This window comes from Pseudomonas sp. B15(2017), from assembly GCF_002113215.1.
Taxonomy (GTDB): Bacteria; Pseudomonadota; Gammaproteobacteria; order Pseudomonadales; family Pseudomonadaceae; genus Aquipseudomonas.
The window spans coordinates 1-57671 of sequence record NZ_NEJZ01000012.1; the positions used below are offsets into that span (position 1 = coordinate 1).

The following is a 57671-nucleotide window of genomic DNA, read 5'->3' on the forward strand; positions in this document are numbered from 1 at the left end:
GGTGATCGATGCCGGGACCAGCCTGACGCTGACGGCGGGCGGGCATCACATCGTGATCAATTCGGGCGGGATCTTCAGCAGCGTGGCGATTGTCGAGGGCGGTGCGCCGGTGGCGGGGGCCGCCGCGCAGTCGGCACTGGCGGCGCCGGAGTCTTCACAAACGCTCCTTGCGTTATCCGTGACCACGCAATTGGCCGCCCTGGCTCAGGCAGCAGAGCAGGCTGCGTCCGTCTGCGCCGTGTGCGAAAAACTGGCGCAGGTGAGCGCATGAATCGGGCGTATCTGTTGCTGGATCAAATCCAGATCGAAAACCTTCCGGAACGCCTGTTCGAGCTGACGGGAGGCGTAATGCCTCACTCGCTTTATCAGCGCACGGCCTACAGCGCTCTGGATAAAGCAGGCCCCGTACTGGTGGCGGTGACCCCTGACAGTCCTCTGGCGCAGGTCTTTTCACAGGAGTGGAGCACGACGGCGGGGCTCTGGCTGGAGTCGCAAGCCGATGAGGGGGCATTGCTGGAGCATTTGCGCAGCCTGATCCACGCCCGTGTCGAGGGTGATGTGACCGTGCTCTTTCGCTTTTACGATCCCCGCATCACCGCGTTGTGGCTGGCGGACAAGCCCGCAGCAGAGCGGGATCGGTTGATGGGGCCGGTGCACCTGATCCGGCTGCCGGGCCTGCAGATCCGGCAGCTCACCGAGCAACCGGCGATCCCTTACGCGGACAGACCGTGGCTGGTGTTCACGGCAGAGCAGCTCAATGACCTGAACGCTGCGAAACGCCGGACATTCGCCGGGCAACTGATCGAACATGCTCTGCGGTATTTCCCGAAATGCCTTGGATCGCAGGAACCGACGGCTTTGCAGCAATGGGCCATGGACTGTCAGGGCAGTGCGGCGCGCAATGGCTTCAGTGCCGTGGAGGAGGTGCTGCTCTGGGCGCGTTTCTACGCAGTGCTGGGGGCGGACTTTCCCGATGGCCCGGAGCACGGCGCCTACCGGCAGTTGCTGGCCGAGCCTGGTGTGTTGCCCCACCAGCGCCTGGACAACCTCAACAGCGCATTGACGCATCAGTTGCTGACTGACAAGGACCTCACCCTATGAGCGCCGAAAAACTGGCCATGGTCGACCAGGCCGCGCAGGCCGAACGGGCCGCCAAAGCCCAGCCACATGTGGATATCAACAGCACGGTGCATCCGTGTCCCGCCAGTCAGCCTGATCTGTTTGTGGTACCGGTGCGCTATGCGCTGGCGCACGAAAAGGCCGAACACGCCTGTTGCGTTCCCGGTATCGCGCCCGAGAGTCGCCCGATGGCAACGCGTCGCTTGCGGGCGGGGTTTGTGTACGTCTGGCAGCATCAGGGGCCGCTCAAGCGCTACGCCGTTTCAGCCGAAGGGCTGTTGCAGGCGCAGCCGCTGGACGCGGGGCCCGCCCTTGTGGCCGACGCAACGCTGGCCGGCCTGTCGCTGCCAAAAGCTCACGATGCCTGGATGCTTTACAGCGAATTCCCCCTGGGTGCCGAGCACTGTCAGTCACTGAGCGAGGACAGCGCCAAACGCACTCAGCACATGCGATGTATTGCGCTGCGCACAGTGGCGGACGAATTACAGGCCCCGCACTGCCCGGCCCTGGAGCGTGCCGATGAGGTCATGGCCGAACTTCTGCCGAACACCTATGCCCGGTCGATGAAAGCCGATCAGCAAAAAAATGCCGAGGACACCGACGCCCTCGGCGCGACACTGCTGAAGGATCCGACTGTGGCCAACATCAAGGCCTACACCGATGCCATGCACCGGATCCGCGAGCGCAACAAGGTGCTCGCTCAACACCCCGATGCCAGCGACCAGCCGCCCGGCGAGTGGAGCGCCGAGCCATGGGACGGTCAGGGCACCCGGGACTGGCTGGACAACGCCAGGGCGCAAAGCGACTGCCTGTTCGCCGTCTTCGCCTGTCTGGATGACGATCCTGGCGTGCTGCGCGATATCAACCATGAACAGGAATGGCTGGAAGCCGGCCACGAGCAATGGCTCGGCGAAAACAACCTGCGCCTGAGCATCGGCGGGTTTGTGCGCAGCCTGATCACTGAGGACGGTGCAGAGCTGGCCGGCAATCTCAGCTACCGCTACAAGGATCGAGACATCAGCCTCACGCCGGCGCAGGGCCGGATCATGCTCGACGCCCAGCATCGACTGGAGGAAGAGCTCAAGGCTGAAACCCGGGCCCGGCAGTATGGCGGTCAGCCGAGTCATGCAGAATCCGCCGCCCGCGATGCCCGCATCGCAGCGATTGTCGCGCCGGTGCGGGCGTTTATTCCGGCAGACCTGTACCGCGAGGCCGAGGTCCTTGTCCGCGAATATCGCGCGGAAAAACTCGCCAACCTGAACAATCACCCGTTCGGCGCCAAGGTCGGCGAGTACATCGATCTCGACGCGATGAACACCTGGTTCAGCGACACGGCCGCCGCCCACTTTCAACAACTCGAAGAGCGGCACGCGGCGTTGTTCGCTGACCGGGGGCTGTACCTCAAACGCTCGTCCAGCGGCACCTGGTTTGTCGACTTCAACGACCTGGCGGCGCGCCAGTGGCTGACCGAGCTGGCCACCGGCTGCCTGACCGCCCAGTGCATCCGCGCCCAGGGCGCCGAGCAATACGCCGACTATGTACGCGCCGCCGACGGGGGCGCACTCCGGCAACTGTTCAACGCCTGGACGCCCTCACTCGAAGCGGCCGTCAACAATGCCTCGCGCCTGAGCGAGCTGATGGCCGCGCTATCTGCCGACAACATCAGCGCCACCCATCAGGCGCTGGCGCCGTTGAGCGCAGTGGTGCTGGATGACATCGCGACCATGGCCCGGGACGCCGCCAGCCAATGGAGTGTGCTGGTCAACCGGCTGGGAGCGGCGTTGTTGCTGCTCAAGGGTGACAACGGCTTCAGTGCGTCGTGGATGAGCATCTTCGTCGCGGCGAGGCTGGGGGGTGAAAGCCGTTTGCAGCAAGTGTCCGAGGGCGGGCGACAGGTGTGGGCGTTGCTGGGGCAACGGGCCGAGGCACTGGCCCAATGGGTGAACAAGACAGGCAAGGCGATTGGCGTCGGGCGGGTGGAACGGATCGTCAATTCGCCGGTGGTGGTCAACAGCGGGGGCGTTGTGCCGATGGCGGCGCTGCTGGTGAACGTGGTGAATGTGCAGAACTACTTGAAAGAGGCCGGGGTGCTGGAGGGGATGGAAGGGCGCCGGGTGAATGACACGATTTCGGCGAGTCTTTACGGGGCGGCGGCGTTGGTGGCGGTGGTGGATAGTCAGGTGAGGGTGGGGTTGGGGAGGGATAGGTTTTACTTCTTCGGAACTGCTGCGCCGGCGCTTACGTTGTTTGGTGGGGTGATTGGCGGGTTGTCGGCTTATGCCGCCTTGCAAGAATTCAAATCCTTGAAATTGCAATTAGAGGATTCCCATAACCGGATTGATCCATGGCTGGAAATACGTCAGACCGTGGTCGGTGGGCAAGTAGCCGTGTTTGGCGCCCAGGCATTGTTAGGATTTGGCTATACCGCCCGTGCCTTGGCGGGGGCAATCACAGTAGACGTCGCCATCTTGCGTTACACGCTCTACATGGGGCCATTGAACTGGATCATTGCCGGTTTGGGTCTGCTGTATCTGACGGCCTGGATTTTCGAAAAGACGCCGCTGCAAAACTTCCTGAACAACTGCTGCTGGTCTAAAGCGCGGGCTATCGATCTGGGGCCCATCGCGCCAAAAGCCCAACAGGAAGAACTCGACCGTTTGTACCTCATCCTTTATACCCCTCGGGTCTCCATGCAAAGCAGCGCCAGGCAGGCACCTGATAATGGCCGTTCCGGCCTGACTTACGTCAGCGCCATTGATTCCCTGACTATCGACTTGCCAGGCGCCGAGCCACACAGTGTCTACCTGGAGCTGAGCATGGTCGGTGACCCGGTAGATACCCTCGAAAACCGCTACCTGATCAAAAATAGTCCGATCGACTATTTCAGGCCTCCCCGTCCCTGGCGCGATATGACGCCCTTCTGGTTGTCCAGCAGCAGTTGCCAGTGGATACCGATCAAGGAAGGTCGGGGTTTGCGTATAAGCGGCCCATTCAAAGAGGTGAAAGACGTATTGCGCACCCCACCTGGCACGTTGTCGCTCAGGTTGCGTTATCGCACGCCATTGACCGGGATACTCGGTGCTCGAAGCTTCATCGGCGGAGAACGAGGACTGGCGTTCACCTTGAACAACTCCACAGGTGTCATCGCCCTGAGAAACGACCCGACACCCGAGCTTGATCGTGTGCCGAACTACCCGCTCGGTGAGGACCACCCCGGCGCCATTTACCTGCAACCCAAGGACAAGCGATGAGCACGCCACCCGCAGGCACTACGAAGAAGGGGATTTTTTCCCGCAATGATTATTTGGCGCCGTTGCCTGTTCCCACCGGTAGAAAACCCTCTGATGTGCTCAACATCATCTGGCGCAAAAACGAGGTATTTCTCGATATCGGTAACTACAGCATTGGCTCGGCGGTGATGGTGATGTGGCCGGGAGTAATGTTGTTTTTGGGACTGGCCTACGCCTTCGAAGACCCTGATGCGTTGATATTGGGCGCTTGTATTATGGCTCTCCCCGTTTTCTGGTTGATCCAGGGCCTCTTCCGCGAAGTCCCATTACCCATACGCTTCAACCGCCAACGCCGGGAAGTCTGCGTCCCCCGTGACAACGGCGAATACTGGATCGTCCCTTGGGAAAGCGTGACAGCGGCCGCCACCCAGCAGTCGTCGGTCAGTCAGGCCGGTAAAAACACCATGGGTTTACTGGTCATCGGTTTCGAAAACCCCAATCCGAATGCCACCCAAGACAACCAGCATTTTTCACTGGGCTTCAACTGCGGCGGTGGTACGACGGCGATGGCGTTGTGGGAGTGCATGCGCAGTTACATGGAGATCGGGCCAGAAGCATCGCCGGATGCCGCAGCGCTCAATTCAGGCGCCAACCTGCGTTACTACGTCGATTACATGAAAGATAAAGCCAAAGAACGTGGCTGGTTCTTGACGTTGTTATGGGAAGGCGTATTCGGCGTATTCATTTTCAATGCACCTCTCGCGACTTATCTGCAAAGAAAAAAGCTATATCCGCCCCCCGACTTACCCCATCCCGACATCATCGAATGGTCAAAACCCCTCCCTCCCGAACAATGGGCCAAACGCTCCCAGGAGCTGGAAGTTGCCATTGCCAAACGAGAAGCCGAGCTGGCCGGACGAGTTGAGGCGCAGGTGTGAGCAAGCCAACCGCAGGCACTACGAAGAAGGGGATTTTTTCCCGCAATGATTATTTGGCGCCGTTGCCTATTCCCACCGGTAGAAAACCCTCTGATGTGCTCAACATCATCTGGCGCAAAAACGAGGTGTTTCTCGACATTGGTAACTACAGCATTGGCTCGGCAGTGATGGTGCTTTGGCCAATGGTGATGTTGTTCGCCTTCATGGGATATCTGTTCCGCAATGATCATGACGAGATGCATATTTTTGCAGTCATGACGACGTTCATTATTGGAGTGCCAACCTTCTTTTTAATACAAGGCCTCTTCCGCGAAGTCCCATTACCCATACGCTTCAACCGCCAACGCCGGGAAGTCTGCGTCCCCCGCGACAACGGCGAATACTGGATCGTCCCTTGGGAAAGCGTGACAGCGGCCGCCACCCAGCAGTCGTCGGTCAGCCAGGCCGGTAAAAACACCATGGGTTTACTGGTCATCGGTTTCGAAAATCCCGACCCGGATGCCACCCAAGACAACAAACATTTTTCGCTGGGCTTCAACTGCGGCGGTGGCACGACAGCGATGGCGTTGTGGGAATGCATGCGCAGTTACATGGAGATCGGGCTGCATGTTTTGCCACAGACCAATGATTTTGAGGGCGGGCGGGCAAAACTGCGAGGTAGAAGCGTTGTTTGGGGCATTACATGTGAATATCTGGACGGCATCAGACACCATCTGGTTGCACAGGAAGTCGGTAAGGCTGCCTGGTTGATAATCGGGGCCATTTTTCTGGGCGCTCCGCTGGCAATGATGTTGCAAGAGTGGAAGTTATCTCCGCCCCCCGACTTATCCCATTCCGACATCATCGAATGGTCAAAACCCCTCCCTCCCGAACAATGGGCCAAACGCTCCCCTGAGTTGGAAGTCGCCATTGCCAAACGCGAAGCCGAGTTGGCCGGACGAGTTGAGGCGCAGGAATGAGCACGCCACCGGCAGGCACTTCGAAGAAAGGGATTTTTTCCCGCAATGATTATTTGGCGCCGTTGCCTGTTCCTACAGGGGAAAAGCCTTGCGACGTGCTCAATACCATCTGGCGCAAAAACGAGGTGTTTCTCGATATCGGTAACTACAGCATTGGCTCGGCGGTGATGGTGCTTTGGCCAATGGTGATGCTGTTCGCACTTATGAATTACATCACTCCCGATCCGATGATATGGGGAGGCGGATTAATCATTGTAGGAATACCTATTTTATTTGTGGTCCAAGGCCTCTTCCGCGAAGTCCCATTACCCATACGCTTCAACCGCCAACGCCGGGAAGTCTGCGTCCCCCGTGACAACGGCGAATACTGGATCGTCCCTTGGGAAAGCGTGACAGCGGCCGCCACCCAGCAGTCGTCGGTCAGTCAGGCCGGTAAAAACACCATGGGCTTACTGGTCATCGGTTTCGAAAACCCCGACCCGGATGCCACCCAAGACAACCAGCATTTTTCACTGGGCTTCAACTGCGGCGGTGGTACGACGGCGATGGCGTTGTGGGAGTGCACCCGTAGTTACATGGAAATCGGGCCAGAGGCAGTGCCTGAAAGTCGGGTTGGTATTGCTCCTTATGAAGAAACCCAAATCGGATCGCTCATCGTTGATCTGCGCAAAGGGGACATGTTGAGCGTTTTGTGGGGAATATTCTGCATTACGATTCTGGGCACTTATCTGGCGGAAAAGCTCCAGGACTGGAAGCTTTCCCATCCACCGGAATTGCCCCATCCCGACATCATCGAATGGTCAAAACCCCTCCCTCCCGAACAATGGGCCAAACGCTCCCAGGACCTGGAAGTTGCCATTGCCAAACGCGAAGCCGAGCTGGCCGGACGAGTTGAGGCGCAGGAATGAGCACGCCACCGGCCGGCACCACGAAGAAGGGGATTTTCTCGCGCAATGACTATTTGGCGCCATTGCCGATTCCAACCGGGAGAAAGCCCTGTGACGTGCTCAATATCGTCTGGCGCAAAAACGACGTCTTCATTGACATAGGCAACTACAGCATCGGTTCAGCGGTGATGGTGATGTGGCCGGGAGTGATGGTGTTTTTAGCAATGTCATTTTTTACTCGAAATCTGACTTCTGATTTCAGTCAGGACATTTTGATCCTGGGCGCATGTATCATGGCCCTCCCGATTTTTTGGTTGATTCAAGGCCTCTTCCGCGAAGTCCCCTTACCCGTGCGCTTCAACCGCCAACGCCGGGAAGTCTGCGTCCCCCGTGACAACGGCGAATACTGGATCGTCCCTTGGGAAAGCGTGACAGCGGCCGCCACCCAGCAGTCGTCGGTCAGTCAGGCCGGTAAAAACACCATGGGTTTACTGGTCATCGGTTTCGAAAATCCCGACCCGGATGCCACCCAAGACAACAAGCATTTTTCGCTGGGCTTCAACTGCGGCGGTGGCACTACAGCGATGGCGTTGTGGGAATGCATGCGCAGTTACATGGAGATCGGGCCAGAAGCATCGCCGGATGCCGCAGCGCTCAATTCAGGCGCCAACCTGCGTTACTACGTCGATTACATGAAAGATAAAGCCAAAGAGCGTGGCTGGTTCTTGACGTTGTTATGGGAAGGCGTATTCGGCGTATTCATTTTCAATGCACCTCTCGCGACTTATCTGCAAAGAAAAAAGCTATATCCGCCCCCCGACTTGCCCCATCCCGACATCATCGAATGGTCAAAACCCCTCCCTCCCGAACAATGGGCCAAACGCTCTCCTGAACTAGAGGTCGCCATCGCCCAGCGCGAGGCTGAACTCGCTGCACCGGCCAAAAGCGAGCGGGTTTGAGGCCGGCCCTGCACTCTGAATGCAAAAAAGCCGCGATAATCGCGGCTTTTTTGCGTCTGTCAGAACCCCCGCCGAATCCGGTTTTTCAGTTGTTCATGGAAGATTTCCGCGTTGCGTCTGTAGGTGCCGCTGAAGGATTCGTTACTTGAATCCAGCGTCATCGAGCGTTTGTTCGTCACTTCTTCACGGTAGGCGTCGATGAAGAAGTTCAGGTCGTTGGCCGTGCTCAGCTTCGGCCACTTGTCCAGGTACAGCGGCAGTTGGGCGGCGCCCGTTCTGAAGGAACAGATCCGCCGGTTGCTGATCGTCGCTTCGCCGATCTCGAACGGCACCCACCAGGACAACGCGGTTGACTCCGAGACCACCGCCAGCAGGTGGGTGCATTCAGTGATGTTGCGGGTGATGACTCCGGTGATGTCGTCGGTGGTCTGGGATTCGGGATCCAGCACGTCCAGATAGGTTTTGATATTGGCCTGCTTCAAGCGGGCATCGATCGCGAGGGCGTGGGCGCGGTCCATGTGGCGGTAGCTGATGAATACGGGCATCAGAAATGTCCTTTGAGGGCGAGTTCGCGGTAATAGGCACCCAGAGCTGTCAGGCGACACCCGGTAGAGTGCATGGCGGCGTAATACATGTGTTCGGCGTCCACCGGCTCGATCAGGCTGTGGCGGTTGCACATTTGCAACTGTTTGAAGATGTCACCGTGATCGGGATCGAACGAGGCGGCGGTGGGTTCGAAACTGGGGTCTAGCCGGAAGACAAAACTCGGTTCCGGAAACCAGTCCTTGAGCTTGCGCAGGGTTTCTTCGGCGATCAGCGGTGCGACCTCGCGCAGTGGTACGAACTGCGACACATTGGTCTTGAACACCGGCCGCTGCTCCCAGGCCCCCAGGGCATTGTCGACGAACGAGTAAACGCTGCCGGGAGTGACCTTGCCCAGCACGTTGGCGGCACCGCCATGCAGGGCTTGAAGCAGCAGGTCCGTGAACACGCCATGGCCACGGCTTTCCAGGGCGGACTGTTCTTTTTTGCAGGCGGTGAGAATGGTCACGCCTTCGCCGATCAGGCTGCTGCCGCCGCGCAAGTTGCGCACGGCACCGGCGGCGCCAGCCTGGCAGCAATCAAGGATGATGATTTTGTTCTTGATCTGCTGGGCGTTGTCGGCCCACTGCAGAATGTCGCTGATGCGAATGCCGTCGCCGCCGGGCTGATAGTCCTGGGGGATCAGCAACCCTTCATCGATGCTGGTATCGAACTGGCCATGGCCGGCGAAATACAGAAGCGCAACATCGCAGTCGCCCGAGAACAGGCTTTGGATGTGCTGCCTCATGGCCGTGAGCGAGAGGTCTTCCTCCGCCGAAGTCAGCACCTTGCTGCTGAAGTTGGGCCGTCCGCTGGCATGGCGCTCCAGCACCGAGGCCATGGCCATTGCATCATTGTTGCAGCCGCTGAGCGGCGAAACGTGGGTGTAGTGGTTAATGCCGATAAACAGTCCCTTGCGCATGATTACACCGCCGTATGAAGGCGTATGGCGCTGACGATGCTGTTGGTATTCCACGCACATTCGACATGCGCGGCGTCGCTGACCACTTTTGCGGTGCGTTCGGCGCCATGGGGACGAATCGCGATGATCACCTTGCCTAGACGTTTGGCAATCTCGATTTCCTTCTGAATCCATTTGCTGTAGGCCGAATACATACCGGCCATGACCAGCACTGCCGAGCATGGGCGGATCTTGTTTTCGATGGTCTCTTCCAGCTCCTTGTCAGTGCGGGCGTCGATGATCGGATTATGCGGTGGCACCGAGAAATTCTTGAAGGTGAACGTCGGGTGATCGCTGAGCAGGCGGATCAGATTGTCGTGGGAGCCGGAGTAGTTCCAGGAGTGGCTGATGAACAAATGGTAGGTTTGCATGGGGCCTCGGAGGTCGCGACAGTGCGAAGGAGGAACCCAATGTAGGCATCTGGCGTGTGCCAACAAGGCCTGAGCGGTGAAAGAGAAATGTCCTGCAAGCAGGTGTGGGCGGAGCTGTCAGAAAGGTCAGACGTTTAACAGATTACCGGGTTTGTCAGACGCGGTCCGACACACGGCAGCCCTCGGGCGAGGTGCTGCCGTCGCGGATGTTCAGTAACCGTTTTCCGGCAAGCTGGCGATGATCGAGCGGTAGCTGTTCATTCGCTGCTGCTGCACGCGGCCGTCTTCCAGGGCCTTGAGCAGTGCGCAACCGGGTTCGCGATCGTGCTTGCAGTCGCGGAAGCGGCAGGTGCCGAGCAGGTCGTTGAACTCGATGAAGCCGGCTTCAACGTCGGCGCGGCTGACGTGGCCGAGGCCGAATTCACGGATGCCCGGGGAGTCGATCAGTTCACCGCCGCCAGGGAAGTGGAACAGCCGCGCGGTGGTCGTCGTGTGCTGACCCTGACCGGACCACTCGGACAATGGGCCGACACGGGTTTCGACGTTCGGCAACAGGCTGTTGACCAGCGACGACTTGCCCACACCCGACTGGCCGACGAACACGCTGATGCGCCCGTCGAGTTGTTTCTGCAATTGCTCCATGCCGTTGCCATGGTGCGCCGAGACTTCCAGCACCGGGTAACCCAGCGTGCGGTAGACGGCCAGCAGAGCATTCAGCGCAGGGGCGTTCTGTTCGTCGATCAGGTCGAATTTGTTCAGCAGCAGCAACGGGCGGATGCCGGCGTGCTCGGCCGCGACCAGATAGCGGTCGATCAGGTTGGCATGGGGCTCGGGCATCGGGGCAAAGACGATGACGATCATGTCGACGTTGGCGGCCACCGGTTTGAGCTGGCCACGGCTGTCCGGACGGCACAGCTCGGTGGTGCGCGGCAGTTGCGCGACGATCACGCCGATGCCCTGGTTGCCGGCGCGCCAGACCACCTGGTCGCCTGTCACCAGCGCCGGCAGGTTGGCGCGCAAGTGGCAGCGGAAGACCTGGCCGGCCAGTTCGCCGTCAACGGCCTCGACCTCGACCTGCACACCGAAGTGGGCGATCACCAGGCCGTGTTGCTCCGGGCCCAGATCGCCGCCTTCAAGCGCCTCGACTGCTGAGGACTCGCGTTTGGCGGCGCGGGCGGCGCGCTCGCCCTGAATCTTTTCGATGCGCCAGTTTTGACGACGATTGAGTTGGCGTTTGGCCATGGGTGTTCCGTCTGAAGAATGCAGCGATTAGGTAAAACGGCCGCGAGTTTAGCACGCCCGGCAGGCTGCCTAGGCTAAACTGCGCAGCATTGCTCAGGAGCCGAAATATGCAAAACCCGCAGAATCTGATCTGGATCGACCTGGAAATGACCGGTCTGGATCCGGAAAACGACGTCATCATCGAAATGGCCACCATCGTCACCGACAGTGACCTGAACACCTTGGCCGAAGGTCCGGTGATCGCCATCCACCACAGCGACGAAGTCCTCGCCCGCATGGACGAGTGGAACACCCGCACGCACGGCAACTCCGGCCTGACCCAACGCGTGCGCGACAGCCGCGTAAGCATGGCCGAGGCGGAAGCCGAAACCATCGCCTTCCTCGAAAAGTGGGTGCCGAAGGGCAAGTCGCCGATCTGTGGCAACAGCATCTGCCAGGATCGTCGCTTCCTTTATACCCACATGAAGTCGCTGGAAAGTTACTTCCACTACCGCAACCTCGACGTCTCGACGCTCAAGGAACTGGCCGCACGCTGGGCGCCGGACGTGCGAGACAGCTTCAAGAAAGGCAGCACTCACCTGGCGCTGGATGACATCCGCGAATCCATCGCCGAGCTGCAGCACTACCGCAAGCATTTCATCAAGTTCTGAGATCGGCACCCGCGCCGGGGCGCCCTCTTTTGGTGCCCCGGCGAAGTGAGTAGACTGCGCGCCTTCCTGCCAGGATCGCCACCATGTTGCTGATGCTCTATCTCGTCGCCATTACTGCCGAAGCCATGACTGGCGCCCTGTCTGCGGGACGTCGCGGCATGGACTGGTTCGGCGTGGTGCTGATCGCCTGCGTCACGGCTTTGGGCGGCGGTTCGGTGCGTGACGTGCTGCTCGGGCATTACCCGCTGACCTGGGTCAAACACCCGGAATACCTGGTGCTGACAACGATTGCGGCGATGATCACCGTGTTCACCGCACGCTGGATGCGTCACCTGCGCTCGCTGTTTCTGGTGCTCGACGCGGTCGGTCTGGTGGCATTCACTCTGATCGGCTGCATGACCGCCCTGGAAATGGGCCATGGCATGCTGGTGGCCTCGGTCAGCGGCGTGATCACCGGGGTATTCGGCGGCATCCTGCGCGACATCTTTTGCAACGACATCCCGCTGATCTTCCGCCGCGAACTCTACGCCAGCGTCTCGTTCGCCGCGGCGTGGTGCTACATGCTCTGTCTGTTTCTCAACGTGCCGAGTGAACAGGCGATTCTGATCACGTTGTTCGGTGGTTTTCTACTGCGGCTGTTGGCGATTCGCTTCCACTGGGAAATGCCGAAGTTCGTCTATAACGACGCGCCTTGACGGTCGGCGTGCTGTTTCAGCGCCCATTCCACATGTTCGCGTACCAGCTCTGAGGGGTAGTCGCGTCGTGCCTTGAGTGCTTCCAGCACTGGGATGCTCGATGGCGCATTTCCCAACCCCACCGCCAGATTGCGTAGCCAGCGCTCGTATCCCGCGCGGCGTAGCGGCGAACCTTCGGTACTGCTGAGGAATTTGTCTTCATCCCACAAGAACAGCTCGGCCAGCTCGGCGTTGTCCAGATTGTGTCGTGGCTTGAAGTCGATTTCGCCGGACGGGCGGGCGAAGCGGTTCCACGGGCAGCAGATCTGGCAGTCGTCGCAGCCGAACACGCGGTTGCCGATCAGCGGTCGCAGATCTTCGGGGATGGCGTTCTTAAGCTCGATGGTCAGATAGGAAATGCAGCGTCGCGCGTCCAGCACATAGGGGCCGACGAAGGCGTTGGTCGGGCAGATGTCGAGGCACGCGGTGCAGCGTCCGCAATGTTCGGTGCTGTGGGGCTCATCCACTGGCAGCGGCAGGTCGACGAACAGTTCGCTGAGAAAAAAGTAACTGCCAGCCTTGCGGTTCAGCACCAGGGTGTTTTTGCCGATCCAGCCCAGCCCGGCCTGTTCGGCGATGGCTTTCTCCAGCACCGGTGCGCTGTCGACGAAGGCGCGAAAACCGAACGGCCCGATCTCGGATTGAATCCTGTCCGCCAGTTGTTGAACGCGTTTACGGATCAACTTGTGATAATCGCGGCCCAAGGCATAACGCGAGATGTAGGCCTTTTCCGGTTTGGCCAGCAATTGCGCCATTTGTGTGTCGCCCGGCAAGTAGTCCATGCGCAGCGACACCACGCGCAAGGTGCCCGGCACCAGCTCTTCGGGGTGCGAGCGTTTGCTGCCGTGGGCGCCCATGTAATCCATTTCGCCGTGGTAGCCGGCCTCGAGCCAGCGTTGCAGGTGCTGTTCATGCTCGGCCAGATCCAGACCGCTGATGCCGACTTGCTGGAAGCCCAGCTCGCGGCCCCAGTCCTTGATGGATTGGGCGAGGGCAGGCAGATCTGTGGTGATGGCGGACATGAGGCGAGAGAAACCGGAGCTGAGGTGCGTATAATTCTGCCAGACATCGGAGCCCGAAGACGCATGCCGAACACTAAAGATCAATTACCCGACGCGCTGTACCGTGCCGCGCAGGTGCGTGAACTCGATGCACGACTGATCGCCGCCGGCACGCCTGGCTTCGAATTGATGCAGCGTGCCGCCCATGCCACGTGGCGCGCGCTGGTACGCCAATGGCCGGCCGCGAATCAAATGACGGTGCTGGCCGGGCACGGCAACAACGCCGGCGATGGTTATCTGGTGGCAGCGCTGGCCCATCGGGCGGGTTGGCAGGTTCAGGTGCTGGCTGTCGGCGAGCCGCAACGCTTGAAGGGCGATGCCGCCGTGGCGCACGCCGAAGCCGTGGCCGATGGTGTCTCGATTGCCCCATGGGATCTATCCTGCGAGTTGCGCGGTATCGTCGTTGACGCGTTGCTCGGCACCGGCCTGAGCGGCGATGTGCGTGAGCCCTACGCCGCTGCGATTGCGGCGATCAATGCCAGTGGACTGCCTGTGGTGGCGGTCGATATCCCTTCCGGGTTGTGCGCCGACACCGGTCATGCGCTGGGTGATGCGGTACACGCTGACCTCACCGTGACGTTCATCGGCCTGAAGCTCGGGCTGTTCACGGGTGCGGCGGCGGATCATGTCGGCGAACTGCTGTTTAACGACCTGCAGGCGCCTGCCGAGCACTTCAGTGACTTGCCTGTCGCCGCTCGCCGGCTCAACGTGGCGAACCTTCCGCGTCTGGCTGCCCGCTCGCCGGCCGCGCACAAGGGACGATTTGGTCATGTGCTGCTGATCGGCGGTGATCACGGGTTTGGCGGGGCAATCCTGCTGAGTACCGAAAGTGCGTTGCGCAGTGGTGCCGGGATGGTCTCGGTCGCGACGCGCCCGGAACATGTCCCGGCGGCGCTGAGCCGGATACCGGAAGCCATGGCACTGGGCGCTTCTTCGGCCAATCAATTGATGGGGCTGCTGGAAAAAGTGTCCGTGCTGGTGGTCGGGCCGGGGCTGGGTCAGGCCGGTTGGGGCAGGGCGCTGTTGTCAGCTGCCGCCAATGCGCCGTTGCCGCAGGTGTGGGATGCCGATGCGTTGAACCTGCTGGCTTCCGGTTTTGTCAGTCTGCCCAGGGATTGCGTGATCACGCCGCATCCGGGGGAGGCCGCGCGGCTGCTGGGGATCAGCACCGCCGAGGTGCAGGCCGATCGTCCGGCGGCGGCGCTGGCGTTGAGCAAAAAATATACAGCGGTGGTGGTGCTCAAGGGCGCGGGCAGTCTGATTGCTCATCCCGATGGTCGTCTGGCGCTGTGTCATCAAGGCCATCCGGCCATGGCCTCCGCGGGACTCGGCGATGTGCTGGCCGGTCTGACCGGCGCGCTGCTGGCTCAGGGCATGGACGGTTTCGATGCCGCGTGCCTGGCGGTCTGGCTGCACGCCAACGCCGGTCTGCAACAAGGTAAATTCGGCCGTGGGCTGGCGGCCAGTGATCTGATTCCAGTCATTCGTCAGTTGTTGGAGGAGCATGCACCGTGTCTGAAGTAACCCTGTACCTGGCCGATGAACAGGCCATGAGCGACTTTGGCGCACGCATCGCCCGTATCACCCAGGGCCATGGCCTGATCTTTCTCGAAGGCAACCTCGGGATGGGCAAAACCACGTTGTCGCGGGGCATCATTCGCGGTCTGGGGCACATCGGGGCGGTGAAAAGTCCGACCTTCACCTTGGTCGAGCCCTACGAGATCGGTGACATCCGGGCCTTCCACTTTGATCTGTATCGCCTGGTCGATCCGGAAGAGCTGGAGTTTCTCGGGATCCGCGACTATTTCGAAGACGATGCCCTGTGCCTGATCGAATGGCCCGATAAAGGTGCAGGCTTTTTGCCAAAGCCTGACCTGACCATTACCATTAGCCCGCAAGACAGCGGACGTTCGCTGACCATTTTGTCCCAGGGCTCGCGCGGCGAGGCCTGGTGTGCCGCTTTGGCATTGGAAACCAATTGAATGATGGGGTTAGGTATGCGCTTTCGCGCGTTGGTGGCTGCCGCTGGACTGATGTTGATGGCAGTAACCGTCAACGCTGTGGCCGACACGAAGGTCAACAGCGTGCGCCTGTGGCGGGCGCCGGACAACACGCGACTGGTCTTCGACCTGACAGGCCCGGTGCAGCACGGCGTCTTCACGCTGACCGCGCCGGATCGCCTGGTGATCGACATCAACGGCGCCACCCTCGGCGCGCCGTTGAATGTGCAGACCGCCAATACACCGATCACCGCCATACGTTCGGCCCAGCGCACGCCGACCGACCTGCGGGTGGTCATCGACCTGAAGAAGGCCGTCACCCCGAAAAGCTTCTCGCTGGCGCCGAATGCGCAGTACGGCAACCGTCTGGTGGTCGACCTGTTCGACAATCCGGCTGACGCCGCCCCGCCGCCTGCGCCTTCGTCTACTCCAACGGTTGCGACCGTTCCGGCGGTGCCCGTCACCCCGGCTGAGCCGGCGATCAAACTGCCACCCGCCCCGGCCGGCAAGCGCGACATCATCGTGGTCATCGATGCCGGACACGGTGGTGAAGACCCGGGTGCATCGGGTTCTCGCGGTCAGCGCGAAAAGGATGTGGTACTGCAGATCGCCCGCGAGCTGCAGCGTCAGGTCAACGGCATGAAAGGCTTCCGTGCCGAACTGACCCGTACCGGCGACTATTTCATCCCGCTGCGCGGCCGTACTGAAATCGCCCGCAAGAAAGGCGCCGACCTGTTCGTCTCGATCCACGCCGACGCTGCGCCGTCTGCGGCCGCGTTCGGGGCGTCGGTGTTCGCCCTGTCCGACCGCGGTGCCACCTCGGAAACCGCCCGTTGGCTGGCCGACAGTGAAAACCGTTCCGACCTGATCGGCGGTGCCGGCAACGTCAGCCTTGATGACAAGGACCGGATGCTGGCCGGCGTTCTGCTCGACCTGTCGATGACCGCCTCGCTGACCTCCAGCCTCAATGTCGGCCAGAAAGTCCTGACCAACATTGGTCGGGTCACCCCGCTGCACAAACAGCGTGTGGAGCAGGCCGGGTTCATGGTGCTGAAATCTCCGGACATCCCGTCGATCCTGGTGGAAACCGGCTTCATCTCCAACGCCAACGAAGCGAACAAGCTCTCGGCAGCGAGCCACCAGCAGGCGCTGGCGCGCTCGATCAGCAGTGGCGTACGCCAGTTCTTCCAGCAGAATCCGCCACCGGGCAGTTACATCGCCTGGCTGCGTGATTCGGGCAAGATCGCTCAGGGACCGCGTGATCACCGGGTAGGCCCGGGTGAAACCGTGGCGATGATTGCCGTGCGTTACCAGATTTCGCCGGCCACGCTGCGCAGTGCCAACAATCTGAAAAGCGATGATCTGAAAGTCGGTCAGCACCTGACCATTCCCGGCACCGAACTGGCGTCCAAAGAATGAATCAGGTCCTGAATGCTGCCCGCATCGAACTGCTCAGCCCGCGGCTGGCGAACCAGATCGCCGCCGGTGAAGTGGTCGAGCGTCCGGCCTCGGTGATCAAGGAGTTGCTGGAAAACAGCCTCGATTCCGGTGCCAGGCGCATCGACGTCGATGTCGAACAGGGTGGTGTCAAACTGCTGCGAGTGCGCGACGACGGCAGCGGCATTTCTGCCGATGACCTGCCGCTGGCTCTGGCCCGTCACGCCACCAGCAAGATCCGCAATCTGGAAGACCTTGAACAGGTGATGAGCCTGGGCTTCCGGGGCGAGGCGCTGGCGTCGATCAGTTCCGTGGCGCGTCTGACGCTGACCTCGCGCACCCGTGATGCCGATCAGGCCTGGCAGGTCGAGACCGAAGGCCGTGACATGGCGCCTCGCGTGCAGCCTGCGGCCCACCCGGTCGGCACCTCGGTGGAAGTCCGTGACCTGTTCTTCAACACCCCGGCGCGGCGCAAATTCCTCAAAACCGAAAAAACCGAATTCGATCACCTGCAGGAAGTGATCAAGCGTCTGGCGCTGGCGCGTTTCGACGTGGCGTTCCATTTGCGTCACAACGGCAAGACGATCCTCAGCCTGCACGAAGCCCACGATGATGCGGCCCGCGCCCGGCGTGTGGCGGCGATCTGCGGTTCGGGCTTCCTGGAGCAGGCGTTGCCGATCGAGATCGAGCGCAATGGTCTGCATTTGTGGGGTTGGGTCGGTCTGCCAACCTTCAACCGCAGCCAGGCGGACTTGCAGTATTTCTTCGTCAACGGCCGTGCGGTGCGCGACAAACTGGTGGCACACGCGGTGCGTCAGGCTTATCGCGATGTGCTCTTCAACGGCCGGCATCCGACGTTCGCGCTGTTTTTCGAGGTCGATCCGGCAGCGGTCGACGTCAACGTGCACCCGACCAAACACGAAGTGCGCTTCCGCGACGGGCGCATGGTGCATGACTTCCTGTATGGCACCTTGCACCGTGCTCTCGGCGATGTGCGACCGGAAGATCAGTTGGCCGGGTCGGTCACGACTGCGATCGTCCGGCCAACCGGCCTTGAAGCCGGGGAATTCGGGCCGCAGGGCGAAATGCGTCTGGCAGCCAACGCGTTGCTGGAGCAGCCGCAGGCGCAACCAGCGTTCAACACCGCTTCGGGTGCCAGCGCGGGCGGCGGTTATCAGTATCAATACACGCCGCGCCCGCAATCGACCGTGCCGGTAGCTGAGGCCCAGGCTGCGTATCGCGAGTTTTTTGCGCCGCTGCCCGAGGCGAATGCCAACGCGCTGCCGGCCGGTCAGGAAGACATTCCGCCGCTGGGCTACGCGCTGGCCCAGCTCAAGGGCATCTACATTCTGTCCGAGAACGCTCAGGGCCTGGTTTTGGTGGACATGCACGCTGCTCACGAGCGGATCATGTATGAGCGCCTGAAGATTGCCATGGCCAGCGAAGGCCTGAGCGGTCAGCCGCTGCTGGTGCCGGAATCGCTGGCGGTCAGTCAGCGCGAGGCCGATTGCGCCGAAGAGCATGCGGCATGGTTCCAGCGCCTCGGTTTTGAATTGCAGCGCCTTGGCCCGGAAACCCTGGCCATCCGGCAGATCCCGGCCCTGCTCAAGCAGGCCGAAGCCAACCGACTGGTGGGCGATGTGCTGTCGGACTTGATGGAATACGGCACCAGCGACCGGATCCAGGCGCATCTGAATGAACTGCTCGGCACCATGGCCTGCCACGGCGCGATTCGCGCCAACCGGCGCCTGGCCCTGCCGGAAATGAACGGCCTGCTGCGTGACATGGAAAACACCGAGCGCAGCGGTCAATGCAACCATGGCCGACCGACCTGGACCCAACTGGGCCTGGACGATCTGGACAAACTGTTCCTGCGCGGTCGTTGATGAGCCAGCTTCCTCCAGCGATTTTCCTGATGGGCCCGACCGCTGCGGGCAAGACAGATCTGGCCATCGAGCTGACCAAGGTACTCCCGTGCGAGCTGATCAGTGTCGATTCGGCGCTGGTCTATCGCGGCATGGACATCGGCACCGCCAAGCCGTCCAAAGAATTGCTGGCCGAGTTTCCCCACCGGCTGATCGACATTCTCGACCCGGCCGAAGCCTATTCGGCCGCAGATTTCCGTCGCGATGCGCTGGAGGCCATGGCCGAGATCACCGCACGCGGAAAAATTCCGCTGCTGGTGGGCGGCACGATGCTCTATTACAAGGCTTTGATCGAAGGTCTGGCGGACATGCCGGCGGCCGATCCCGAAGTTCGCGCGCAGATCGAAGAAGAGGCTGCACGCCTTGGCTGGCAGGCCCTGCACGATCAGTTGGCGGTCATCGATCCAGAGTCTGCGGCACGTATCCATCCGAACGATCCACAACGACTGAGTCGTGCACTGGAAGTTTACCGGGTCAGTGGTCAGAGCATGACTGAACTGCGGCTGAAACAATCTGTACAAAGTACCGAAGCGGTCGCATCGGGATTGCAACAATTGCCCTATACTGTCGCGAATCTGGCGATTGCTCCAACTAATCGTCAGATACTGCACGAGCGCATTAAACAAAGATTCACAAATATGCTGGAACAGGGATTCATCGACGAGGTCGTAGCCCTGCGTAATAGAAGTGACCTGCATGCCGGGTTGCCGTCTATACGTGCGGTAGGCTACCGCCAGGTCTGGGACTACCTGGATGGCAAGCTGACGTCGGCCGAGATGCAGGAGCGGGGCATCATCGCCACGCGCCAATTGGCCAAACGCCAGTTCACCTGGCTGCGCAGCTGGAAGGATTTGCACTGGCTCGACAGTCTGGATTGCGACAATCTGCCACGCGCCTTGAAATACCTTGGGACGATCTCCATATTGAGCTGAGTCCTTGCAATTGCCGTCTATCCTTGGGGGTGTGGCGGCAAAAGCCATCTGTTTACCTATTTTTTATATTGAATCCTTAAAGGAGTGCGGCACATGTCAAAAGGGCATTCGCTACAAGACCCTTACTTGAATACTTTACGTAAAGAGAAAGTGGGGGTTTCCATCTACCTGGTAAACGGGATCAAACTGCAAGGCACGATCGAGTCGTTCGACCAGTTCGTTATCCTGCTGAAGAACACCGTCAGCCAGATGGTTTACAAACACGCTATCTCTACAGTCGTGCCGGTTCGTCCAATTCGTCTGCCAAGCGCAACCGAATCCGAAGCAGGTGACGCTGAGCCAGGTAACGCCTGATAGGAGTCTCCTTTGTTCTTTGAGCGCCACGGTGGTGGTGAACGAGTCATCCTCGTTCACTTGGATGGACAGGACCCTGAGGCGCGCGAAGATCCGCAGGAGTTTCAGGAACTGGCAAATTCGGCTGGCGCCGAGACCGTTGCGTTTTTTAACGTGCCGCGTCATCGGCCAACCGCCAAATACCTGATTGGCAGCGGCAAGGTCGAGGAACTGCGCGACCTGGTTCACGCCAAAGAAGCCGATCTGGTCATCTTCAATCACACCCTTACGCCCAGTCAGGAACGTAACCTCGAACGTGTCTTCGAGTGTCGCGTGATCGACCGTACCGGTCTGATTCTCGATATTTTCGCCCAACGCGCCCGTACCCATGAGGGCAAGCTCCAGGTAGAACTGGCCCAGCTTGACCACATGAGCACCCGGCTGGTTCGCGGCTGGACTCACCTTGAGCGTCAGGGTGGCGGTATCGGCCTGCGCGGTCCGGGTGAAACCCAGCTCGAAACCGACCGGCGACTGCTGCGGGTTCGCCTGCGCCAGATCAAGGGGCGGCTGGAAAAAGTGCGCAGCCAGCGCGAACAGTCGCGTCGCGGCCGCTCGCGTGCGGATATCCCAACCGTGTCTCTGGTGGGATACACCAACGCCGGTAAATCCACACTGTTCAATAACGTGACGAAGTCCGAGGTGTACGCGGCTGACCAGCTGTTCGCCACGCTCGACCCGACCCTGCGCCGTCTGGATCTGGATGACCTGGGGCCGATTGTTCTGGCCGACACCGTGGGTTTCATCCGCCACTTGCCGCACAAACTGGTCGAGGCATTTCGGTCTACGCTCGAAGAGTCGAGCAATTCCGACCTGCTGTTGCACGTGATCGATGCGGCCGAACCGGATCGCATGTTGCAGATCGAGCAGGTGATGGTGGTGCTGGGCGAGATCGGTGCCCAGGACTTGCCGATCCTCGAGGTCTATAACAAACTCGATTTGCTTGAAGGCGTTGAGCCACAAATCCAGCGCGATGAAAACGGCAAGCCTCAGCGGGTCTGGCTGTCGGCGCGTGATGGCACCGGTCTGGAATTGCTCGAGCAGGCGATTGCCGAGTTGTTGGGCAGTGACCTGTTCGTGGGAACCCTGCGCCTGCCTCAGCGGTTCGCGCGTCTGCGTGCCCAGTTCTTCGAACTGGGTGCGGTGCAGAAAGAAGAACACGACGAAGAAGGGGTCAGCTTGCTGGCCGTTCGATTGCCACGCTCGGAGCTCAATCGACTGGTCAGTCGTGAAGGCGTTGTGCCGACGGAGTTCATCGAGCAACACACTTTGCAATAAAAGCCTGGCAAAGCGGTTGTGCCGCAACGGCAGGCATTCTGTAGCATTGGTCGGCGCGCCGTGGGTGCGTCTTTGCTTTATCAGATGGAGAGCGCTATGGCTTGGAATGAGCCGGGTGGCAACTCGAACAATCAGGATCCTTGGGGTGGCAAGCGTCGCAACAACGGCGACCGCAAGGGGCCGCCGGATCTCGACGAGGCCTTCCGAAAGCTGCAGGAAAGCCTGAACGGGTTGTTCGGTGGTGGAAAAAAACGCGGTGATGACGGTGGCGGCTCGGGCAAGAGCGGCGGCTTCGGCGGCCTGCTCGGCATCGGCCTCGTCGTGCTGGCGGCGGTCTGGCTGTACAGCGCGGTGTACGTCGTGGACGAGCAGGAGCAAGCCGTGGTGCTGCGCTTCGGCAAGTACTACGAGACTGTCGGTCCCGGCCTGAACATCTATTTCCCGCCGATCGACAAGAAGTACATGGAGAACGTCACGCGTGAGCGTGCCTACACCAAGCAGGGCCAGATGCTGACCGAAGACGAGAACATCGTCGAAGTGCCGCTGACCGTGCAGTACAAGATCAGCAACCTGCAGGACTTCGTGCTGAACGTCGACCAGCCGGAAATCAGCCTGCAACATGCGACCGACAGTGCGCTGCGCCATGTGGTGGGTTCCACCGCGATGGATCAGGTGCTGACCGAAGGTCGTGAGTTGATGGCCAGCGAGATCAAGGAGCGTCTGCAACGTTTCCTCGATACCTATCGCACCGGTATCACGGTCACCCAGGTCAACGTACAGAGCGCAGCGGCACCGCGTGAAGTGCAGGAAGCCTTCGATGACGTGATCCGCGCCCGTGAAGACGAACAGCGTTCGCGCAACCAGGCTGAAACCTACGCCAACGGCGTGGTGCCGGAAGCTCGTGGTCAGGCCCAGCGCATCCTCGAAGATGCCAACGGTTACCGTGACGAAACGGTCTCGCGCGCCAAGGGTGAGGCGGATCGCTTCACCAAGCTGGTTGCCGAGTATCGCAAGGCGCCCGAGGTTACTCGCCAGCGTCTGTACCTGGACACCATGCAGGAAGTCTTCAGCAGCACCAGCAAGGTACTCGTGACCGGCAACAAGAATGGCCAGAGCAATCTGCTTTACCTGCCGCTGGACAAGATGATTCAGAACAGTTCGGGCAGCAATGCGCCGGTCACCGGTTCGGCTGCCGCCAGCAACAACACGGACGTCACGCCGCATGTCACTGACCTGCCGCAGTCGCGTACAAGGGAGACCCGCTGATGAGCAATAAATCGCTGATCGCCCTGATCGTTGGCGTTGTCGTGGTACTGATTGGCTGGAACTGCTTCTACATCGTCGCTCAGACCGAGCGCGCGGTGTTGCTGCAATTCGGTCGCGTGGTTCAGGCTGACGTCCAGCCGGGTCTGCATGTGAAGGTTCCATACGTTAACCAGGTGCGTAAATTCGACGCACGTCTGATGACGCTGGATGCGCCGACGCAGCGCTTCCTGACGCTGGAAAAGAAAGCCGTGATGGTCGATGCCTACGCCAAGTGGCGCGTGAAAGATGCCGAGCGCTTCTACACCGCAACGTCCGGCCTCAAGCAGATTGCCGACGAGCGTCTGTCCCGTCGTCTGGAATCGGGCCTGCGTGACCAGTTCGGTAAGCGCACCCTGCACGAAGTGGTGTCGGGTGAGCGCGATGCGCTGATGGCTGACATCACGGCGTCGCTGAACAAGATGGCGGAAAAAGAGCTGGGTATCGAAGTCGTCGATGTCCGGGTCAAGGCCATCGATCTGCCGAAAGAAGTGAACCGCAGCGTGTTCGAACGTATGAGCACCGAGCGTGAGCGTGAAGCTCGCGAGCACCGCGCCAAAGGTAACGAGCTGGCCGAGGGCATCCGTGCCGACGCCGATCGTCAACGCCGCGTGTTGCTGGCTGAAGCCTATCGTGAATCCGAAGAGATTCGCGGTGACGGCGACGCCCAGGCCGCTGCGATCTACTCCAAGGCCTACGGTCAGGATCAGGATTTCTACGCGTTCTACCGTAGCCTGCGTGCCTACCGTGAAAGCTTCGCGAACAAATCCGACGTCATGGTCCTCGACCCAAGCAGCGACTTCTTCAAGTATCTGGAGAAGGCCAAGCCTTGATACGACGTTGACCTGAATTACTCCGCCCGGCGGCTAAAACCTCGGGCGGGGTGATCCTTTGGGAAAACGTGTGTATGATGCGGCAGCCGGGAAATTCCCGGCTTTTTTGCGTCTGCACGTTTGATTGCTGTTTTTGTTGCAGAAGATCGGGTTGAATGGCCCGACAGTTTTTCGAGGAAAGTGATGGGCGAAGCCGGTAACAGGCCTTTCGCCGCGTCGTTCATGCGCGTGCGTTTTGAACGGGCCGGTCATTTTCTGCTTCACTCAAGGCTCGCCCTCGGGCTGGCCGCCCGGATCTAAGGGGAATGGCGTAATGGCAACGGTAGACCGCTGGCTGCTGCCAGATGGCATCGAAGAAGTACTGCCACCGGAAGCGGCGCGCATTGAAGTCGCGCGTCGTCAGGTGTTGGATCTGTTCCAGAGCTGGGGTTACGAGTTTGTCGTGACTCCCCATATCGAGTACCTGGAATCCCTGCTGACCGGCGCGGGCCAGGACCTGGATCTGCGTACCTTCAAGGTCATCGACCCGCAATCGGGCCGGCAGATGGGTTTCCGTGCCGACATCACGCCGCAAGTGGCGCGCATCGATGCGCACACCCTTCGTCGCGAAGGCCCGAGCCGTCTGTGCTACGCCGGCAGCGTGCTGCATGCCCAGCCGCGTGCCTTGTCGTCTTCGCGCAGCCCGATCCAGCTGGGCGCCGAGTTGTACGGCGATGCCAGCCCGAGCAGCGATGTCGAAGTCATCAGCCTGATGCTGGCCATGCTGCAACTGGCCGACGTGCCGGACGTGCACATGGACCTCGGGCATGTCGGCATCTACCGCGGTCTGGCTCAGGCGGCCGGTCTGTCGGGTGAAGTCGAGCAGCAGTTGTTCGATGCGCTGCAACGCAAGGCCATCGACGAGGTCATTACCTTGACCGAAGGTCTGCCGGCCGATCTGTCCGGCATGTTGCGTGCGCTGGTCGATCTGTGCGGCGGCCGTGAAGTACTGACCGCTGCCCGCGAGCGTCTGGCCAATGCGCCGGCGCCAGTACTGGCGGCGCTGGAAGATTTGCTGGCGATCGCCGAGCGCCTGTCAGTGCGCTTCCCGGAATTGCCGCTGTACTTCGACCTGGGCGAGCTGCGCGGTTATCACTACCACACCGGTGTGGTGTTCGCGGTGTTCGTGCCGGGTGTTGGCCAGTCCATCGCTCAGGGCGGTCGCTACGACGACATCGGCGCCGACTTCGGTCGCGCCCGTCCGGCCACCGGCTTCTCCACCGATTTGAAAACCCTGGTGACCCTGGGGCGTGCTGAGATCGAGCTACCGTCTGGCGGTATCTGGATGCCTGACAGTACGGATGCGGCACTCTGGCAGCAGGTTTGCCAGTTGCGCAGTGAGGGTCAGCGTGTCGTTCAGGCATTGCCTGGACAACCTTTGGCCGCCGCCCGTGATGCGGACTGCGACCGGCAATTGATCCAGCAGAACGGGCTTTGGCAAGTATCGCCACTGGCTTCCTGAGTTTTCCTGCCGGCCACCGCCGGCACCAAGTTTGCGCGAATGAGGACAAGTGTTATGGGTAAGAATGTCGTAGTCCTGGGCACCCAATGGGGTGATGAGGGCAAAGGCAAGATCGTTGATCTGCTGACCGAACATGCTGCCGCCGTAGTGCGCTACCAGGGTGGCCACAACGCTGGCCACACCCTGGTGATCGACGGTGAGAAAACCGTCCTGCACCTGATCCCGTCGGGCGTGCTGCGCGAAGGCGTGCAGTGCCTGATCGGCAACGGCGTGGTGGTTGCACCTGACGCCCTGCTGCGGGAAATCACCAAGCTGGAAGAGAAGGGCGTACCGGTTCGCGAGCGCCTGCGCATCAGCCCATCCTGCCCGCTGATCCTGTCCTACCACGTGGCACTGGACCAGGCTCGTGAAAAGGCCCGTGGCGAGATGAAGATCGGCACCACCGGTCGCGGCATCGGCCCGGCGTACGAAGACAAGGTTGCACGTCGCGGCCTGCGCATCGGTGACCTGTTCCACCGTGAGCGTTTCGCCGCCAAGCTGGGCGAGTTGCTGGATTACCACAACTTCGTACTGGTCAATTACTACAAAGAGCCGGCCATCGACTTCCAGAAGACACTGGACGAGTGCATGGAATACGCCGAACTGCTCAAGCCGATGATGCTCGACGTCACCGCCGAGCTGCACGACCTGCGTCGCGCCGGCAAGGACATCATGTTCGAAGGCGCTCAGGGTTCGCTGCTGGACATCGACCACGGTACTTACCCGTACGTGACCAGCTCCAACACCACTGCCGGCGGCATCGCGACCGGTTCGGGTGTCGGCCCGATGTTCATCGACTACATCCTCGGTATTACCAAGGCCTATACCACGCGCGTCGGTTCGGGTCCGTTCCCGACCGAACTGTTCGACGATGTTGGTGCGTTCCTCGCCAAGCGTGGTCATGAGTTCGGCGCCACTACCGGTCGCGCCCGTCGTTGCGGCTGGTTCGATGCCAACATTCTGCGTCGCGCCATCGACGTCAACAGCATCTCGGGCCTGTGCCTGACCAAGCTGGACGTGCTGGACGGTCTGGAAACCATCAACATCTGCGTGGGTTACAAGAACGCTGATGGCGCCATGATCGATGCACCGACTGATGCTGACAGCTACATTGGCCTGGAGCCGGTGTACGAGCAGATGCCGGGCTGGAGCGAATCGACCCTGGGTGCCAAGACCCTGGAAGAGCTGCCACAGGCTGCACGCAACTACATCAAGCGCATCGAAGAGCTGGTCGGCGCGCCGATCGACATTATTTCGACGGGCCCGGACCGCAACGAAACCATCGTTCTGCGTCATCCGTTCGCTTGATAAGTCGTTGATGTAAAAACACAAAGGCCCCTTCATCGGGGCCTTTGTCGTTTATGCCTGTTGGACGGCATGACCTTTGCTGTGATTCTGTCTACAAGAGTGCCATCAAATTAATGGCGTCAGAAGTAGAGGGATTCAAAGTGTCAGCCGTTCTCTCACTGTTACAAAGCCGTCTGTTGCGGCCCGTGTTCGTTACCCTTGGTATCGCCCTTTTGGTGCAAGTGCTGGTGGCCGTTGCCCTGACGCGGAGCACCGTGACTGCGCTGGAAGCCGATCTCGGCACCCGCCTGGGCGCCGACAGCCAGAAATTGTCCGGTGAGCTGGAGCAGGCCGGGCGCGAAGTCACATCGAGCCTGGACAACCTGTCCTCAAATACCCGTCAGCGCCTGACCGCCGGTCTTTCCTCGCGTCTGAAGGACGAGCAGGCGCAGTTGCGTGCGACGCTGGAAAAAGACCTGAAGGATTCGGCCAATGACATGGCTCAGTTGCTGGCCTCGGTGGCGCCTCGCGCCATGTGGGACAGCGACGTGCCGACCCTGTCCGAATTCGCCCGCCGGGCCCAGCGCAACCCCAACGTGCTGTTCGTGGTGTATGACGACGCCACCGGCCAGCATCTGACCCGCTACCTCAACCGTGAAAACCCGATCAACAAGGCCCTTTTGGAAAAGGGCCAGGGTGAGCGGGCACTGGATAAAGTGCTGGATGCGGCGAAGAACGATCCGTCGGTCTACTACTTGGAAGCCTCGATCAACCCCAATGGCGTGGAGATCGGCAAGGTATTGATGGGCGTCTCGACTGCTTCGGTGGAAGCCGATCTGGCGGCACTCGATCAGCGCTTCGCGGCGTTGATTGCCAGCAGCGATCAACTGGTCGGCGACAGCCTCAAGGGCGCTGCGGCCGACAGTGCCACCGCCATGCGTGCGCGCTTGCAATCGGCGCAGTCCACGGCTGCCGAAATGAAGGCCAACACCACCAGTACCGTGCAGGATGCTGCAGCCACCCTGCGCTGGCGCATCGGCATGGGCCTGGCGCTGGTCGGTGCCGGCGTGTTGTTGCTGCTGGCGGTCGTGCTTGGTCATCGAGTGGTCAAACGCCTGAAAATGCTCAATGCGGCGATGGATGATCTGGCAGCAGGCGAGGGCGATCTGACCAAGCGTGTGCAGATCAATAGCAAGGACGAAATCGGCGACATGGCTTCGGCGGTCAACCGCTTTGTGGATAAGTTGCAGCCAATCGTGCGTGAGGCCGGGGATGTGGCTCAGCGTACCGGTGTGGAAATCGGTGCCATGACTCTGCGCAACGCCGGTGCCGATGCGGCGGCCGGGATGCAGCGTGATGAAGTGGCTGAAAGTCTGCGGGCACTGTCGCAAATGGCCGACGAAGCACAGTCGGAAAGCCATGCGATGCAGGCCGCGTTGAAACAGGTGGTGGATATTCGGCAGGCCACCGACGAGAACACTCGCACTTCGGCGAAGGTCGGCAGCCTTATCGAGGCGTTGGCGGGACAGGTCGATACCGGGGCGAAAGTCATCGAACGGCTAGCGCAGCAGAGTGAACAGATCGAAGTGGTGCTGACCGTGATTCACGGTATCGCCGAGCAGACCAACCTGCTGGCGCTCAACGCGGCCATTGAGGCGGCCCGGGCGGGCGAGACCGGTCGCGGGTTTGCGGTGGTGGCGGATGAAGTCCGCGCGTTGGCGAGCAAGACCCAAAGTTCCACCGGCGACATTCAGGCGCACATTGTGGCTTTGCAGCAGGGAGCCCGTGAAGCGGTGGAAGCGATCGGCCAGGCCGGGCGTCAGGCCAGCGAAGGCTTGCTGGTGCTGCGAGACAGCGCGCGGTTGCAGCAGTCGGTTCAGGCGTCGGTCGAGCAGGTGCATGCGGCGATCGGGCTGGCGACTCAGGCTGCGGCGCATCAGGCGCAGGGCGCGCAGGCAGTGCGTGGGCGGGTCGAGACGATTCATGCCCAGGCCGAGAAAGCCGCTCAGGCGGTGGTCGAGACCACGGCCAGCGGCAAGGTGCTGGATGGTCTGGCGGCGCAGCTCAAGGCCAGTCTGGGGCAGTTTCGGGCTTGATGTGACAGGCAAAAAAAATCGCAGCCTCGGCTGCGATTTTTTTATCGGCTCAAATACATCCGGGTTGTCAGCAGGTAAACGGGCAATCCCGATACCACAATTAACAACGCCGCATAAGGCGCTGCCGCTGCAAACTCGACATTAGCGGTGTGCGCCCAGACTTCCGTCGCCAAGGTGTTGAGCCCCGTCGGACTCAGCAGTAACGTCGCCGTCAGCTCCTTCATGGCATCCAGAAACACCAGCGCAAAGGCGGCGCCCAGTGCCGGGAAGATGATCGGCAGGGTCACTCGGCAGAACGCCGTGAACGACGATGCGCCCAGCGTACGGGCGGCTTCTTCGAGTTGCGGTGCGGCCTTGTTCAGCGCCGTGCGGATCGGTGCCTGAGCCAGCGGCAGAAACAGCAGCGCATAGGCGATCAGCAGTAGCGCGGAGGTCTGGTACAGCACCGGCACGTAATGCAGGGCGAAATACACCAGCGTCAGGGCAATCACCAGTCCCGGCAGGGCGTGCAGCAGATAGGGCAGGCGTTCGGCCCAGATCGCCAGTTGGCCTTTGTAGCGCACTACCAGCAATCCGACCGGTACCGCCAGCACCAGACACAATCCCGCGCCACCCAGCGATAGCGCCAGTGAAGACAGCAAGGCTTCAGTGATTGCGGCCACCGGAAAGGCCGCTGACGATCCCACGGCGAGCCAGTAAGCCAGCATGCCCAGCGGAATCCCGCTGCCGACAACCGCCAGCATCAGGCAATACAACTGGCCTGCGATCGCCCACGGCCCAAGTCGCACTTGTTCAGCCCGACGCGCCGCGCCCTGGCCGGTACGCACATGGCGGCCCTTGCCACGCACGCGCAGCTCCAGCCACAACAGCATCAGGCACAGCACCAGCAAAACCGCCGACAGCATCGCTGCGTTGGCATTGCTGAATTCCAGTTCGAATTGCTGATAGATCGCGGTGGTGAAGGTTTGCAGGCCAATGATCGACAGTGCGCCGAACTCCACCAGCATGTGCAATGCAATGAGTAGCGAACCAGCCAGCAGTGAAGGCCAGAGCAGGGGCAGGGTGACACGGAAAAAAACGCCCAAGCGATTCTGGCCCAGCGTCCGTGCCGATTCCTCAAGGGAGGGATCAAGATTACGCAGCGTGGCGGCTACCGGCAGAAAGATCAGCGGGTACTTCGACAGGCTCATCACCAGGATCGCCCCGCCGAGTCCTTCGAACTGCGCGCTGAGCGAAACCCAGGTAAAGCTGCTGACAAACGCCGGCACCGCGAACGGCAGGCAAAGAATCACGCCCCACAGCCGCCGGCCCGGCAGGTTGCTGCGCTCCAGTAACCAGGCCAGCGACAGGCCGATCACGCCACAAGTCACCGTCACGCCAACCATCAGCGCCAGTGTATTGCGCAGCAGGCCGAATACGTACGGGCGCCACAGCAAGTGCAGCGCTTCGGTCCAGCCCGCTTGCCAGGCTTTGAGGCCGACGTAGGCCAGCGGCAGCAGGCTCATGACCACCAGCAGCAACACCGGCAGCACCAGCCAGATCGACGGCCGCTTGCGCCGTGGCACGTAACCCCCGCGCGTGGCGGGGGCGGATAACGATGTGGTCATCAGTTCAGGCCAACTTCGCGTTCCAGCTCCAGCGCTTCTTCGGCATTGCCGAGATCGGCGGGCGTGACATCCGGTGCTTCCAGTTCGTTGAACGGCTTGAGACCGCGATCCGATTCCATGCCTTTATGCAGCGGGTATTCGGCAGTGGTCTGGGTGATGACGCGCTGGCCTTCTTCGCTGGCCATGTAGGCGAGGAACTGCTGGGCTTCTTTTGGATGTTTGCTGGATTTCAGCACGGCTGCACTGGACACGGTGATCAGGCCGCCAACGTCGCCGCCGGTGAAGTAATGCAGTTTCGAATCAAGCTGACCTTTTTCCCGCTGCAGGGCGAACCAGTAATAGTTGTTCACCAGTACGGTGGCGACTTCGCCGTTTTCCACAGCCTTGAGGGCGACCATGTTGTTGCTGTAGGTCTTGCCGAAGGCGCGCAGGCCGGTCAGCCATTCTTCGGCGGCGTCGCGACCGTGCTTCTTGATGATGGCGACTGCCTGTTCCTGGAACGCGCCGCTGGTCGGTACGAAACCGACCTTGCCTTGCCACTGCGGGTCGGCGAAATCCAGCACCGATTTTGGCAGGTCTTTTTCATCGACCAGTTTCGGGTTGAAGGCCACTACGCGAACCCGGGCGGTGACGCCGATCCAGGTGCCGTTGCCGGCGACGTATTCTTTCGGCAGAACGGCCAGGGTCGCGTCGTCGGTCTTGGCCAGCAGGCCGAGTTCGCCGAGGTTGTTCAGCGGTGGGGATTCTTCGGTGTAGATGACGTCGGCGGGAGAGCGGTCGCCTTCTTCGATAATCTGGCTGGCCAGCTGATTGCTGCTGCCCTTGCGTACATTGACGTGAATGCCGGTCTTGGCTTCGAAGGCTTTGGCGATGGCGTCGCCGACCTCCTTGTGCTGACCGTTATAGAGAGTCAGGGAAACCGCGTCGGCAGCCTGGGTGAGGGGAGTGGCGAGTGCCAGGCTGAGCAGGGTGAAGGTCAAGCCGCGGCGCAGGGTATTTCGAAACATCATTCGCAGGGTTCCTCACTGTCGCATTGCAAAAACTTGCAACAATGATAAACGATATTGTTTCTCAAGTGCGCCTTGTGGGCAAAGGGTAGGTTTGGTAGACGTTTGGATTCATCTTTTCCAGACCCCGGAAACGCAAAAACCCGCTTTCGCGGGTTTTTGTGAAATTCAAGATCGTGACCTTGAATTTGAATTGGTGCCCAGAAGAAGACTCGAACTTCCACGACCGTAAGGTCACCAGCACCTGAAGCTGGCGTGTCTACCAATTTCACCATCTGGGCTTCATCTTCAGCGTTGCCGCCGTTGATGTGGCGCACTATACGGAGCGCCTTTTGATCTGTAAACCCCTGATTTGATTTTAATAAATCATTTTCAGAAAAATCCCGGGCGCAGAATGCAAAAAACCCGCTTTCGCGGGTTTTGTGTGAGTCTTGAAACTGATCTAGTCTCAAACTCGAAATTGGTGCCCAGGAGAAGACTCGAACTTCCACGACCGTAAGGTCACCAGCACCTGAAGCTGGCGTGTCTACCAATTTCACCACCTGGGCATCTCGCCAACGTGTGTACGTCGTCGATGGCGCGCACTATACGGAGCGTGTTTTTAACTGTAAACCCCTGCCAGCAAAAAAAATGGTTTTTTTTACCAGCGGTGTTCAAAACGCCCCTCAGGCGTCGATACAAGGCTCCAGACGCGCCTTATATAGTCGGAAATTTCCCGTTTGATGGCGCCTATGCCAAACTAACCCGCATATAGACAAGGTGAAAACTCTCTAATGGCCGATTGGCAGTCCCTCGATCCCGAGGCCGCTCGTGAAGCGGAAAAATATGAAAACCCTATTCCCAGCCGCGAACTGATCCTTCAGCACCTTGCTGATCGGGGTTCGCCTGCTGCCCGCGAGCAACTGGTCGAAGAGTTTGGTCTGACTACGGAAGACCAGATTGAAGCCCTGCGCCGCCGCCTGCGCGCCATGGAGCGCGACGCTCAACTGATCTACACCCGCCGTGGCACGTATGCGCCGGTGGACAAGCTCGACCTGATCCTCGGCCGCATCAGCGGTCACCGCGACGGCTTCGGCTTCCTGGTGCCGGATGACGGCTCCGACGACCTGTTCATGAGCCCGGCGCAAATGCGTCTGGTGTTCGACGGCGACCGTGCCCTGGCCCGTGTTTCCGGGCTGGACCGTCGTGGTCGTCGCGAAGGTGTGATCGTCGAAGTGGTGTCCCGTGCCCACGAAAGCATCGTCGGCCGTTACTTCGAAGAGGGCGGTATCGGTTTCGTCGTCGCGGACAACCCGAAGATCCAGCAGGAAGTGCTGGTGACGCCGGGCCGCAACGCCAACGCCCAGATCGGTCAGTTCGTCGAGGTGAAAATCACCCACTGGCCGACTCCGCGCTTCCAGCCGCAAGGCGATGTGATCGAAGTCGTCGGCAACTACATGGCGCCGGGCATGGAAATCGATGTCGCCCTGCGCACCTACGACATTCCGCACGTCTGGCCTGAAGCCGTTCTGAAGGAAGCCGGCAAGCTCAAGCCGGAAGTCGAAGAGAAAGACAAAGAGAAGCGCGTCGACCTGCGCCATCTGCCGTTTGTCACCATCGACGGCGAAGATGCCCGCGACTTCGACGATGCGGTCTATTGCGAAGCCAAGCCCGGCAAACTGCGCCTGTTCTCCGGCGGCTGGAAGTTGTACGTGGCGATTGCCGACGTTTCCAGCTACGTGAAGATCGGTTCGGCTCTGGACAACGAAGCCCAGGTCCGTGGCAACTCGGTGTACTTCCCCGAGCGCGTGGTGCCGATGCTGCCGGAGCAGCTGTCCAATGGTCTGTGCTCGCTGAACCCCCACGTCGACCGTCTGGCCATGGTTTGCGAGATGACCATCTCCAAGTCCGGCGAAATGACCGACTATTGCTTCTATGAAGCGGTGATTCACTCTCACGCCCGTCTGACCTACAACAAGGTCAGTGCCATGCTGGAAACGCCGAAGGCCGCCGAAGGTCGCAAACTTCGTGGTGAATACACCGACGTCTTGCCGCATCTGAAGCAGCTCTACGCGCTGTACAAGGTATTGCTGGCTGCCCGTCACGTGCGTGGCGCGATCGATTTCGAAACGCAGGAAACCCGGATCATCTTCGGTTCCGAGCGCAAAATTGCCGAAATCCGTCCGACCACCCGCAACGACGCGCACAAGCTGATCGAGGAATGCATGCTGGCGGCCAACGTGGCCACCGCCGAATTCCTGAAGAAGCACGAGATCCCTGCGCTGTACCGCGTCCACGACGGCCCGCCACCGGAGCGTCTGGAAAAACTGCGTGCGTTCCTGGGTGAGCTCGGTCTGTCCTTGCACAAAGGCAAGGATGGCCCGTCGCCGAAGGATTATCAGGCCCTGTTGGCCAGCATCAAGGACCGTCCGGATTTCCACCTGATCCAGACCGTGATGCTGCGTTCCCTGAGTCAGGCGGTGTACAGCGCCCAGAATGAAGGCCACTTCGGCCTGAATTACGAAGCCTATACCCACTTCACCTCGCCGATCCGTCGTTACCCGGACCTGCTCACGCACCGGGCGATCCGCAGCGTGATCCATTCGAAACAGGACACCCCGCACGTTCGTCGTGCCGGCGCGATGACCATTCCGAAGGCGCGCATCTATCCGTACGACGAAGCAGCGCTGGAGCAGCTCGGCGAGCAGTGCTCGATGAGCGAGCGCCGTGCCGACGAAGCGACCCGCGATGTGGTGAACTGGCTCAAGTGCGAGTTCATGAAGGATCGCGTGGGCGAATCGTTCCCGGGCGTGATCACTGCCGTGACCGGTTTTGGTCTGTTCGTCGAACTGACCGATATCTACGTCGAAGGTCTGGTGCACGTCACCGCACTGCCGGGCGACTACTACCACTTCGACCCTGTGCACCACCGCTTGGCGGGCGAGCGCACCGGTCGCAGCTTCCGTCTTGGCGATACCGTTGAAGTGCGCGTCATGCGCGTCGATCTCGACGAGCGCAAGATCGACTTCGAGATGGCTGAAAAAACCATCAGCGCGCCGATCGGCCGCAAGAAGCGTGGCGCCGAGGCGACCGCTCCGGCGGCCAAGGCTGTGGAAGAAAAAGCTCCGGCAAAAACCGCCAGCCGTCGTCCGGCCAAGGAAAAAGCTGTCGAGGCCTATCGTCCGAGCGATGCCGTGGCGAAAAACGCCGAGCTGCGCAAAAGCCGTGAATTGAAAAAGGCCTTGCTGGCCGACGCCAAGAGCGGTGGTAAAGCGGCGTCCGGGGGAAAGACCGGACGGTCGGCGCCTGACAAGGCCTCCGGCGGCAAGCCAGCCAAGCCGAGCAAACACCGCAAGGGCCCGCCGAAAGCGGGTTCCGCTCCAGCCAAAAGCGGCGGGGCACGTAAACCGAAGGCGAAGTCATGAGTCAGTTGGAAAAAATCTACGGCGTTCACGCGGTAGAAGCGTTGCTGCGTCACCACCCTAAGCGCGTCAAGCAGATCTGGCTGGCCGAAAGCCGTAACGATCCGCGAGTGCAGACGCTCATTGAACTGGCCAACGAAAACCGGGTTCAGATCGGTCAGGCCGAGCGCCGCGAAATGGATGCCTGGGTCGAGGGCGTGCACCAGGGCGTGGTGGCGGACGTCAGTCCGAGCCAGGTCTGGGGCGAGGCGATGCTCGACGAACTGTTAGATCGCACCGAGGGCGCGCCGCTGTTGCTGGTGCTCGACGGCGTGACCGACCCGCACAACCTCGGCGCGTGCCTGCGTTCGGCGGACGCAGCCGGTGCTTTGGCGGTCATCGTGCCGAAGGACAAGTCGGCCACTCTGACGCCTGTCGTGCGTAAAGTGGCCTGCGGCGCGGCGGAAGTGATTCCGCTGGTGGCCGTCACCAACCTTGCGCGCACCCTGGAAAAACTCCAGCAACGCGGGTTGTGGATTGTCGGCACGGCGGGTGAGGCCGAGGTCAGCATCTATGACCAGGACCTGACCGGCCCGACCATCCTGATCATGGGGGCCGAAGGCAAAGGCATGCGTCGCCTGACCCGCGAGCATTGCGATTACCTGGTGCACCTGCCGATGGCCGGTAGCGTCAGCAGTCTCAACGTTTCCGTGGCGACAGGCGTGTGCCTGTTCGAGGCCCAGCGCCAGCGCGGTGCCAAGGCCAGGGCGGCTGCCAAAAAGCCTTGAGCCATGCGGCGATTCAAATGTGGGAGCGGGCGTGCTCGCGAAAGCGGAGTTACATTCAGCATCATTGTTGAGTGTTTCCCCCAATCGCGAGCAGGCTCGCTCCCGCAGTGCTTTGTGGTGTGACCCGCAATGGTGACTGTTCAAATAATCACCAATTGCCTTGCACCTCTTCAGTCCCTTCTCTACAATTGCGCCCCTTGCTGTGGCGGCAGGCATGCATGTGCCCCGCGCCAGCAAGTCCATAAGTGTCATTCACTCCTTGTCTGACCGTTTTTGAGCGGCAGGCTACAACCCGTAAGGAGCATTCATGCGTCATTACGAAATCATCTTTCTGGTCCACCCTGACCAGAGCGAGCAAGTCGGCGGCATGGTTGAGCGTTACACCAAGCTGATCGAAGAAGACGGCGGCAAAATCCACCGTCTGGAAGACTGGGGCCGTCGTCAACTGGCCTACGCAATCAACAATGTTCACAAGGCTCACTACGTGATGCTGAACGTTGAGTGCACCGGCAAGGCCCTGGCCGAGCTGGAAGACAACTTCCGCTACAACGATGCTGTGATCCGTAACCTGGTCATCCGTCGCGACGAAGCCGTTACCGGCCAGTCCGAGATGCTCAAGGCTGAAGAAAACCGCAGTGAGCGCCGTGAGCGTCGCGAACGTCCTGAGCACGATGGCAGCGCCGATGGCGATGACAGCGATAGCGACAGCGACAACAGCGATAACGCTGACGAGTAATCCACGGACCTTTTAAGGAGCCTATCAAATGGCACGTTTCTTCCGTCGTCGTAAATTCTGCCGCTTCACCGCTGAAGACGTGAAGGAGATCGACTACAAAGATCTCAACACTCTGAAAGCCTACGTATCCGAGACCGGCAAAATCGTTCCAAGCCGCATCACCGGTACCAAAGCTCGTTATCAGCGTCAGCTGGCCACCGCTATCAAGCGCGCCCGCTTCCTGGCCCTGCTGGCCTACACCGACAGCCACGGCCGCTGAGACCGGGCAGTCGACAAGTAGCAAAGGATTGAATGCATGCGTGCCTTAGCTGAGTTCATCATGCGCGGCCGTATGCAGGCCACTCTTGTAGTGGCCGGGTGTGCAACATTGCCGTTGTTGTATTGGTTGGGTGCTGCCGCCGGAAGCCTGGTGCTTCTGCGGCGCGGATTGGCCGACGCCCTGGGCGTCGTGTCGCTGGGACTGCTGCCGGCATTGATCTGGTGGTTGTATGCCGATGACCCACGTGCGCTTCTGGTGCTGCTGGGGTCTTCGGGGCTTGCGCTGGTGTTGCGCGCAAGCGAGTCCTGGGTCCGTACGCTGCTGGTCAGCGTGGCCATGGGGCTGGTGTTTTCAGTGGTGCTCGGGGCGGCGTTTGCGCCCCAGATCGAGATGCTGGCGCAGGCCTTGATAAAGGTCATGCCCGCGCTTCTCGGTGATGCCTACCAACATTTGTCGGTAGACGAGCAGGCGCGTTTCGCGTCGCTGATCGCACCGGTCCTGACCGGCCTGATTGCGGCCTTGTTGCAGATCGTCAGCGTGCTGAGCCTGATTGTCGGGCGGTACTGGCAGGCGTTGTTGTACAACCCGGGTGGTTTTGGTCGCGAGTTTCGCGCCATCCGGATCCCGCTGGGGCTGGCGATGTTACTGCTGGCGTTGATGCTTCTGGGCCCGAACCTCGGTGCACAGATGGCCATGTTGACGCCGTTGTGCAGTGTACCGCTGGTGTTCGCCGGGCTGGCCCTGATTCACGGGCTGGTGGCGCAAAGGCGACTGGCCGGTTTCTGGCTGGTGGGGTTGTACGTGACGCTGTTGCTGTTCATGCAGCTGATCTATCCGTTGCTCGTGGTTCTGGCCATTGTCGACAGCCTGATTGATTTTCGCGGTCGGGTGTCGAAAGACACCGATAACGCGAACGGTGAAGGTTAAAAGTTAAGAGGATTTCCACATGCAACTGATCCTTCTGGAAAAAATCGCCAACCTGGGCAACCTGGGCGACAAAGTAAACGTTAAGGCCGGTTACGGCCGTAACTACCTGCTGCCTTTCGGCAAAGCCACCGCTGCGACCGCTGCCAACCTGGCTGCGTTCGAAGAGCGTCGCGCTGAGCTGGAAAAAGCCGCCGCAGACCGTAAAGCATCGGCTGAAAGCCGTGCTGCCCAACTGGCCGAGCTGGAAGTGACCATCACTGCCACCGCTGGCGACGAAGGCAAGCTGTTCGGTTCGATCGGTACTCACGACATCGCTGACGCACTGACCGCCTCCGGCGTTGAAGTTGCGAAAAGCGAAGTTCGTCTGCCGAACGGCACCATCCGCAACGTGGGTGAATTCGACGTGGCTGTGCACCTGCACGCCGAAGTTGAAGCCACCGTACGCGTTGTCGTGGTAGCAGCATAAGCAACACCCTGATCGACTGGCGGCTTGTCCGGCAGACGGTTAACATCGGGCACGATCCTGTTTACAGGTCGTGCCCTTTGTCTTTCTGCACTCCCTGCTTTTCCTGATTAAAAAGTGGCCATGAACGAAATCTCCGCTCCCGAGCAATATGATCTGCAAACCGCCGCGCTGAAGGTGCCGCCGCATTCCATCGAGGCCGAACAGGCCGTGCTCGGTGGTCTGATGCTGGACAACAACGCCTGGGAACGGGTGCTCGATCAAGTCTCCGACGGCGATTTCTACCGACATGACCACCGTCTGATTTTCCGAGCGATCGCCAAACTGGCCGATCAGAACCTGCCAATCGACGTCGTGACCCTTGCCGAACAACTGGACAAGGAAGGTCAGACCTCGCAGGTCGGCGGCCTCGGTTATCTTGGCGAGCTGGCGAAAAACACGCCGTCCGTCGCCAACATCAAGGCCTATGCGCAGATCGTCCGCCAGCGTGCGACGTTGCGTCAGCTGATCGGAATCAGCACCGAAATTGCCGACAGCGCCTTCAACCCCGAGGGTCGCACCGCCGAGGAAATCCTCGACGAAGCCGAGCGGCAGATCTTCGCGATTGCCGAGGCCCGGCCGAAAACCGGCGGCCCGGTGGGTGTCAATGACCTGCTCACCAAGGCCATCGACCGCATCGATACGCTGTTCAACACCTCGGATGCGATCACCGGCCTGTCCACCGGCTACACCGACCTCGACGAGAAGACCAGCGGCCTGCAACCGGCCGACTTGATCATCGTCGCCGGCCGTCCGTCGATGGGTAAGACGACTTTCGCGATGAACCTGGTGGAAAACGCCGTGTTGCGCAGCGACAAGGTGGTGCTGGTGTACTCCCTCGAGATGCCAGGCGAATCGCTGATCATGCGTATGCTGTCGTCCCTCGGTCGGATCGACCAGACCAAGGTGCGTTCCGGCCAGCTGGAAGACGACGACTGGCCGCGCCTGACCTCGGCGGTCAATCTGCTCAACGATCGCAAGCTGTTCATCGACGACACTGCCGGTATCAGCCCGTCGGAGATGCGTGCCCGGACCCGGCGTCTGGTGCGCGAGCACGGCGACATCGGCCTGATCATGATCGACTACCTGCAGTTGATGCAGATTCCCGGCTCCAGTGGTGACAACCGGACCAACGAGATTTCCGAGATCTCCCGATCCCTGAAAGCCCTGGCCAAGGAATTCAACTGCCCCGTGGTTGCCCTGTCGCAGCTCAACCGCTCCCTGGAGCAACGTCCCAACAAGCGTCCGGTGAACTCCGACTTGCGGGAATCCGGAGCGATCGAGCAGGACGCCGACGTGATCATGTTTGTGTACCGGGACGAGGTGTATCACCCGGAAACCGAACACAAGGGCATCGCCGAAATCATCATCGGCAAGCAGCGGAACGGCCCGATCGGTTTCATCCGCCTGGCCTTCATCGGCAAGTACACGCGCTTCGAAAACCTCGCGCCGGGCAGTTACAACTTCGACGACGACGAGTAACTCCGCCCTCGTCTGACAGCCCATGATATTTCCGACCACAGCCGTCGGAATTGGTCATTTTTTGTGCTATATTCCGCGCCCGCGATTTTGCACCTCAACACCGGTCATCGACATGCAAGCAGCCAAGCCGTTATTTGACTATCCAAAATACTGGGCCGAATGTTTCGGGCCGGCGCCATTTCTGCCGATGAGCAGGGAGGAGATGGATCAGCTTGGCTGGGATTCCTGCGACATCATCATTGTCACGGGTGATGCCTACGTCGATCACCCGTCGTTCGGCATGGCGATCATCGGCCGGCTGCTGGAGTCGCAAGGCTTCCGCGTCGGGATCATTGCCCAGCCTGACTGGCAGTCCAAAGACGACTTCATGAAGCTCGGCGAGCCGAACCTGTTCTTCGGCGTCGCGGCCGGCAACATGGACTCGATGATCAACCGCTACACCGCGGACAAGAAAATTCGCTCCGACGACGCCTACACCCCGGGCGGCATGGCCGGCAAACGTCCGGATCGTGCGAGCCTGGTCTACAGCCAGCGCTGCAAGGAAGCCTACAAGCACGTGCCGATCGTGCTCGGCGGCATCGAAGCCTCCCTGCGCCGCATCGCCCACTACGACTATTGGCAAGATCGCGTGCGCAACTCGATCCTGATCGACGCCAGCGCCGACATCCTGCTCTACGGCAACGCAGAGCGAGCGATTGTCGAAGTCGCCCAGCGTCTGTCCTACGGTCACAAGATCGAAGACATCACCGATGTGCACGGCACCGCGTTCATCCGTCGTGACACCCCGGCGGGCTGGTACGAAGTCGACTCCACGCGCATCGACCGTCCGGGCAAGATCGACAAGATCATCAACCCGTACGTCAACACCCAGGACACGGCGGCTTGCGCCATCGAGCAGGAAAAAGGCCCTGTCGATGATCCGCAGGAAGCCAAGGTCGTGCAGATCCTGGCCAGCCCGAAAATGACCCGTGACAAGACCGTGATCCGCCTGCCGTCGATGGAAAAGGTGCGTAACGATCCGGTCCTGTATGCCCACGCCAACCGCGTGCTGCACCTGGAAACCAACCCGGGCAACGCCCGCGCGCTGGTGCAGAAGCATGGCGAGATCGACGTCTGGTTCAACCCGCCGCCGATTCCGATGACCACTGAAGAAATGGACTACGTGTTCGGCATGCCTTACGCACGTGTCCCGCATCCTGCGTATGGCAAGGAAAAGATCCCGGCCTACGACATGATCCGCTTCTCGGTGAACATCATGCGTGGCTGCTTCGGCGGCTGCACCTTCTGCTCGATCACCGAGCACGAAGGCCGGATCATCCAGAACCGTTCCGAAGAGTCGATCATTCGCGAAATCGAAGAGATCCGCGACAAGGTGCCAGGTTTCACCGGCGTCATCTCCGACCTCGGCGGCCCGACCGCGAACATGTACCGCATCGCCTGCAAGAGCCCGGAAATCGAATCCGCGTGCCGCAAGCCGTCCTGCGTGTTCCCGGGCATCTGTCCGAACCTGAACACCGACCACTCGTCGTTGATCCAGCTGTACCGCAGCGCCCGTGCGCTGCCGGGCGTGAAGAAGATCCTGATCGCCTCGGGTCTGCGCTACGACCTCGCGGTTGAATCGCCGGAATACGTCAAGGAGCTGGTGACCCACCACGTCGGTGGTTATCTGAAGATCGCCCCGGAGCACACCGAGGAAGGTCCGCTCAACCAGATGATGAAACCGGGGATCGGCACCTACGACCGCTTCAAGCGCATGTTCGAGAAGTTCTCGAAGGAAGCGGGCAAGGAGCAGTACCTGATTCCGTACTTCATCGCGGCCCACCCGGGCACCACCGATGAGGACATGATGAACCTGGCTCTGTGGCTCAAGGGCAACGGTTTCCGTGCCGACCAGGTGCAGGCGTTCTATCCGTCGCCGATGGCCTCGGCCACCGCCATGTATCACTCGGGCAAGAACCCGCTGCGCAAGGTCACCTACAAGAGCGACGGCGTGACCATCGTCAAGAGCGAGGAGCAGCGCCGCCTGCACAAGGCGTTCCTGCGTTATCACGATCCGAAGGGCTGGCCGATGCTGCGTGAAGCGCTGATCCGCATGGGCCGTGGCGACCTGATCGGGCCGGGCAAGCACCAGTTGATCCCGCTGCATCAGCCGGCCACCGACAGCTACCAGAGTGCCCGTCGCAAGAACTCGACGCCGGCCGGCAGCCATAAGGTCGCGAAAGAGAAGACCACCAAGATCCTTACCCAGCACACCGGTCTGCCACCGCGTGCCAGCGACGGCGGCAATCCTTGGGACAAGCGTGAACAGGCCAAGGCCGCGGCATTCGCCCGCAACCAGCAGGCCGCCAAGGAGCGCAAGGAAGCGGCGAAAGGCAAAGGGCCGAAACCGGCACGCAAGCCGGTCGTACCGCGCTGAAACGCACTTGAGCTGAACAGAACGCCAACTTTCGGGTTGGCGTTTTGCTGATCGTTCCCACGTCGAGGCGTCGAACCGTCTGCGTGGGAATGCCTCTAGGGACGCTCCGCGTCCAGTGACGCAGAGCGTCACGGGCTGCATTCCCACGCGGGAGCGTGGGAACGATCAAGTACCAAGCCGCTTTCGCAACATTTGCGTGCAACTGTGCCAAACCATTTCACCGCATCGCCCGATTTTGGTGCTGTACTGCCCTGAGCATTCCGGGAAAGCGCCCAAGCCTCTGCATGGCATAAGTCTTGCGCGCTTTCGAATACGCTTGGGCTCGCAGGAGGCACGCCGTGTCGATTCATGTCGCATTGCATCACGTCACGCATTACCGCTACGACCGCGCTGTCGAACTCGGCCCGCAGATCGTGCGTTTGCGCCCGGCTGCCCACAGCCGCACGCGGATTCTGTCTTATTCACTGAAGGTCTCGCCCGAACAGCACTTCATCAACTGGCAGCAGGACCCTCAGGGCAACTACCTCGCACGCCTGGTGTTTCCCGAGAAAACCGCCGAACTGCGGATCGAGGTCGATCTGCTGGCCGAGATGGCGGTGTTCAATCCGTTCGACTTTTTCCTCGAGCCCTACGCCGAGAAAATCCCCTTCGCCTACGCCGCCGATGAACGCAAGGAACTGGCGCCGTACCTCGAAACCCTGCCGCTGACGCCGAAGTTCAAGGCGTACCTGGACGCCATCGACCGCACGCCGCTGCCGGCCGTGGATTTCCTGGTGGCGCTCAACCAGCGTCTGAGCGAAGACATCAATTACCTGATTCGCATGGAGCCGGGCGTACAGACCCCGGAGCACACGCTTGAACACGCCTCCGGCTCTTGTCGCGACTCCGCTTGGCTGCTGGTGCAACTGCTGCGCAATCTCGGACTGGCGGCACGTTTCGTCTCCGGTTACCTGATCCAACTGACGGCCGACGTGAAAAGCCTCGACGGCCCGTCCGGCACCGAAGTGGACTTCACCGACCTGCACGCCTGGTGCGAGGTGTACCTGCCCGGCGCCGGCTGGATCGGTCTTGATGCGACCTCCGGACTGTTCGCCGGGGAAGGGCATATTCCGCTGGCCTGCAGTCCCGATCCGTCCTCGGCGGCGCCGATCAGTGGAATGGTGGAGCCTTGCGAATGCGAGTTCAGCCACGACATGTCGGTGGAGCGGATCTGGGAAGCCCCACGCGTCACCAAGCCCTACACCGATGAGCAATGGCTGGCGATCCAGGCGCTGGGTCGGCAGATCGATGCCGACCTGCTGGAAGGTGATGTACGCCTGACCATGGGGGGCGAACCGACCTTCGTATCCATCGACGACCCCGACGGCGCCGAATGGAACACCGCCGCGCTGGGCCCGGACAAGCGCCGGCTCTCCGCCGAACTGTTCCAGCGCATGCGCAAGCACTACGCACCCAAAGGGCTGGTGCATTTCGGCCAGGGCAAGTGGTATCCGGGCGAGCAACTGCCGCGCTGGTCGCTGAATTGCTACTGGCGTCGCGACGGCGTGCCGATCTGGCACAACAACGCGCTGATCGCCGATGAGCAGCAGGACTACGGCGCCGATGGCGCACTGGCCGGGCGTTTTCTGGCAAGCGTCGCCGAACGCCTGAAATTGCCGACACGCTTTGTTTTTCCGGCCTACGAAGACAATTTTTATTACCTCTGGCGCGAGGGCGCCTTGCCGAGCAACGTCAGCGCCGAAGACTCGCGTCTGGAGGAACCTCTGGAACGTGCGCGACTGCGCAAGGTGTTCAGTCAGGGGCTGGACAAGGTCATCGGCCAGGTACTGCCGCTGGCGCGCACCGCCAAGGGCGATCAATGGCAGAGCGGGCGCTGGTATCTGCGCGATGAACATTGCCGGCTGGTGCCGGGGGATTCACCGCTCGGGTATCGCCTGCCGTTGGGCTCGCAGCCCTGGGTGAAGGCGGCGGAGTATCCGTTCATTCATCCGAATGACCCGAATCAGGACTTTCCCGAACTGCCCGAAACATCGCAGCTCAATGATCACCGTGAGCCGGCTCCGGTGGACGAGCGTGTGCCGAAGATTGACGAATCCGCCGACTGGCTGACCCGCACGGCATTCTGCGCCGAGGCCCGGGAAGGCCGGTTGTACCTGTTCATGCCACCGCTGGAGCGGGTCGAGGATTATCTGGAACTGGTGGCTGCCATCGAAGCCACTGCCGAGGAACTGCATTGCCCGGTATTGCTGGAGGGTTATGAGCCGCCGAGCGATCCGCGTCTGAGCAACTTCCGCATTACGCCGGATCCCGGCGTGATTGAGGTCAACGTACAGCCGTCGGCGACCTGGGATGAGTTGGTCGAGCGCACCGAGTTTCTGTACGAAGAAGCGCGCCAGACCCGACTGTCCACCGAGAAATTCATGGTCGACGGACGACATACCGGAACCGGCGGCGGCAACCATTTCGTGCTTGGTGGCGCGACTCCGGGCGATTCACCGTTTCTGCGCCGTCCGGATCTGCTGCGCAGCCTGATCAGCTACTGGCACAACCATCCTTCGCTGTCCTACCTGTTTTCCGGACTGTTCATCGGCCCGACCTCTCAGGCGCCGCGAGTCGATGAAGCGCGCAACGATGCGCTATATGAGCTGGAAATCGCTTTCGCGCAGATGCCGGCGCCGGGAGAAGACTGCCCGCCGTGGCTGGTCGATCGCTTGCTGCGCAACTTGCTGATCGACGTCACCGGCAACACCCACCGCGCCGAGTTCTGCATCGACAAGCTGTATTCACCGGATGGCGCCACCGGGCGCCTCGGTCTGCTGGAGTTGCGCGCGTTCGAGATGCCGCCCCATGCGCGCATGAGTCTGGCGCAACAGCTGTTGTTGCGGGCGCTGGTGGCGCGGTTCTGGCGCGAGCCTTATGCGCCGCCGAAGCTGGTGCGTTGGGGGACGGAACTGCACGACCGCTTCCTCTTGCCGCACTTCATCGAGCAGGACTTCGCCGACGTCATCGTCGAACTCAACAATGCCGGTTACCCCTTGCGCGCCGAATGGTTTGCGGCGCATCTGGAGTTTCGCTTTCCCAAGGTCGGCGACTACACCGTCAACGGTATCGAACTGGAATTGCGTCAGGCCCTTGAACCCTGGCATGTGCTGGGCGAGGAGGGCGCGGCGGGTGGTACGGTGCGCTATGTCGATTCATCGCTGGAGCGCTTGCAGGTCAAGCTTTCGGGGCTGCCGCCGCAGCGTTATCTGCTGACCTGCAATGGCATCCCGGTGCCGCTGCAATCGACCGGCCGGGTGGGCGAGTTTGTTGCCGGTGTGCGTTTTCGCGCATGGCAACCGGCCAACTGCCTGCAACCGACGATCCCGGTGCATGCGCCGCTGGTGTTCGACTTGCTTGATACCTGGATGCAGCGCTCGCTGGGCGGTTGCCAGTACCACGTCGCGCATCCGGGCGGGCGCAATTACGAAACGCTGCCGGTCAACGCCAACGAAGCGGAGAGCCGGCGCATGGCGCGTTTCTTCCGCATCGGACATACGCCGGGGAAACTTCCTATACCGAATCTGACTATTTCCGACGAGTTTCCGATGACACTCGATTTACGACGCTTTTGATTCGTACACGACCCCCGGATTTTTCGTATATCCGGGCGTCATGTGCCTGCGTTAGTCTGACCGAACCTTGCCGGCTGCCGAGCTTTCCATGCCTGACCTGCTTGACCGCTACCCGCTTACGGCGGGCACCTATCACGAACTGCTCGACGACAGCGGAGCGGTGCGCCCGCACTGGCGGCGACTGGTCGACCAATTGCAGCGCAGCACTCCGGCGCAACTGGCGCAGCGCCAGGCGTTGCTGACCCGGCAGATTCAGGAAAACGGCGTCACCTACAACGTCTATGCCGACCCCAAGGGTGCGGATCGTCCTTGGGAGCTGGACCTGCTGCCCCATGTGATCGCCGCCGATGAGTGGCAACAGCTGTCTGCCGGAATCGCCCAGCGCGCGCGGCTGCTCAATGCGGTGCTGGCGGACCTGTATGGCCCGCAACAGTTGATTCGCGAAGGCTTGCTACCGGCGGAGCTGGTGTTCGGTCACAACAACTTCCTCTGGCCCTGTCAGGGCATTGCGCCGCCGGATGGGGCCTTTCTGCATCTGTATGCCGTGGATCTGGCGCGCACGCCGGACGGGCGCTGGTGGGTGACGGCGGATCGTACTCAGGCGCCATCGGGTGCCGGTTACGCGCTGGAAAACCGCACCATCGTGTCCCGTGCCTTCCCCGAGATGTACCGGGATATGAAGGTGCAGCATCTGGCCGGATTCTTCCGCACCTTGCAGGAAACCCTGGCCCGTCAGGCGCCTTGCGACGATGACGCACCGCTGGTGGTGTTGCTGACCCCAGGGCGTTTCAACGAGAGCTATTTCGAACATCTTTATCTGGCGCGCCAGCTCGGTTATCCGCTGGTGGAGGGCGGTGACCTGACGGTGCGCGATGCCACGGTCTACCTGAAAACCCTCAGTGGCCTGCGCCGGGTACACGCGATCATGCGCCGGCTCGACGATGACTTTTGCGATCCGCTGGAGTTGCGCACGGATTCGGCGCTCGGCGTTCCGGGATTGCTGGAGGCGGTGCGTCAGGGCCGGGTGCTGGTGGCCAATGCGCTGGGCAGCGGGGTGCTGGAGTCGCCGGGGCTGCTGGGTTTCCTGCCGAAGATCAATCAGTACCTGTTCGGCGAAGAGCTGATCCTGCCGTCCATTGCCACGTGGTGGTGCGGTGAGGTGCCGGTGTTGGCCCAGGCGCTGGAGAAACTGCCGGAGCTGTTGATCAAACCGGCGTTCCCGTCGCAAAGCTTCGCTCCGGTTTTTGCCCGGGATCTGAGCGAAAAACAGCGTGAAAGTCTCGCCGCGCGCATGCAGGCCCGTCCTTATGCGTACGTTGCGCAAGAACTCGCCCAGTTGTCCCAGGCACCGATCTGGCAGCCCGAGGACGGGCAACTGCAACCCCGGGCAATCGGCATGCGCATGTACGCCGTGGCCAGTCACGACGGTTATCGGGTGCTGCCTGGTGGGCTGACCCGGGTCGCGGCCGAAGCCGATGCCGAAGTGGTATCGATGCAGCGCGGCGGCGCGAGCAAGGACACCTGGGTGCTGGGGGACCGGCCGCCAAGCGGCGAGCAGTGGAAAGCCCAGCGCAACATCGGCGTGCCTGATCTGGTGCGCCGCGATCCGTATCTGCCGTCGCGGGTGGTGGAGAACCTGTTCTGGTTCGGCCGTTACTGCGAGCGTTGCGACGACAGTGCGCGGCTGCTGCGGATCATGCTGGCGCGCTACGTCGACGGCGATGACCCGCAGGCCCTGCAGGCTGCCGTGGAGCTCGGCGAGCGACTGATGCTGCTGCCGGACGAAGGCAAGCTGCCGGAGCGTCTGCTCGCGGCACTGCTCGGCGAGGACTGGTCGTTCAGCCTGCGCTCCAACCTGCAACGCTTGCAGTGGGCGGCATCCCAGGTGCGCGGCAAGCTGTCCCGTGAAAACTGGCAGGCGCTGGTGGAGCTGCAACGCGAGGCTTCGGAGCTGGACACCGACGAACCGGATTTTGGCGAACTGCTGGATTTTCTCAACCGATTGGTGATGTCGCTGGCGGCGCTGTCCGGGTTTGCTCTCGATGACATGACCCGCGACGAAGGCTGGCGTTTCCTGATGATCGGCCGGCGGATCGAGCGCCTGCAGTTTCTCAGCAGCAGCCTCGCGGGATTCCTGCGCGGCGCCGGGGCATTCGATCAGGCCGGGCTTGAGTGGTTGCTGGAGTTGGGGAATAGCAGCATCACCTATCGCTCGCGCTATCTGGCGGTGGCGCAATTGATTCCGGTGCTCGACCTGTTGCTGCTGGATGAGCAGAACCCCCATGCGGTGCTGTTCCAGTTGAAGCTGGTGACCCGCACCCTCAAGCGTCTGAACGATGATTTCGGTGTGCCGAGGGAGGCTGGATTGCCGCCGCTGGTCGAGCGTCTGGCGCGTTTCGACCTGAGCTGTCTGGAGAATCCGCTGTTCGGCGAATCCAGCGTGCGCGCGGCCCTCGATGGTCTGGCGGATCTGTTGCAGGAGATCGCCGACGCCAGCAGTCAGGTGTCGGATCGTCTGGCGCTGCGCCATTTCGCCCATGTCGATGATGTCAGCCAGCGCACGGTGTCCGTCTGATGAGCGCCCATTACCAGATCTTTCACGACACCTGCTATCGCTATGACAGCCCGGTGTCCCTGGCTCAGCAACTGGCGCACCTGTGGCCGCGCGAATGCGAGTGGCAGCGCTGCACCGAACAGCAATTACTGATCAGTCCGGAGCCGACCACCCGCCGTGACGAGCAGGATGTGTTCGGCAATCCGCTGACCCGCCTGGCCTTCGAACGGCCACATGATGAGTTGCAGGTCAATGCACGGCTGACGGTCGAGGTGCTGGCACGGCCCGTGGTGGATTTCCATCAGTCGCCGGCCTGGGAATTGACGCGTAACGCGCTGACCTACAGCAGCCAGCCGCTGTCTGCTTCGTTGCTGGAAGCCTGCCGCTATCGATTCCAGTCGCCCTACGTGCACCTGAAGCGCAGTTTCGTCGAGTTCTCGGAGAGCTGTTTCCCGGCCGGCAGACCATTGATGCTGGGTGTGCAGGCTCTGATGCAGAAGATCTTCAGCGAATTCACCTTCGACGCCGAAGCCACGCAAGTCGCGACGCCACTCGTTGAAGTGCTGGAGCGCCGGCGCGGGGTCTGTCAGGACTTCGCGCACTTGATGCTCGCCTGCGTGCGATCACGCGGGTTGGCGGCGCGTTACGTCAGCGGCTATCTGCTGACTCAACCGCCACCGGGGCAGCCACGGTTGATCGGTGCCGATGCGTCCCATGCCTGGGTTTCAGTGTTTTGCCCGGTGCTGGGCTGGGTGGATTTCGACCCGACGAACAATGTGCAGCCGGCGCTGGAGCACATCACCTTGGCCTGGGGGCGGGATTTCTCCGATGTGTCGCCGTTGCGCGGGGTGATATTGGGCGGTGGCAATCACGACCCGGAAGTCCGCGTCACCGTGATGCCTCTGGAGGAGTGAAGATCAAATGTGGGAGCGGGCTTGCTCGCGAAAGCAATATGTCAGTCACATCCATCGTGAATGTCACGGCGCTTTCGCAAGCAAGCCCGCTCCCACAGGAATTGCGTTCAGTGGTCCTGCGGTATTGCTCAGGCCTCGGGTGCCTGGTCTTTCGGTGCCTCAACATCATCATCGGTCGCCACTTCACCGTCAGGGTTCAGTGCCGCTTCTTCAGCCATCTGTTTCTTGCGCTGAAGCTTTTCCTCTTTCTTCTGTTCCTTGGCCAGGTCACGTTGACGTTTGGCGAAGGAGTAATTGGGTTTGGCCATGGGCGATCCTCTGGGGTCGAAGGTGAGGTTGAGCGGCGCGTATTCTGCCCTGTATCGGTGCCCGGCGGTTAACCGGGTTTCTGGTCGACCCATTTGGGCGTGACGGTAGGCTTCCAGTTATCGAGGGCTTCGAGCAGCGTTTGCGGCGATTCACTCACTTGCAGCATGTCACGGTGTGGTGCGCGAACGAAGCCTTCGCCGACGATGTGATCGAGAAATGCAGTGAGTTTGCTGTAGAAACCGTTCACTTCCAGCAGGCCCAGCGGCTTGCCGTGGTAGCCGAGCTGGCCCCATGTCCAGACTTCGAACAGCTCTTCCAGAGTGCCGAGGCCGCCGGGAAGGGCGATGAACGCATCGCTGAGTTCGGCCATCCGCGCCTTGCGCGCGTGCATGCCGTCGACTACTTCCAGACGTGTCAGGCTTTTGTGACCGATTTCCTTGTCCATCAGGCTCTGCGGGATGATGCCGATCACTTCGCCACCGGCCGCCAGCGCGGCATCGGCGACAATCCCCATCAGGCCGACGGCGCCACCGCCATAGATCAGGGTCAGCTTACGTTCGGCGATAGCCTTGCCGAGGGCAATGGCGGCTTCGGTGTACGCCGGGGTGGTGCCGGCGTTGGCACCGCAAAATACACAAACGGATGTGAGAGACATGCCTTCCTCCTGGGTCAATCGGTCACAGGGTAATGGCTGGCACGCCCTGATCCAAGGGCTAGACTTCGTGTTTCGGGGTTTCATAAGTACCGCTGGCACCACAGGCGTAGGCGGCGAGCAGACTGCACAACAGGCTGTTGAAGGACATGACGGATGCTCCGGTTGAGTTGAGCCCTGAAGATACGTCCCGCCCAAACGTCTGGCTGTTAGATTGTTTCGATGAGTGTCATAGCCTGAAAGTTGTATACAATTTTTGACTCAAGTCATAGGAACTTGCGAAGATTTCAGGCAGTCTTCCAACCATTCGTGTTTTGTTAACCCTGCCTTGGAGATTCACCATGTTTTCCAAAGTTGTTGCGGTATCCCTGCTGGCGCTGGCCAGCAGCCAATTGATGGCTGCCGAGTGCAAAACCACCGTTGACTCCACCGACCAGATGTCCTTCAATACCAAGGAGATCGTGATCGACAAGAGCTGCAAGACCTTCACCGTCGAACTGACCCACTCCGGCAGCCTGCCGAAGAACGTCATGGGCCATAACCTGGTGATCAGCAAAGAAGCCGACATGCAGCCGATCGCCACCGACGGCCTGGCCGCCGGCATCGACAAGAACTACCTGAAGGACGGCGACGAGCGCGTCATCGCTCACACCAAAATCATCGGCGCCAAGGAAACCGACTCGCTGACCATCGACGTATCCAAGTTGAAGGCTGACGAAAAGTACGGCTTCTTCTGCTCGTTCCCGGGCCACATCTCGATGATGAAAGGCACCGTGACCCTGAAGTAAGCAACACAGGGTCAAAAAAAAGCGTCCCGAGGGACGCTTTTTTTATGCCCGGAATTCAAGGCGCAAACGGCATGACGCGCTTGTGATGAGTCTTTTTGTAGGTGTTGACGATGATGTCGAACGCCTCCTGACGCACCGGCTCGCCGTGCAGGAAAGCGTCGATCTCGGCGTAGGTCACGCCGTGGGACGCTTCGTCCGGTTTGCCCGGCGACAGGTCTTCCAGATCCGCCGTCGGCACTTTTTCCACCAGCGATTCCGGTGCCCCGAAGCTGCGGGCGATGGCCCGGACCTGGTTTTTCACCAGACCGCTCAGCGGTGCCAGATCGCAGGCGCCGTCACCGAACTTGGTGAAGAAACCCATTACCGCTTCCGCCGCGTGGTCGGTGCCGATCACCAGACCATGCGCCGCGCCGGCGATCGTGTACTGGGCGACCATGCGCATCCGCGCCTTGGTGTTGCCGAGCACGAAATCCACCGACACCGCGTGCTTGCCTTCGAAGGCTGCGACTTCGCTGGCCAGGGATTTCACTGCCGGGCCGATGTTGACGGTATGGCGCTCGTCCGGGGCGATGAAGTCCACCGAAGCCTGGGCATCGTGCTCATCGAACTGCACGTCGTACGGCAGGCGCACGGCGATGAACTTGTAGGCCTCGTCACCGGTGCGCTCGCGCAGTTCACGCACGGCGCGCTGGGCCAGCAGGCCTGCGGTCAGCGAGTCGACACCGCCGCTGATGCCCAGCACCAGGGTCTTGAGCCCGGAATTGGTCAGGCAATCCTGGATGAAGGTGATGCGTCGGGCGACTTCCGCTTCGAGGGCCTGGTAATCGGCGAACGGCGGCTGAACGTTGAGCTGTTCAGCAATCTCACGCTGTACGGCTTGCATGAATTCACTCCTTGCTAGAAAGGCTGGAAACGGCAGGAACCTGGAAAACGTGTCGCAAATAGGCGACGAAATTCGGGTCTTTGCAGTGGGTCTTGCCCGGCTCGTCGGAGATCTTCGCCACCGGTTGGCCGTTGCAGGCGGTCATTTTAAGCACGATGCTCATCGGTTCGACACCCGGAATGTCACAGGTCAGGTTGGTGCCGATGCCGAAGCTGACATTGATCCGCCCCCGCAGTGCCCGGAAGATCTCCAGCGACTTGGGCAGCGTCAGGCTGTCGGAGAACACCAGAGTCTTGCTCATCGGATCGATGCCGAGCTTGTGATAGTGGGCGATGCATTTTTCGCCCCACAGCACCGGATCCCCGGAATCGTGGCGCAAGCCGTCGAACAGCTTGGCGAAGAACAGATCGAAGTCGCCGAGGAAGGCATCGGTGGTGATGCAGTCGGTCAGGGCGATTCCCAGCAGGCCGCGGTACTCGCGGACCCAGCAATCGAGGGCGGCAATCTGGCTGTCGATCAGTCGCGGGCCGAGTTGCTGGTGCGCCATGATCCACTCGTGGGCCATGGTGCCCAGTGGTTTCATGTCCAGCTCGCGGGACAGGTGCACGTTGCTGGTGCCGACAAAACGCCCGGGGAAATCGTGCTTGAGCACGTTCACCACTTCTTCCTGCACCCGGTAGGAAAACCGTCGACGGGTGCCGAAATCGGCGACCTGCAACTGCGACAGCTCTTCGGCCGAGGCGTTGGCCGTCAGCCAGTCGAACTTGCGGTAAAGCTGTTCGCGGGCCTGTTCCAGCAGCGTTTCGCGGTAGCGATAGCGGTTGCGCACTTCGCTGACGATCGCCAGCAGCGGCACTTCGAACAGGATCACATGCAGCCACGGCCCACGCAGGCGGATGAACAACTCGCCGTTCTCGATGCCGGTGTGCAGGTAGCGCAGGTTGAAGCGGAACAGACCGAGGAAACGCAGGAAATCCGGCTTGAGGAACGAGATGCGCTCGAGAAAGCTCAACTGATCGGCGCTCAGACTCAACTCGGCCAGACGCTCGACCTGAAAGCGGATCTCCGCCAGATACGGACGCAGATCCTCACTGTTACGGCAGCGAAACTCCCATTCGACTTCGACGTTGGGGTAGTTGTGCAGCACCGCCTGCATCATCGTCAGTTTGTAGAAGTCGGTGTCGAGCAGGTTCTGCACGATGCGATCGGCAAACACACTCTCGCTCATAACGGGGTCTCCAGGCGGGCCGCGCATTGGCGCGGTATCAATCAATGGGGCTAGTGGCGCATATCCTGAATGAAGATTGCTAGCGATTTTTTGCTCGGTGGCCTGCTTTCGTCTTTGAAGGCTTTTGCTTTTTTTGTCCTGAAGCAGTTTTTTGTTCGGGATACACATCGAGCGCCGCTTGAATGACCCGCTCAAGTCGCTCCCAGCTTTTTATGTACTCTTCGAGAAGCGAATGCCTAGGGATGAGATTTGTTTCGACCGCTTTGATCATTGCTGCCCTGAGCATTGCATAAGTGGCTGCTTCAGGCATTGGCGAAGCCCCCCTTGAAGGAAAGCTGATCGAGCCTGGCAACGCCATCCTGAAGCAATACATAAACAGGGAGTAGCAGTCGGTAAAGATCTGAGTCATTGATGTCCTTGATGGTTACGGATGTCAGAGTCTCTAGAAGGCCGACAGCCGCGCGGATTCTGAAACAGGCATCTTCGAATAGTTCGCTAGGCGCGGCGTGTGTATCTATTAAATAGGTCGGGCTGTTGGTCGAGTTGGCTTTAAGTGGGGAATAACGATTCATCGGGCGCGTCCTGATAATTGTTTTCGGCTTAATGAGTAGAAGAGCTGTTTGTTCTTTAATTCGATTCGGTGAAGTACTTGTGTATTGGTTCGCTGAGCCATTGCAGGGCAAATGGCTCAGCACTCGGCCTGATTTTTCAAGCTGATCGTGTAGTTGCTTCGTTGGTTACCGATGACGAACTGCGATTTATTGTTTGTACTTCCCTTGGTTGCGGTGGCCAGGCCAAGGGGTCGAGATCAAGATCAAGAAACTTGCTGGAGTCGAAAAGGGGCGTCTTGATTCCGATACGACGCTGCTCGTCGTAATCTCGCAAGATCCGCAGGCAAACTTTAAACAGCAGTGCCATGGATACAAGGTTGACCAGCGCCAGCAACGTCATGGTGATGTCGGCGAAAGCAAGCACGGTCGAAAGATCCTCTACCGCCCCCCATAACACCAAAACCAATACCAGCGATCGGTAGAAGAACAGCGTTTTTCGGGGTTCGCCAAACATGAACCGAAGGCTGTTTTCCCCGAGGTAGTAGTTGTAGAGCATCGCCGTGAAGACGAACAGCGCCAGCACCACACTGATGAACATTCGCCCCCATTCGCCGACCACGGCTGCCAACGAGTTTTGCGCCAGCGCAACGCCGTCGCCCTCAAATCCCGGTGAGTAGAAACCCGAAAGCAAAATGAGTAATGCCGTGCACGTACAAATCACGAACGTGTCGATGAATACGCTGAATGCCTGCACGACGCCCTGTGCCACCGGATGGTCGGTTTTCGCCACGGCAGCAACATTGGGAGCGCTGCCCAGTCCCGCTTCATTGGAAAACACACCGCGTCTCACCCCCATGACTATTGCGCTGCCGACCAATCCACCAAAGGCCTGATCCAGACCGAATGCACTGCGGATGATGGTCATCAGCATTGGCGCAACCTGATCGAACTGCAGCACGATCACATAGCTCGTAACGCCGATGTAAGCGAGAACCTTCAGCGGCACCAACAGGTCGGCTACGGCAGCTATTCGTTTTATCCCGCCCATGAAAACTACCCCGAGCAGTAGCGCCAATATGAGCCCTGACCCTATCGGCGCCAGACCAAAAGCGTCTTTCAGCGAATGTGAGACCGCATGTGATTCGAGACCATTGATTGCAAATCCAAACGTCACCAGCAGCAGAAGTGCTGCAATTGATCCGAGCCAGCGTTTGCCCAGTCCGTGCTCGATGTACCAGGAGGGCCCGCCTCGAAACAGGCCATTCCCATCGCTACGTTTGTAGAGCTGGCCCAGTGTGCATTCGAAGAAGCTGCTCGACATGCCGAGCAACGCTGTCATCCACATCCAGAACACGGCACCGGGGCCCCCCATGCTCACAGCAATCCCTACCCCGACGATGTTGCCCGTGCCCACCCGCCCGGCGAGGCTGAGGGTCAATGCCTGAAGCGAACTCAGTTGGCGACTGCCGCTGCGCCAACTGCCCGGTAAAACGGTAAACATGTGCAGGAAATATCTGAACTGGACAAACCTTGATCGGATGGTGAAATAGCTACCCAGTCCAAGGACTACAGGGATCAAAACCTTTCCCGAAAGAAAGTCGTTGATGATGTCTAGCATTCAAAGCTCCTTGCTATTGAAAGTGCTGGCGTTTTTTATTGGCTGGTCAATTCCTGAAACCTTTCAGGGCTCGTAATATCCGGCCATATTTCGTTGGGCGCAATTTCGCAAGTTGCTTAAAAGTGATGCGGGTTGCTGCTATGTTTGTGTCTTCTAAAATCGTTTCAGGAATATTTATGTGGGAGTTTCTTCCAGCTAACTTAAGGCTTTTGTGCAGTCACTACAGATCTGTCGCGGAAGTCTGTAGGAAGATTCGAATTAATCGTGGGCAATTTAATAAGTATCTATGTGGGAATAGTGTGCCTACAGCTTTCAACTTGAAAAGAATCTGCGACTTTTTCGGGGTCGAGGCGTTTGAAATAGCGCTTCCGACAGAGCAATTCATCACACTGATCGGCATGAGATCGAGGAAGCCCGGTACGGTCGAAGAACAAACTGCTTCGCAGAGAATGCTTGGACACCTGCGTCAACACTCCTCGCCGGAACTCAAGGCGCATACTGGTTACTACTATGAGTACTACCACGCTATGACGGAGCCTGGCTCGATCCTGTGCTCGCTGGTGCACGTCCGTGAAGAGGGATCAGACATCGTCTATGAGCGAAACGAGTGCTTACAGATTGCGGGTGCCGAAGGTGAGTTTGAAAGGTATCGATACATCGGGTTCGCTTACTACCTCAGAGATCGCCTGTTCCTTATCGACTACGAGTCGCTGACCTCGAACGAGATCAGCCAGACCATTCTCATACCAAGCTTCAAGAGCTGCATCACTCGGCTTAACGGTCTGAAAATGGGCGTGTCCGCTGCGGATAATCGTGCTCCGGCTTGTTCGCGAGTCGTTTGGGAATATCTGGGCCAGGAAATCAATCGGATCGATGCCTATCGCCGAGTACGTCTTTATGACGTTGATGATCCGGTTATCGATGACGACCTGCGTGCGCGACTCACTCAAACCAAAGTCGTGGATGGGTTGTTTGTTATTGCCTGACCTTTAGCCAATAGGACTGTCGATCTGCTCCAGCATCCACTTCACGAAATCCCGTACCTTGGGCACTTCCGCCGCGTGTTCCGGGTAGGCCAGGTAATACGCATCGCTGCTGGGCATTGCATGCTGCCAGGGAATGATCAGTTTGCCGTCGGCCAATTCCTCTTCCACCAGAAACCTCGGCAGCAGGGCGACGCCGCAGCCGACCTGAGCGGCGCGGATGCACATATAAAAGGTTTCGAAGCGCGGGCCGTGGTAGCTGTGCTCGGTCTGGTAGCCCTGGCTGTCGAACCAGTCGTGCCACGCTTGCGGGCGCGAAGCATTCTGCAGCAGGACCATATCGGTGAGTTGCGTTGGATCAGTCAACGGCGTGTCCGGCAGGCTGCCGGGCGCGCAGACCGGCACCAACTCTTCGCCGAACAACTTCAGGCATTCGGTGCCGGGGCGTGAACCCTGGCCGAAATAGAACGCCAGATCGCTGCGCCCTTGCAGCAAATCATCGGCTTCCTGTTCGTTGCACAGATCCAGATGAATCGACGGATGGCGCAGGCGCCAGCCCTTGAGGCGCGGCACCAGCCAGCGTGCGCCGAAGGTCGAGGGCGTGGAAACGCGCAGGACTTCGGTCTCGCCGCCGTAGGAACGCAGGTAATGGGTCGACATCTCGACCTGGGTCAGTATTTTTCTGACTTCCACCAGGTACAGATCGCCAGCCGGGGTCATCTGCAAACGGCGGCGTACCCGGCGGAACAACAAGTGCTGCAGCAATTCTTCGAGCTGCGCCACCTGCTTGCTGACAGCGCTCTGGGTCAGGTTCAGTTCCTCGGCGGCCCGGGTGAAACTCAGGTGCCGGGTCACGGCCTCGAAGCACTGCAACGCGGTGATCGACGGCAAGTGGCGTTTGTTCAGCATGGGCGATCCTTTTCTTGTCTTTCTGCGCAGCATGAATAAACGGAATGATATCTCGCGTAAAGGTCGTTTGTTGCACAGCCTTCCTGACGCTACAACTAAAGGTCTGCCCGGTCGTGAAAACGCGCCCGCACACATTCAGTTTTTTGCTTGAGGAGTGACCCATGGTTGCCGCATTGCTTGATCGTCTAGGTGTGAACCCGGCCCTGTACCAGAACGGCAAAGTGCCGGTGCATTCGCCCATCGACGGCAGCCGCATCGGCGCCGTGAACTGGGAAGGCCCGGCCGAAGTCGAGCAGCACATCAGTCGCGCTGATCATGCGTTCGAACAATGGCGCAAGGTGCCAGCCCCGCGTCGCGGCGAGCTGGTGCGTCAGTTCGGCGAAGTGCTGCGCGAATACAAGACCGAGCTCGGCGAACTGGTGTCCTGGGAAGCGGGCAAGATCACCCAGGAAGGCCTCGGTGAAGTGCAGGAGATGATCGACATCTGCGACTTCGCCGTCGGTCTGTCCCGCCAGTTGTACGGTTTGACCATCGCCTCCGAGCGCCCGGGCCACCACATGCGTGAAACCTGGCATCCGCTGGGCGTGGTTGGCGTGATCAGTGCATTCAACTTCCCGGTCGCGGTGTGGGCGTGGAACACCACGCTGGCGCTGGTCTGCGGCAACCCGGTGGTGTGGAAACCTTCGGAGAAAACCCCGCTGACCGCGCTGGCCTGTCAGGCGCTGTTCGAACGCGTACTGAAGAATTTCAGCGATGCCCCGGCGCACTTGAGCCAGGTAATCATCGGCGGTCGCGATGCCGGCGAAGCGCTGGTGGATGACCCGCGTGTCGCGCTGATCAGCGCCACCGGC

The 57671-nt window shown here is 60.4% G+C and carries 49 protein-coding genes, 2 tRNA genes and 1 pseudogene (1 of these 52 running past the window's edge); 35 read left to right on the top strand and 17 right to left on the bottom strand.

Features of this window, described 5'->3' with window-relative positions; all coding sequences use genetic code 11:
- The 7 genes and pseudogenes from CAF73_RS30215 to CAF73_RS18020 all read left to right on the top strand — a co-directional run.
- Positions 1-271, top strand: a pseudogene (locus CAF73_RS30215) (type VI secretion system tip protein VgrG); the annotation flags it as partial.
- Positions 268-1101 carry a DUF4123 domain-containing protein gene (locus tag CAF73_RS17995; RefSeq protein ID WP_085703396.1) on the top strand — a complete coding sequence of 278 codons (834 nt, stop codon included), beginning with the start codon at positions 268-270 and terminating at the stop codon, positions 1099-1101. The pseudogene CAF73_RS30215 and the gene CAF73_RS17995, both read left to right, overlap by 4 nt.
- Positions 1098-4370 carry a toxin VasX gene (locus tag CAF73_RS18000; RefSeq protein ID WP_085703397.1) on the top strand — a complete coding sequence of 1091 codons (3273 nt, stop codon included), beginning with the start codon at positions 1098-1100 and terminating at the stop codon, positions 4368-4370. The genes CAF73_RS17995 and CAF73_RS18000 overlap by 4 nt, the downstream gene beginning before the upstream one ends.
- The gene (locus CAF73_RS18005; RefSeq protein WP_085703398.1) at positions 4367-5287 is read left to right on the top strand and encodes a DUF6708 domain-containing protein; all 921 of its coding nucleotides are present in this window, start codon (positions 4367-4369) and stop codon (positions 5285-5287) included. Before CAF73_RS18000 ends, CAF73_RS18005 begins: the two co-directional genes overlap by 4 nt.
- The gene (locus CAF73_RS18010) at positions 5284-6246 is read left to right on the top strand and encodes a hypothetical protein (RefSeq protein ID WP_085703399.1); all 963 of its coding nucleotides are present in this window, start codon (positions 5284-5286) and stop codon (positions 6244-6246) included. The genes CAF73_RS18005 and CAF73_RS18010 overlap by 4 nt, the downstream gene beginning before the upstream one ends.
- Positions 6243-7154, top strand: coding sequence for a DUF6708 domain-containing protein (locus tag CAF73_RS18015; RefSeq protein WP_085703400.1), 912 nt, complete (start codon positions 6243-6245; stop codon positions 7152-7154). The genes CAF73_RS18010 and CAF73_RS18015 overlap by 4 nt, the downstream gene beginning before the upstream one ends.
- Positions 7151-8092: a DUF6708 domain-containing protein gene (locus CAF73_RS18020; RefSeq protein WP_085703401.1), complete on the top strand. Its 942-nt coding sequence runs from the start codon at positions 7151-7153 to the stop codon at positions 8090-8092. The genes CAF73_RS18015 and CAF73_RS18020 overlap by 4 nt, the downstream gene beginning before the upstream one ends.
- A gap of 59 nt (positions 8093-8151) precedes the next feature.
- Here the strand turns inward: CAF73_RS18020 and CAF73_RS18025 are convergent, their stop codons facing one another.
- The 4 genes from CAF73_RS18025 to rsgA all read right to left on the bottom strand — a co-directional run bounded on the left by CAF73_RS18025 (position 8152) and on the right by rsgA (position 11248).
- On the bottom strand, positions 8152-8637 hold the full coding sequence (locus CAF73_RS18025) for a toll/interleukin-1 receptor domain-containing protein (RefSeq protein WP_085701321.1): 486 nt from the start codon (positions 8635-8637) through the stop codon (positions 8152-8154).
- Entirely contained in the window at positions 8637-9596 is a 960-nt protein-coding gene (locus tag CAF73_RS18030) for a caspase family protein (RefSeq protein ID WP_085701320.1), read from the bottom strand. The genes CAF73_RS18025 and CAF73_RS18030 overlap by 1 nt, the downstream gene beginning before the upstream one ends.
- A 2-nt stretch (positions 9597-9598) precedes the next feature.
- Positions 9599-10006: a TIR domain-containing protein gene (locus CAF73_RS18035; protein WP_085701319.1), complete on the bottom strand. Its 408-nt coding sequence runs from the start codon at positions 10004-10006 to the stop codon at positions 9599-9601.
- 210 nt (positions 10007-10216) lie between these two features.
- A complete protein-coding gene (rsgA, locus tag CAF73_RS18040) occupies positions 10217-11248 on the bottom strand; it encodes a small ribosomal subunit biogenesis GTPase RsgA (protein WP_085703402.1) in 1032 nt (343 codons plus the stop codon).
- A gap of 107 nt (positions 11249-11355) precedes the next feature.
- Here rsgA and orn point away from each other — a divergent pair, with 107 nt between their 5' ends.
- Complete coding sequence (gene orn / locus CAF73_RS18045; RefSeq protein ID WP_007950739.1) at positions 11356-11898, top strand: oligoribonuclease; 543 nt, start codon at positions 11356-11358, stop codon at positions 11896-11898.
- An 83-nt stretch (positions 11899-11981) separates the two neighbouring features.
- Complete coding sequence (locus tag CAF73_RS18050; RefSeq protein WP_039766632.1) at positions 11982-12593, top strand: trimeric intracellular cation channel family protein; 612 nt, start codon at positions 11982-11984, stop codon at positions 12591-12593.
- Here CAF73_RS18050 and queG read toward each other — a convergent pair.
- Complete coding sequence (queG, locus tag CAF73_RS18055; protein ID WP_085701317.1) at positions 12575-13654, bottom strand: tRNA epoxyqueuosine(34) reductase QueG; 1080 nt, start codon at positions 13652-13654, stop codon at positions 12575-12577. The genes CAF73_RS18050 and queG overlap by 19 nt on opposite strands.
- Positions 13655-13717: 63 nt before the next feature.
- Here queG and CAF73_RS18060 point away from each other — a divergent pair, with 63 nt between their 5' ends.
- From CAF73_RS18060 to CAF73_RS18115, 12 genes are all read left to right on the top strand, one after another.
- A complete protein-coding gene (locus tag CAF73_RS18060; protein WP_085703403.1) occupies positions 13718-15217 on the top strand; it encodes an NAD(P)H-hydrate dehydratase in 1500 nt (499 codons plus the stop codon).
- Positions 15205-15675 (top strand): tRNA (adenosine(37)-N6)-threonylcarbamoyltransferase complex ATPase subunit type 1 TsaE, encoded by a 471-nt coding sequence (tsaE, locus tag CAF73_RS18065; RefSeq protein WP_085701315.1) that lies wholly within the window; start codon positions 15205-15207, stop codon positions 15673-15675. The genes CAF73_RS18060 and tsaE overlap by 13 nt, the downstream gene beginning before the upstream one ends.
- 51 nt (positions 15676-15726) lie before the next feature.
- Complete coding sequence (locus CAF73_RS18070) at positions 15727-17112, top strand: N-acetylmuramoyl-L-alanine amidase (protein WP_371917950.1); 1386 nt, start codon at positions 15727-15729, stop codon at positions 17110-17112.
- Entirely contained in the window at positions 17109-19016 is a 1908-nt protein-coding gene (gene mutL, locus CAF73_RS18075) for a DNA mismatch repair endonuclease MutL (protein WP_085703404.1), read from the top strand. The genes CAF73_RS18070 and mutL overlap by 4 nt, the downstream gene beginning before the upstream one ends.
- Positions 19016-19987 carry a tRNA (adenosine(37)-N6)-dimethylallyltransferase MiaA gene (gene miaA / locus CAF73_RS18080; RefSeq protein ID WP_085701312.1) on the top strand — a complete coding sequence of 324 codons (972 nt, stop codon included), beginning with the start codon at positions 19016-19018 and terminating at the stop codon, positions 19985-19987. The genes mutL and miaA overlap by 1 nt, the downstream gene beginning before the upstream one ends.
- A 93-nt stretch (positions 19988-20080) precedes the next feature.
- On the top strand, positions 20081-20341 hold the full coding sequence (gene hfq, locus CAF73_RS18085) for an RNA chaperone Hfq (protein ID WP_007902656.1): 261 nt from the start codon (positions 20081-20083) through the stop codon (positions 20339-20341).
- Positions 20342-20353: 12 nt separating this feature from the next.
- Positions 20354-21655: a ribosome rescue GTPase HflX gene (gene hflX / locus CAF73_RS18090; RefSeq protein ID WP_085701311.1), complete on the top strand. Its 1302-nt coding sequence runs from the start codon at positions 20354-20356 to the stop codon at positions 21653-21655.
- Positions 21656-21751: 96 nt separating this feature from the next.
- Positions 21752-22921, top strand: coding sequence for an FtsH protease activity modulator HflK (gene hflK, locus CAF73_RS18095; protein WP_085685164.1), 1170 nt, complete (start codon positions 21752-21754; stop codon positions 22919-22921).
- Positions 22921-23790: a protease modulator HflC gene (gene hflC / locus CAF73_RS18100; protein WP_085701310.1), complete on the top strand. Its 870-nt coding sequence runs from the start codon at positions 22921-22923 to the stop codon at positions 23788-23790. The genes hflK and hflC overlap by 1 nt, the downstream gene beginning before the upstream one ends.
- A gap of 313 nt (positions 23791-24103) precedes the next feature.
- Positions 24104-25291: an ATP phosphoribosyltransferase regulatory subunit gene (locus CAF73_RS18105; RefSeq protein WP_007950716.1), complete on the top strand. Its 1188-nt coding sequence runs from the start codon at positions 24104-24106 to the stop codon at positions 25289-25291.
- Between the two features lie 54 nt (positions 25292-25345).
- A complete protein-coding gene (locus CAF73_RS18110; protein WP_085701309.1) occupies positions 25346-26638 on the top strand; it encodes an adenylosuccinate synthase in 1293 nt (430 codons plus the stop codon).
- Positions 26639-26778: 140 nt separating this feature from the next.
- Entirely contained in the window at positions 26779-28713 is a 1935-nt protein-coding gene (locus tag CAF73_RS18115) for a methyl-accepting chemotaxis protein (RefSeq protein WP_085703496.1), read from the top strand.
- Between the two features lie 41 nt (positions 28714-28754).
- Here CAF73_RS18115 and CAF73_RS18120 read toward each other — a convergent pair whose 3' ends face one another.
- From CAF73_RS18120 to CAF73_RS18135, 4 genes are all read right to left on the bottom strand, one after another.
- Positions 28755-30320 (bottom strand): iron ABC transporter permease, encoded by a 1566-nt coding sequence (locus CAF73_RS18120; protein WP_085701308.1) that lies wholly within the window; start codon positions 30318-30320, stop codon positions 28755-28757.
- Entirely contained in the window at positions 30320-31330 is a 1011-nt protein-coding gene (locus CAF73_RS18125; protein WP_085703405.1) for an extracellular solute-binding protein, read from the bottom strand. The genes CAF73_RS18120 and CAF73_RS18125 overlap by 1 nt, the downstream gene beginning before the upstream one ends.
- 191 nt (positions 31331-31521) lie before the next feature.
- Positions 31522-31608: transfer RNA gene (locus tag CAF73_RS18130), tRNA-Leu, on the bottom strand.
- A 180-nt stretch (positions 31609-31788) separates the two neighbouring features.
- Positions 31789-31875, bottom strand: a tRNA-Leu gene (locus tag CAF73_RS18135).
- Positions 31876-32100: 225 nt separating this feature from the next.
- Between CAF73_RS18135 and rnr the strand changes: the two genes are divergently transcribed.
- The 11 genes from rnr (at position 32101) to CAF73_RS18190 (ending at position 48899) form a co-directional block, all read left to right on the top strand.
- Positions 32101-34731, top strand: a complete 2631-nt coding sequence (gene rnr, locus CAF73_RS18140) for a ribonuclease R (protein ID WP_085701306.1) — start codon at positions 32101-32103, stop codon at positions 34729-34731.
- A complete protein-coding gene (gene rlmB, locus CAF73_RS18145) occupies positions 34728-35495 on the top strand; it encodes a 23S rRNA (guanosine(2251)-2'-O)-methyltransferase RlmB (protein WP_085701305.1) in 768 nt (255 codons plus the stop codon). Before rnr ends, rlmB begins: the two co-directional genes overlap by 4 nt.
- Positions 35496-35802: 307 nt before the next feature.
- On the top strand, positions 35803-36231 hold the full coding sequence (gene rpsF, locus CAF73_RS18150; protein WP_007950702.1) for a 30S ribosomal protein S6: 429 nt from the start codon (positions 35803-35805) through the stop codon (positions 36229-36231).
- Between the two features lie 28 nt (positions 36232-36259).
- Positions 36260-36490: a 30S ribosomal protein S18 gene (rpsR, locus tag CAF73_RS18155; protein WP_002551829.1), complete on the top strand. Its 231-nt coding sequence runs from the start codon at positions 36260-36262 to the stop codon at positions 36488-36490.
- A 36-nt stretch (positions 36491-36526) separates the two neighbouring features.
- Positions 36527-37417: a hypothetical protein gene (locus CAF73_RS18160; RefSeq protein WP_085703406.1), complete on the top strand. Its 891-nt coding sequence runs from the start codon at positions 36527-36529 to the stop codon at positions 37415-37417.
- A gap of 19 nt (positions 37418-37436) precedes the next feature.
- Complete coding sequence (gene rplI, locus CAF73_RS18165; RefSeq protein ID WP_003186385.1) at positions 37437-37883, top strand: 50S ribosomal protein L9; 447 nt, start codon at positions 37437-37439, stop codon at positions 37881-37883.
- A gap of 120 nt (positions 37884-38003) precedes the next feature.
- Positions 38004-39401, top strand: a complete 1398-nt coding sequence (gene dnaB, locus CAF73_RS18170; protein ID WP_085701303.1) for a replicative DNA helicase — start codon at positions 38004-38006, stop codon at positions 39399-39401.
- 112 nt (positions 39402-39513) lie between these two features.
- Positions 39514-41817, top strand: a complete 2304-nt coding sequence (locus CAF73_RS18175) for a YgiQ family radical SAM protein (protein WP_085703407.1) — start codon at positions 39514-39516, stop codon at positions 41815-41817.
- 338 nt (positions 41818-42155) lie between these two features.
- A complete protein-coding gene (locus CAF73_RS18180; protein WP_085703408.1) occupies positions 42156-45431 on the top strand; it encodes a DUF2126 domain-containing protein in 3276 nt (1091 codons plus the stop codon).
- Positions 45432-45519: 88 nt separating this feature from the next.
- On the top strand, positions 45520-48006 hold the full coding sequence (locus tag CAF73_RS18185) for a circularly permuted type 2 ATP-grasp protein (protein WP_085703409.1): 2487 nt from the start codon (positions 45520-45522) through the stop codon (positions 48004-48006).
- The gene (locus tag CAF73_RS18190) at positions 48006-48899 is read left to right on the top strand and encodes a transglutaminase family protein (protein ID WP_085685125.1); all 894 of its coding nucleotides are present in this window, start codon (positions 48006-48008) and stop codon (positions 48897-48899) included. Before CAF73_RS18185 ends, CAF73_RS18190 begins: the two co-directional genes overlap by 1 nt.
- Before the next feature lie 128 nt (positions 48900-49027).
- On the opposite strand, the gene CAF73_RS18195 is transcribed toward CAF73_RS18190, so the two are convergent.
- Positions 49028-49207, bottom strand: coding sequence for a hypothetical protein (locus tag CAF73_RS18195; RefSeq protein WP_085701299.1), 180 nt, complete (start codon positions 49205-49207; stop codon positions 49028-49030).
- A gap of 68 nt (positions 49208-49275) precedes the next feature.
- Complete coding sequence (locus tag CAF73_RS18200; protein WP_085703410.1) at positions 49276-49863, bottom strand: TIGR00730 family Rossman fold protein; 588 nt, start codon at positions 49861-49863, stop codon at positions 49276-49278.
- A gap of 338 nt (positions 49864-50201) precedes the next feature.
- On the opposite strand from CAF73_RS18200, the gene azu reads away from it, so the two are divergent.
- Positions 50202-50648 (top strand): azurin, encoded by a 447-nt coding sequence (gene azu, locus CAF73_RS18205; RefSeq protein WP_085701297.1) that lies wholly within the window; start codon positions 50202-50204, stop codon positions 50646-50648.
- 55 nt (positions 50649-50703) lie between these two features.
- On the opposite strand, the gene nadE is transcribed toward azu, so the two are convergent.
- The 5 genes from nadE to CAF73_RS18225 form a co-directional block, all read right to left on the bottom strand.
- Complete coding sequence (gene nadE / locus CAF73_RS18210; protein ID WP_085701296.1) at positions 50704-51531, bottom strand: ammonia-dependent NAD(+) synthetase; 828 nt, start codon at positions 51529-51531, stop codon at positions 50704-50706.
- A gap of 4 nt (positions 51532-51535) precedes the next feature.
- Complete coding sequence (gene pncB, locus CAF73_RS18215) at positions 51536-52759, bottom strand: nicotinate phosphoribosyltransferase (protein ID WP_085648080.1); 1224 nt, start codon at positions 52757-52759, stop codon at positions 51536-51538.
- 79 nt (positions 52760-52838) lie between these two features.
- Positions 52839-53069 carry a hypothetical protein gene (locus CAF73_RS29875; RefSeq protein ID WP_139834851.1) on the bottom strand — a complete coding sequence of 77 codons (231 nt, stop codon included), beginning with the start codon at positions 53067-53069 and terminating at the stop codon, positions 52839-52841.
- Positions 53062-53331, bottom strand: coding sequence for a hypothetical protein (locus CAF73_RS18220; protein WP_085703411.1), 270 nt, complete (start codon positions 53329-53331; stop codon positions 53062-53064). The genes CAF73_RS29875 and CAF73_RS18220 overlap by 8 nt, the downstream gene beginning before the upstream one ends.
- Positions 53332-53467: 136 nt before the next feature.
- Positions 53468-54928 (bottom strand): sodium:alanine symporter family protein, encoded by a 1461-nt coding sequence (locus CAF73_RS18225; protein WP_085703412.1) that lies wholly within the window; start codon positions 54926-54928, stop codon positions 53468-53470.
- Between the two features lie 176 nt (positions 54929-55104).
- Here CAF73_RS18225 and CAF73_RS18230 point away from each other — a divergent pair, with 176 nt between their 5' ends.
- Positions 55105-55914, top strand: coding sequence for a helix-turn-helix transcriptional regulator (locus tag CAF73_RS18230; RefSeq protein ID WP_085701293.1), 810 nt, complete (start codon positions 55105-55107; stop codon positions 55912-55914).
- A gap of 3 nt (positions 55915-55917) precedes the next feature.
- Here CAF73_RS18230 and CAF73_RS18235 read toward each other — a convergent pair whose 3' ends face one another.
- The gene (locus CAF73_RS18235) at positions 55918-56820 is read right to left on the bottom strand and encodes a LysR family transcriptional regulator (protein ID WP_085703413.1); all 903 of its coding nucleotides are present in this window, start codon (positions 56818-56820) and stop codon (positions 55918-55920) included.
- Positions 56821-56981: 161 nt separating this feature from the next.
- Between CAF73_RS18235 and CAF73_RS18240 the strand changes: the two genes are divergently transcribed.
- Positions 56982-57671, top strand: partial view of an aldehyde dehydrogenase family protein gene (locus tag CAF73_RS18240; protein WP_011332204.1) — the beginning only. It continues 801 nt past the right edge of the window; 690 of the gene's 1491 nt are visible here — the first part of the coding sequence; its start codon is at positions 56982-56984; the stop codon falls past the right edge of the window.

What these genes read in the sequence shown, in the direction of transcription:
- CAF73_RS17995 (WP_085703396.1), top strand. Translation starts at nt 268, where the DNA reads ATGAATCGGGCGTATCTGTTGCTGGATCAAATCCAGATCGAAAACCTT.
- CAF73_RS18000 (WP_085703397.1), top strand. Translation starts at nt 1,098, where the DNA reads ATGAGCGCCGAAAAACTGGCCATGGTCGACCAGGCCGCGCAGGCCGAA.
- CAF73_RS18005 (WP_085703398.1), top strand. Translation starts at nt 4,367, where the DNA reads ATGAGCACGCCACCCGCAGGCACTACGAAGAAGGGGATTTTTTCCCGC.
- CAF73_RS18015 (WP_085703400.1), top strand. Translation starts at nt 6,243, where the DNA reads ATGAGCACGCCACCGGCAGGCACTTCGAAGAAAGGGATTTTTTCCCGC.
- CAF73_RS18020 (WP_085703401.1), top strand. Translation starts at nt 7,151, where the DNA reads ATGAGCACGCCACCGGCCGGCACCACGAAGAAGGGGATTTTCTCGCGC.
- CAF73_RS18025 (WP_085701321.1), bottom strand. Translation starts at nt 8,637, where the DNA reads ATGCCCGTATTCATCAGCTACCGCCACATGGACCGCGCCCACGCCCTC.
- CAF73_RS18030 (WP_085701320.1), bottom strand. Translation starts at nt 9,596, where the DNA reads ATGCGCAAGGGACTGTTTATCGGCATTAACCACTACACCCACGTTTCG.
- CAF73_RS18035 (WP_085701319.1), bottom strand. Translation starts at nt 10,006, where the DNA reads ATGCAAACCTACCATTTGTTCATCAGCCACTCCTGGAACTACTCCGGC.
- rsgA (WP_085703402.1), bottom strand. Translation starts at nt 11,248, where the DNA reads ATGGCCAAACGCCAACTCAATCGTCGTCAAAACTGGCGCATCGAAAAG.
- orn (WP_007950739.1), top strand. Translation starts at nt 11,356, where the DNA reads ATGCAAAACCCGCAGAATCTGATCTGGATCGACCTGGAAATGACCGGT.
- CAF73_RS18050 (WP_039766632.1), top strand. Translation starts at nt 11,982, where the DNA reads ATGTTGCTGATGCTCTATCTCGTCGCCATTACTGCCGAAGCCATGACT.
- queG (WP_085701317.1), bottom strand. Translation starts at nt 13,654, where the DNA reads ATGTCCGCCATCACCACAGATCTGCCTGCCCTCGCCCAATCCATCAAG.
- CAF73_RS18060 (WP_085703403.1), top strand. Translation starts at nt 13,718, where the DNA reads ATGCCGAACACTAAAGATCAATTACCCGACGCGCTGTACCGTGCCGCG.
- CAF73_RS18070 (WP_371917950.1), top strand. Translation starts at nt 15,727, where the DNA reads ATGTTGATGGCAGTAACCGTCAACGCTGTGGCCGACACGAAGGTCAAC.
- mutL (WP_085703404.1), top strand. Translation starts at nt 17,109, where the DNA reads ATGAATCAGGTCCTGAATGCTGCCCGCATCGAACTGCTCAGCCCGCGG.
- miaA (WP_085701312.1), top strand. Translation starts at nt 19,016, where the DNA reads ATGAGCCAGCTTCCTCCAGCGATTTTCCTGATGGGCCCGACCGCTGCG.
- hfq (WP_007902656.1), top strand. Translation starts at nt 20,081, where the DNA reads ATGTCAAAAGGGCATTCGCTACAAGACCCTTACTTGAATACTTTACGT.
- hflK (WP_085685164.1), top strand. Translation starts at nt 21,752, where the DNA reads ATGGCTTGGAATGAGCCGGGTGGCAACTCGAACAATCAGGATCCTTGG.
- hflC (WP_085701310.1), top strand. Translation starts at nt 22,921, where the DNA reads ATGAGCAATAAATCGCTGATCGCCCTGATCGTTGGCGTTGTCGTGGTA.
- CAF73_RS18105 (WP_007950716.1), top strand. Translation starts at nt 24,104, where the DNA reads ATGGCAACGGTAGACCGCTGGCTGCTGCCAGATGGCATCGAAGAAGTA.
- CAF73_RS18110 (WP_085701309.1), top strand. Translation starts at nt 25,346, where the DNA reads ATGGGTAAGAATGTCGTAGTCCTGGGCACCCAATGGGGTGATGAGGGC.
- CAF73_RS18120 (WP_085701308.1), bottom strand. Translation starts at nt 30,320, where the DNA reads ATGACCACATCGTTATCCGCCCCCGCCACGCGCGGGGGTTACGTGCCA.
- CAF73_RS18125 (WP_085703405.1), bottom strand. Translation starts at nt 31,330, where the DNA reads ATGATGTTTCGAAATACCCTGCGCCGCGGCTTGACCTTCACCCTGCTC.
- rnr (WP_085701306.1), top strand. Translation starts at nt 32,101, where the DNA reads ATGGCCGATTGGCAGTCCCTCGATCCCGAGGCCGCTCGTGAAGCGGAA.
- rlmB (WP_085701305.1), top strand. Translation starts at nt 34,728, where the DNA reads ATGAGTCAGTTGGAAAAAATCTACGGCGTTCACGCGGTAGAAGCGTTG.
- rpsF (WP_007950702.1), top strand. Translation starts at nt 35,803, where the DNA reads ATGCGTCATTACGAAATCATCTTTCTGGTCCACCCTGACCAGAGCGAG.
- rpsR (WP_002551829.1), top strand. Translation starts at nt 36,260, where the DNA reads ATGGCACGTTTCTTCCGTCGTCGTAAATTCTGCCGCTTCACCGCTGAA.
- CAF73_RS18160 (WP_085703406.1), top strand. Translation starts at nt 36,527, where the DNA reads ATGCGTGCCTTAGCTGAGTTCATCATGCGCGGCCGTATGCAGGCCACT.
- rplI (WP_003186385.1), top strand. Translation starts at nt 37,437, where the DNA reads ATGCAACTGATCCTTCTGGAAAAAATCGCCAACCTGGGCAACCTGGGC.
- dnaB (WP_085701303.1), top strand. Translation starts at nt 38,004, where the DNA reads ATGAACGAAATCTCCGCTCCCGAGCAATATGATCTGCAAACCGCCGCG.
- CAF73_RS18175 (WP_085703407.1), top strand. Translation starts at nt 39,514, where the DNA reads ATGCAAGCAGCCAAGCCGTTATTTGACTATCCAAAATACTGGGCCGAA.
- CAF73_RS18185 (WP_085703409.1), top strand. Translation starts at nt 45,520, where the DNA reads ATGCCTGACCTGCTTGACCGCTACCCGCTTACGGCGGGCACCTATCAC.
- CAF73_RS18190 (WP_085685125.1), top strand. Translation starts at nt 48,006, where the DNA reads ATGAGCGCCCATTACCAGATCTTTCACGACACCTGCTATCGCTATGAC.
- CAF73_RS18195 (WP_085701299.1), bottom strand. Translation starts at nt 49,207, where the DNA reads ATGGCCAAACCCAATTACTCCTTCGCCAAACGTCAACGTGACCTGGCC.
- CAF73_RS18200 (WP_085703410.1), bottom strand. Translation starts at nt 49,863, where the DNA reads ATGTCTCTCACATCCGTTTGTGTATTTTGCGGTGCCAACGCCGGCACC.
- azu (WP_085701297.1), top strand. Translation starts at nt 50,202, where the DNA reads ATGTTTTCCAAAGTTGTTGCGGTATCCCTGCTGGCGCTGGCCAGCAGC.
- nadE (WP_085701296.1), bottom strand. Translation starts at nt 51,531, where the DNA reads ATGCAAGCCGTACAGCGTGAGATTGCTGAACAGCTCAACGTTCAGCCG.
- pncB (WP_085648080.1), bottom strand. Translation starts at nt 52,759, where the DNA reads ATGAGCGAGAGTGTGTTTGCCGATCGCATCGTGCAGAACCTGCTCGAC.
- CAF73_RS29875 (WP_139834851.1), bottom strand. Translation starts at nt 53,069, where the DNA reads ATGCCTGAAGCAGCCACTTATGCAATGCTCAGGGCAGCAATGATCAAA.
- CAF73_RS18220 (WP_085703411.1), bottom strand. Translation starts at nt 53,331, where the DNA reads ATGAATCGTTATTCCCCACTTAAAGCCAACTCGACCAACAGCCCGACC.
- CAF73_RS18225 (WP_085703412.1), bottom strand. Translation starts at nt 54,928, where the DNA reads ATGCTAGACATCATCAACGACTTTCTTTCGGGAAAGGTTTTGATCCCT.
- CAF73_RS18230 (WP_085701293.1), top strand. Translation starts at nt 55,105, where the DNA reads ATGTGGGAGTTTCTTCCAGCTAACTTAAGGCTTTTGTGCAGTCACTAC.
- CAF73_RS18235 (WP_085703413.1), bottom strand. Translation starts at nt 56,820, where the DNA reads ATGCTGAACAAACGCCACTTGCCGTCGATCACCGCGTTGCAGTGCTTC.